Source organism: Enterobacter cloacae complex sp. GF14B, from assembly GCF_004136805.1.
GTDB classification, from domain to species: domain Bacteria; phylum Pseudomonadota; class Gammaproteobacteria; order Enterobacterales; family Enterobacteriaceae; genus Enterobacter; species Enterobacter hormaechei_C.
Window position 1 is genome coordinate 1 of sequence record NZ_QFRV01000044.1, and the last position, 40525, is coordinate 40525.

At 54.4% G+C, this 40525-nt stretch carries 35 protein-coding genes; 14 read left to right on the plus strand and 21 right to left on the minus strand.

Annotated features, from left to right (window positions below):
• Positions 1-596 precede the first annotated feature (596 nt).
• Together acnB and yacL are read left to right on the plus strand one after the other, a co-directional pair.
• Complete coding sequence (acnB, locus tag DD606_RS15105; protein ID WP_129258816.1) at positions 597-3194, plus strand: bifunctional aconitate hydratase 2/2-methylisocitrate dehydratase; 2598 nt, start codon at positions 597-599, stop codon at positions 3192-3194.
• Positions 3195-3383: 189 nt separating this feature from the next.
• Positions 3384-3746 (plus strand): protein YacL, encoded by a 363-nt coding sequence (gene yacL / locus DD606_RS15110; RefSeq protein WP_129258818.1) that lies wholly within the window; start codon positions 3384-3386, stop codon positions 3744-3746.
• 31 nt (positions 3747-3777) lie between these two features.
• Here yacL and speD read toward each other — a convergent pair whose 3' ends face one another.
• The 3 genes from speD to DD606_RS15125 form a co-directional block, all read right to left on the minus strand.
• Positions 3778-4572 carry an adenosylmethionine decarboxylase gene (speD, locus tag DD606_RS15115; RefSeq protein ID WP_003856308.1) on the minus strand — a complete coding sequence of 265 codons (795 nt, stop codon included), beginning with the start codon at positions 4570-4572 and terminating at the stop codon, positions 3778-3780.
• On the minus strand, positions 4573-5442 hold the full coding sequence (gene speE / locus DD606_RS15120) for a polyamine aminopropyltransferase (RefSeq protein ID WP_045330972.1): 870 nt from the start codon (positions 5440-5442) through the stop codon (positions 4573-4575).
• 101 nt (positions 5443-5543) lie between these two features.
• Entirely contained in the window at positions 5544-5891 is a 348-nt protein-coding gene (locus DD606_RS15125) for a YacC family pilotin-like protein (RefSeq protein ID WP_003856306.1), read from the minus strand.
• A 145-nt stretch (positions 5892-6036) separates the two neighbouring features.
• Here DD606_RS15125 and cueO point away from each other — a divergent pair, with 145 nt between their 5' ends.
• Positions 6037-7596 (plus strand): multicopper oxidase CueO, encoded by a 1560-nt coding sequence (gene cueO, locus DD606_RS15130; RefSeq protein ID WP_129258820.1) that lies wholly within the window; start codon positions 6037-6039, stop codon positions 7594-7596.
• An 86-nt stretch (positions 7597-7682) separates the two neighbouring features.
• Here cueO and DD606_RS15135 read toward each other — a convergent pair whose 3' ends face one another.
• Positions 7683-10073: a glucose/quinate/shikimate family membrane-bound PQQ-dependent dehydrogenase gene (locus tag DD606_RS15135; protein WP_129258822.1), complete on the minus strand. Its 2391-nt coding sequence runs from the start codon at positions 10071-10073 to the stop codon at positions 7683-7685.
• 206 nt (positions 10074-10279) lie between these two features.
• Between DD606_RS15135 and hpt the strand changes: the two genes are divergently transcribed.
• Positions 10280-10816: a hypoxanthine phosphoribosyltransferase gene (hpt, locus tag DD606_RS15140; RefSeq protein WP_003856303.1), complete on the plus strand. Its 537-nt coding sequence runs from the start codon at positions 10280-10282 to the stop codon at positions 10814-10816.
• Between the two features lie 64 nt (positions 10817-10880).
• On the opposite strand, the gene can is transcribed toward hpt, so the two are convergent.
• A complete protein-coding gene (gene can / locus DD606_RS15145; protein ID WP_003856301.1) occupies positions 10881-11543 on the minus strand; it encodes a carbonate dehydratase in 663 nt (220 codons plus the stop codon).
• A gap of 107 nt (positions 11544-11650) precedes the next feature.
• On the opposite strand from can, the gene DD606_RS15150 reads away from it, so the two are divergent.
• The 4 genes from DD606_RS15150 to DD606_RS15165 all read left to right on the plus strand — a co-directional run bounded on the left by DD606_RS15150 (position 11651) and on the right by DD606_RS15165 (position 15202).
• Positions 11651-12577, plus strand: a complete 927-nt coding sequence (locus DD606_RS15150; RefSeq protein ID WP_003856300.1) for an ABC transporter ATP-binding protein — start codon at positions 11651-11653, stop codon at positions 12575-12577.
• Positions 12574-13344 (plus strand): ABC transporter permease, encoded by a 771-nt coding sequence (locus tag DD606_RS15155; protein WP_003856297.1) that lies wholly within the window; start codon positions 12574-12576, stop codon positions 13342-13344. The genes DD606_RS15150 and DD606_RS15155 overlap by 4 nt, the downstream gene beginning before the upstream one ends.
• Positions 13345-13450: 106 nt before the next feature.
• Positions 13451-13891 (plus strand): PTS sugar transporter subunit IIA, encoded by a 441-nt coding sequence (locus DD606_RS15160; protein WP_032608521.1) that lies wholly within the window; start codon positions 13451-13453, stop codon positions 13889-13891.
• A gap of 63 nt (positions 13892-13954) precedes the next feature.
• Complete coding sequence (locus tag DD606_RS15165; protein ID WP_032608523.1) at positions 13955-15202, plus strand: polysaccharide deacetylase family protein; 1248 nt, start codon at positions 13955-13957, stop codon at positions 15200-15202.
• A 3-nt stretch (positions 15203-15205) separates the two neighbouring features.
• Here DD606_RS15165 and DD606_RS15170 read toward each other — a convergent pair whose 3' ends face one another.
• From DD606_RS15170 to thpR, 16 genes are all read right to left on the minus strand, one after another.
• Complete coding sequence (locus DD606_RS15170; RefSeq protein WP_049126913.1) at positions 15206-16291, minus strand: fimbrial protein; 1086 nt, start codon at positions 16289-16291, stop codon at positions 15206-15208.
• A gap of 20 nt (positions 16292-16311) precedes the next feature.
• Positions 16312-16914, minus strand: coding sequence for a fimbrial-like protein (locus tag DD606_RS15175; RefSeq protein ID WP_045895257.1), 603 nt, complete (start codon positions 16912-16914; stop codon positions 16312-16314).
• Positions 16915-16928: 14 nt separating this feature from the next.
• A complete protein-coding gene (locus tag DD606_RS15180; RefSeq protein ID WP_023324165.1) occupies positions 16929-17492 on the minus strand; it encodes a hypothetical protein in 564 nt (187 codons plus the stop codon).
• A 26-nt stretch (positions 17493-17518) separates the two neighbouring features.
• Complete coding sequence (locus tag DD606_RS15185; protein ID WP_032610176.1) at positions 17519-18088, minus strand: fimbrial protein; 570 nt, start codon at positions 18086-18088, stop codon at positions 17519-17521.
• A gap of 38 nt (positions 18089-18126) precedes the next feature.
• On the minus strand, positions 18127-20721 hold the full coding sequence (locus DD606_RS15190; RefSeq protein WP_045895259.1) for an outer membrane usher protein: 2595 nt from the start codon (positions 20719-20721) through the stop codon (positions 18127-18129).
• Positions 20722-20802: 81 nt separating this feature from the next.
• Entirely contained in the window at positions 20803-21546 is a 744-nt protein-coding gene (locus tag DD606_RS15195; protein ID WP_023324168.1) for a fimbrial chaperone, read from the minus strand.
• Positions 21547-21631: 85 nt separating this feature from the next.
• Positions 21632-22243, minus strand: coding sequence for a fimbrial protein (locus DD606_RS15200; RefSeq protein ID WP_023324169.1), 612 nt, complete (start codon positions 22241-22243; stop codon positions 21632-21634).
• A 325-nt stretch (positions 22244-22568) separates the two neighbouring features.
• Positions 22569-22949 (minus strand): aspartate 1-decarboxylase, encoded by a 381-nt coding sequence (gene panD / locus DD606_RS15205; RefSeq protein WP_022647084.1) that lies wholly within the window; start codon positions 22947-22949, stop codon positions 22569-22571.
• Between the two features lie 31 nt (positions 22950-22980).
• Complete coding sequence (panC, locus tag DD606_RS15210; protein WP_003856282.1) at positions 22981-23832, minus strand: pantoate--beta-alanine ligase; 852 nt, start codon at positions 23830-23832, stop codon at positions 22981-22983.
• 11 nt (positions 23833-23843) lie between these two features.
• Positions 23844-24635 (minus strand): 3-methyl-2-oxobutanoate hydroxymethyltransferase, encoded by a 792-nt coding sequence (gene panB, locus DD606_RS15215; RefSeq protein ID WP_003856280.1) that lies wholly within the window; start codon positions 24633-24635, stop codon positions 23844-23846.
• Between the two features lie 123 nt (positions 24636-24758).
• Positions 24759-25238 carry a 2-amino-4-hydroxy-6-hydroxymethyldihydropteridine diphosphokinase gene (folK, locus tag DD606_RS15220; protein ID WP_045895263.1) on the minus strand — a complete coding sequence of 160 codons (480 nt, stop codon included), beginning with the start codon at positions 25236-25238 and terminating at the stop codon, positions 24759-24761.
• The gene (pcnB, locus tag DD606_RS15225) at positions 25235-26632 is read right to left on the minus strand and encodes a polynucleotide adenylyltransferase PcnB (protein WP_071785222.1); all 1398 of its coding nucleotides are present in this window, start codon (positions 26630-26632) and stop codon (positions 25235-25237) included. Before pcnB ends, folK begins: the two co-directional genes overlap by 4 nt.
• 42 nt (positions 26633-26674) lie before the next feature.
• Positions 26675-27565 carry a tRNA glutamyl-Q(34) synthetase GluQRS gene (gene gluQRS / locus DD606_RS15230; RefSeq protein WP_048241384.1) on the minus strand — a complete coding sequence of 297 codons (891 nt, stop codon included), beginning with the start codon at positions 27563-27565 and terminating at the stop codon, positions 26675-26677.
• 59 nt (positions 27566-27624) lie between these two features.
• Positions 27625-28080 (minus strand): RNA polymerase-binding protein DksA, encoded by a 456-nt coding sequence (gene dksA, locus DD606_RS15235; protein ID WP_001155232.1) that lies wholly within the window; start codon positions 28078-28080, stop codon positions 27625-27627.
• A gap of 176 nt (positions 28081-28256) precedes the next feature.
• Positions 28257-28961 (minus strand): DNA/RNA nuclease SfsA, encoded by a 705-nt coding sequence (gene sfsA / locus DD606_RS15240; RefSeq protein ID WP_003856251.1) that lies wholly within the window; start codon positions 28959-28961, stop codon positions 28257-28259.
• Positions 28951-29505 (minus strand): RNA 2',3'-cyclic phosphodiesterase, encoded by a 555-nt coding sequence (gene thpR / locus DD606_RS15245; RefSeq protein WP_003856249.1) that lies wholly within the window; start codon positions 29503-29505, stop codon positions 28951-28953. Before thpR ends, sfsA begins: the two co-directional genes overlap by 11 nt.
• Before the next feature lie 73 nt (positions 29506-29578).
• On the opposite strand from thpR, the gene hrpB reads away from it, so the two are divergent.
• From hrpB to fhuB, 6 genes are all read left to right on the plus strand, one after another.
• Positions 29579-32008 carry an ATP-dependent helicase HrpB gene (gene hrpB / locus DD606_RS15250; RefSeq protein ID WP_129258824.1) on the plus strand — a complete coding sequence of 810 codons (2430 nt, stop codon included), beginning with the start codon at positions 29579-29581 and terminating at the stop codon, positions 32006-32008.
• Positions 32009-32152: 144 nt separating this feature from the next.
• Positions 32153-34678, plus strand: a complete 2526-nt coding sequence (gene mrcB, locus DD606_RS15255; RefSeq protein ID WP_003856245.1) for a bifunctional glycosyl transferase/transpeptidase — start codon at positions 32153-32155, stop codon at positions 34676-34678.
• 237 nt (positions 34679-34915) lie between these two features.
• Positions 34916-37126 carry a ferrichrome porin FhuA gene (gene fhuA / locus DD606_RS15260; protein ID WP_129258826.1) on the plus strand — a complete coding sequence of 737 codons (2211 nt, stop codon included), beginning with the start codon at positions 34916-34918 and terminating at the stop codon, positions 37124-37126.
• A 50-nt stretch (positions 37127-37176) separates the two neighbouring features.
• Positions 37177-37974 carry a Fe3+-hydroxamate ABC transporter ATP-binding protein FhuC gene (fhuC, locus tag DD606_RS15265; protein ID WP_003856242.1) on the plus strand — a complete coding sequence of 266 codons (798 nt, stop codon included), beginning with the start codon at positions 37177-37179 and terminating at the stop codon, positions 37972-37974.
• A complete protein-coding gene (gene fhuD, locus DD606_RS15270) occupies positions 37974-38864 on the plus strand; it encodes a Fe(3+)-hydroxamate ABC transporter substrate-binding protein FhuD (RefSeq protein ID WP_129258827.1) in 891 nt (296 codons plus the stop codon). Before fhuC ends, fhuD begins: the two co-directional genes overlap by 1 nt.
• Positions 38861-40525: Fe(3+)-hydroxamate ABC transporter permease FhuB (gene fhuB / locus DD606_RS15275; RefSeq protein WP_129258829.1), on the plus strand; the 1665-nt coding region annotated here is incomplete at its 3' end. The genes fhuD and fhuB, both read left to right, overlap by 4 nt.

The following is a 40525-nucleotide window of genomic DNA, read 5'->3' on the forward strand; positions in this document are numbered from 1 at the left end:
TGCCGGGTCGGGGAGCTGCGGGGCTACCGGCGCAGGTGCGGGAGCGGGTTCCGTTGCGCGGCTTTTAACGAACATGACGCCCGAGGCGGCAAACAGCCCCGCACTGCAAAGCAGAACAAGAAGATGTGGTTTAAAAGGCAACTTCATAGATTGACTCCAACGAGACGAGTGCAGTGCCGTGAGGCGTTGCTGTTGCCGCGAGTATCATTCACCCGTGTTTTACAGTTTTGACTTTTGTTGGGAAAAACTCTGAAGCATCCGGATAAAGAGTGTGAGTATTTATTACACAATTATATCGGATGGCTGAGCAGGCGACGGAAATTCAGAAGGCCGCTCTTGCGAGCGACCAGCAGCGCGTTGCCGGGGGGACGACAGACTTACGGAACTGCTTCCAGGCCCGGTGACGGGGTGCTACATCATGCTTAACGATTCAGCAAATTTTTTAATGTTGCTTTTTTGTAAACAGATTAACACTGTGCAGAAATCCTGCTATGCTGCCCGACGCGGTATCGGGCATTTACCCTACAAACTGCTGTCTCACAGGAGCGTGAAGAGAACGCCCGCCGCATATGACAATGAGAGCGAGGAGAACCGTCGTGCTAGAAGAATACCGTAAGCACGTAGCAGAACGTGCCGCCGAGGGAATTGTACCCAAACCGTTAGATGCAACCCAAATGGCCGCGCTCGTCGAGCTGCTGAAGAACCCGCCTGAGGGCGAAGAAGAATTCCTGTTAGATCTGCTGATCAACCGTGTACCGCCTGGCGTAGATGAAGCTGCCTACGTAAAAGCCGGATTCCTTGCCGCCGTTGCCAAAGGCGAAGCCACCTCCCCACTGGTTACTCCTGAAAAAGCGATTGAACTGCTCGGCACCATGCAGGGTGGCTATAACATTCATCCGCTGATTGACGCGCTGGATAACGACAAGCTGGCACCGATTGCCGCTAAAGCGCTCTCTTCAACGCTGCTGATGTTCGATAACTTCTACGATGTGGAAGAAAAAGCCAAAGCAGGCAACGTCTATGCGAAGCAGGTGATGCAGTCCTGGGCCGATGCCGAATGGTTCCTGAACCGCCCTCAGCTTGCTGAAAAAATTACCGTTACCGTCTTCAAAGTGACCGGTGAAACCAACACCGATGACCTCTCCCCGGCACCGGACGCGTGGTCTCGTCCTGATATCCCTCTGCACGCCCTGGCGATGCTGAAAAACGCCCGTGAAGGCATTGAGCCGGACCAGCCGGGCAGCGTTGGCCCGATCAAACAGATCGAAGCCCTGCAACAAAAAGGTTTCCCGCTGGCTTACGTGGGTGACGTTGTGGGTACCGGCTCTTCCCGTAAGTCCGCCACCAACTCCGTGCTGTGGTTCATGGGCGACGACATTCCGCACGTGCCAAACAAGCGCGGCGGCGGCCTGTGCCTCGGCGGCAAAATTGCGCCAATCTTCTTCAACACCATGGAAGATGCTGGCGCGCTGCCGATCGAAGTGGATGTCTCTAACCTGAACATGGGCGACGTGATTGACGTTTACCCGTATAAAGGCGAAGTGCGTAATCACGAAACTAATGAGCTGCTGGCAAGCTTTGAGCTGAAAACCGACGTGCTGATCGACGAAGTACGTGCTGGTGGCCGCATTCCGCTGATCATCGGCCGTGGCCTGACCACCAAAGCGCGTGAAGCGCTGGGTCTGCCGCACAGCGACGTGTTCCGTCAGGCGAAAGACGTGGCGGAAAGCAACCGTGGCTTCTCGCTGGCACAAAAAATGGTCGGTCGCGCCTGCGGCGTCGCTGGTATCCGTCCTGGCGCGTACTGCGAGCCGAAGATGACCTCCGTCGGCTCTCAGGACACCACCGGTCCAATGACCCGTGATGAGCTGAAAGACCTGGCGTGCCTGGGCTTCTCTTCCGATCTGGTGATGCAGTCCTTCTGCCACACTGCGGCGTATCCGAAGCCGGTTGACGTGACCACGCACCACACGCTGCCAGATTTCATCATGAACCGCGGTGGCGTGTCTCTGCGTCCGGGCGACGGCGTTATCCACTCCTGGCTGAACCGCATGCTGCTGCCGGATACCGTCGGTACCGGCGGTGACTCCCATACCCGTTTCCCAATCGGTATCTCCTTCCCGGCGGGTTCCGGTCTGGTGGCGTTTGCTGCCGCGACCGGCGTGATGCCGCTGGATATGCCGGAATCGGTGCTGGTGCGCTTCAAAGGTAAAATGCAGCCGGGTATTACCCTGCGCGACCTGGTTCACGCGATCCCGCTGTATGCCATCAAACAGGGTCTGCTGACCGTTGAGAAAAAAGGGAAGAAAAACATCTTCTCTGGCCGCATTCTGGAAATTGAAGGTCTGCCGGATCTGAAAGTTGAGCAGGCTTTCGAGCTGACCGATGCCTCCGCTGAGCGTTCGGCTGCGGGCTGTACCATCAAGCTGAACAAAGAGCCGATTATTGAGTATCTGAACTCTAACATCGTGCTGCTGAAGTGGATGATTGCAGAAGGCTACGGCGACCGTCGTACGCTGGAGCGTCGTATCCAGGGCATGGAAAAATGGCTGGCCGATCCGCAGCTGCTGGAAGCCGATGCTGACGCAGAGTACGCGGCGGTGATCGACATCGATCTGGCGGATATCAAAGAGCCAATCCTGTGTGCACCGAACGATCCGGACGACGCGCGTCCGCTGTCCGAAGTTCAGGGCGAGAAGATCGACGAAGTGTTCATCGGTTCGTGCATGACCAACATCGGCCACTTCCGTGCAGCCGGCAAGCTGCTGGATACCCACAAAGGCCAGCTGCCAACCCGTCTGTGGGTGGCGCCGCCAACCCGTATGGACGCGGCTCAACTGACCGAAGAGGGCTACTACAGCGTGTTTGGTAAGATCGGTGCGCGTATCGAAATTCCTGGCTGTTCCCTGTGTATGGGCAACCAGGCGCGCGTAGCCGACGGCGCGACGGTGGTCTCCACCTCGACCCGTAACTTCCCGAACCGTTTAGGTACCGGTGCGAACGTCTTCCTGGCCTCTGCGGAACTGGCGGCGGTTGCGGCGCTGATTGGCAAACTGCCAACGCCGGAAGAGTACCAGACCTTTGTGGCTCAGGTGGATAAGACGGCGGTGGATACCTATCGCTACCTGAACTTCGACCAGCTCTCTCAGTACACCGAGAAGGCAGACGGGGTGATCTTCCAGACGGCGGTATAAACAGCAAAACCGTCTCTACGAGACGGTTTTTAGTGTTTGCACCCTCTCCCGTGGGAGAGGGACGGGGTGAGGGCATCAGGCCGCAGGTCTTGCTCTCACCTTTTTATTTTCATTCCTCCCACCTCCCACGCTTTTTTTCTTCCTCGCTGCTGCGATAATTACCTTAATGGCTTTGCAGAGGAAAACACTATGGATTACGAATTTCTGCGCGACATCACCGGCGTGGTGAAAGTGCGAATGTCGATGGGGCACGAAGCCGTTGGACACTGGTTTAACGAAGAGGTGAAAGAGAACCTCGCGCTGCTGGATGAAGTTGAGCAGGCGGCGGAAACGGTGAAAGGCAGTGAACGCTCCTGGCAACGCGCCGGGCACGAATACACCCTGTGGATGGATGGCGAAGAGGTGATGGTGCGCGCCAACCAGCTTGAGTTCTCGGGTGATGAAATTGAAGAGGGGATGAGCTACTACGACGAAGAGAGCCTGTCGCTGTGCGGCGTGGAAGACTTACTGAGTGTGGTGAATGCCTACCGCGACTTTATGAAACAGAAGTAACTTCCCGAAGCGTCCCTGCTCCGGGTCACGTTTACACGGTCGGAATGTTACGGCCGTAGTAAATTTCGCGCATCTCTTTCCAGAGCAGGTCGGTAATGACCTTTCGCTCTTCCTCACTTAAATCTTCCGGCTTCGTGTGGAACATGTAGTGCTTAAGGTCGAATTCCTTAAGTAACATTTTGGTGTGGAAGATATTCTCCTGATAGACGTTCACATCCATCATGTCGTACAGCGACTTCATGTCCTCGGACATGAAGTTCTGAATGGAGTTGATCTCATGATCAATGAAGTGCTTCATGCCGTTGATATCACGGGTAAAACCGCGTACGCGATAATCAATGGTGACGATGTCCGATTCCAGCTGGTGGATTAAATAATTCAACGCATTCAGCGGTGAAATCACGCCGCAGGTGGACACTTCAATATCCGCGCGGAAGGTACACAGCCCGCCTTCCGGGTGGCTTTCCGGGTAGGTGTGCACGCAGATGTGGCTTTTATCCAGGTGAGCAACCACCACTTCCGGCAGCGGGCCGGGGTGTTCGGTTTTGTCGATAAGCTGTGGGTCAACCGGCTCTTCACTCACCAGAATGGTGACGCTCGCACCCTGAGGCTCATAATCCTGGCGCGCGATATTGAGGATGTTCGCGCCGATAATCGAGCAGGTCTCTGTCAGGATCTCGGTCAGACGGTTGGCGTTGTAGAGTTCATCGATATAGGCGATGTAACCATCGCGCTCTTCTGCTGTTTTGGCGTAGCAGATATCGTAAATACAAAAACTCAGGCTTTTGGTCAGATTGTTAAAGCCATGCAGTTTAAGCTTTTTCAATTAGTTCACCTCCTTTGAGGACAGCGCGTCTTGCAGATATTGAGGCAACGCAAAGGCTGCGGTATGAATAGCCGGATTGTAGTATCGGCACTGTAGACCTGCCTGATGGAAGCGGGCCTGAATAATTTCGGTGGAGAGATGACGTAATACGTCGTTATCCGTCGCCCAGGCAAAGGTCATGATACCGCCGTAGTAAGTGGGGATCGCCGCCTGGTAGAAGCTGACGTCAGCAAAATAGGTGCTCAGCTTACGGTGGCTATCAAGCGCTTCATCCTGTTGCAGGAAGCAAACGCCGTTTTGCGCCACAAAAATTCCGCCAGGCTTCAGGCAGCGCTTGCAGCCTTCGTAAAACGACGAGGTAAACAGCGACGCGCCCGGACCGATAGGGTCGGTACAGTCAGAGATAATGACATCAAACGTTTGCGTGGTCTGGTTAACAAAATTGACACCATCGTCGATAACCAGATTAAACCGCGGATCGTCATAGCTGCCGGCATTATGGTTGGGCAGATACTGGCGGCAGAACGACACGACCCCGGCGTCAATTTCCACCATGGTGATGGTTTCGACATTCTGATGGCGAGAGACTTCACGCAGCATCGCGCCGTCGCCGCCGCCGATAATCAGCACGTCCTTCGCGTGGCCGTGGGCCAGCAGCGGGACGTGGGTCATCATTTCGTGATAGATAAACTCGTCGCGCTCGGTGGTTTGCACCACGCCGTCCAGCGCCATCACGCGGCCAAAAGCGGCGTTTTCGAATATTATCAAATCCTGATGATCGGTTTTCTCATGATAGAGCACGTTATCCACGGCAAAATACTGACCAAAATGGTCGTGCAGCGTTTCTTGCCATACCGTTTTTTCGGTCATGGGGAGCACCTCCTTCGTTAACATCCATTACATCCGGCAGATGGGCGCAACACAACACCACCGTGAGGCGGTTAGCGGGTCAACAAGGGGCGTCGGGAAGGTTACTTCACGTAGGCGAGCAGGCTGAGTGAATCGCGAGCCAGCGCTTTGCATTTTTTAGCAGTGGGAATGCCAATACCGCTTAAATCACGGTAGCTGTCTTCACCGAGCGCCTTCATGTCGAAGCTGTCGTAGTTGCTGAGGTCCCATTGATTCTGCTGGGCAAAAAAGACCAGTGCGCGACGAATTTGCCCATTGGGTAAATTCTGGTAACCACAATCGTTTTTCAGAAAAACAAAAACTGCCGTCAGATCGGCCATATCTTCCGCTTCGTTTTCACTTAGCGCGTAACTGTTCGCACACATCGCCATCAGGCTGGCGAACAAAATTGTTCTGAAAAACGTCTTCATTGCCTTTACCACTGCATCACGGAAAATTAACGTTAGCATACTTGATGCCAGGCCGACGATCTTTATTATTGCCGCCGTGCTTGACCTTCCGGTAAGGGGAGGGTTTATGCTCAAAAGATCGCCTGCTGGAAATAAGGAAATGCACATGCAACGTCGTGATTTTTTAAAATTTTCTGCCGCGCTGGGGGTTGCCAGCGCGATACCTCTCTGGAGCCGCGCCGTTTTTGCCGCCGACAGAACGGCTTTACCCATTCCTGAATTACTCGCCCCAGATGCCCGCAGCCGCATTCAGCTTGTGGTGCAGGCCGGTAAAACCACGTTCGGTCAGCACGCCGCCACGACGTGGGGGTATAACGGCAATCTGCTCGGCCCGGCGTTGCAGTTACGCAAAGGGAAGGCGGTGACGGTAGACATTCATAACACGCTTGCGGAAGAGACCACGCTGCACTGGCACGGGCTGGAAGTCCCGGGCGAAGTGGATGGGGGGCCTCAGGGCGTCATCAGGCCTGGTGGTAAACGCAGCGTAACCTTTACCCCGGAACAACGCGCGGCGACCTGCTGGTTCCACCCGCATCAGCATGGCAAAACGGGCCATCAGGTGGCGATGGGGCTGGCCGGGCTGGTGCTGATTGAAGACGATGAAAGCCGCCTGCTGCGCCTGCCGAAACAGTGGGGTATCGACGATGTCCCGGTGATTGTGCAGGACAAAAAATTCAGCGCTGACGGGCAAATTGACTATCAGCTGGTCGTAATGAGCGCGGCGGTAGGCTGGTTTGGCGATACGCTGCTGACCAACGGCGCGATCTACCCGCAGCATGCCGCGCCAAAAGGCTGGCTGCGCTTACGTCTGCTTAACGGCTGTAACGCCCGCTCCCTGAACTTCGCCACCAGCGATAAACGCCCGCTTTATGTAGTGGCAAGCGACGGCGGCCTGCTGCCGGAGCCGGTGAAGGTGAGCGAGCTGCCGATGCTGATGGGCGAGCGCTTCGAGGTGTTGGTGGATATCAGCGATGGCAAAGCGTTTGACCTGGTGACCCTGCCGGTCAGCCAGATGGGGATGGCCGTCGCGCCGTTTGATAAGCCGCATCCGGTCCTGCGCATTCAGCCGCTACAGATCACCGCCTCCGGTACGCTGCCGGAGACCCTCACCACGCTGCCAGCACTCCCGTCGCTGGACGGGCTTACGCAGCGTAAACTTAAGCTTTCCATGGACCCGATGCTCGACATGATGGGCATGCAGGCGCTGATGAAGAAGTACGGCAATCAGGCCATGGCGGGAATGCATCACGGCCAGATGATGGGCCATATGAATATGGATCATGGCAATATGGGCGGCATGGATCACGGCGGCCATGGTTTCGATTTCCACAATGCCAACCGCATCAACGGCAAAGCGTTCGATATGAATACGCCCATGTTCGCCGCCACGAAAGGGCAGTTTGAACGCTGGGTGATTTCAGGCGAAGGGGACATGATGCTGCACCCGTTCCATATCCACGGCACGCAGTTCCGTATTCTGTCTGAAAATGGTAAAGCGCCGGAGCCGCATCGCGCGGGCTGGAAAGATACGGTGAGGGTGGAAGGCGGCGTCAGCGAGGTGCTGGTGAAGTTCGACCACGAGGCACCGAAAGAGTTTGCCTATATGGCCCACTGTCATCTGCTGGAGCATGAAGATACGGGGATGATGCTCGGTTTTACCGTATAAAAAAAGCCGGGTGGCGGCTTCGCCTTACCCGGCCTACATAGGGCACCCGTAGGCCCGGTAAGCGTTAGCGCCACCGGGCTTTTTCGTTACTTAGCGTCGTCAGGCAGTGCATACGCGACAATATAGTCGCCCATCTTCGTGCCAAACGAACCGTGACCACCCGCGGAGATGACAACATACTGTTTGCCATTCACTTCATAGGTCATCGGCGTTGCCTGTCCACCGGCTGGCAGACGGCCTTGCCACAGTTTTTCACCGTTGGTCATGTTGTACGCGCGCAGGTAGTTATCTGCGGTTGCCGCGATAAACAGCACGTTACCGGCGGTGGAGATTGGGCCACCCAGCATTGGCATACCCATATTGAACGGCACTGGAACAGGCATCGGGAACGGCATGCTGTCCTGTGGCGTACCAATACGTTTTTTCCAGACGATCTTATTGGTCTTCAGATCCAGACCGGAGATATAACCCCAGGCAGGCTGTTTACACGGCAGACCGAACGGAGAAAGGAACGGATTCAGGGTCACACCATAAGGAACGCCATACTGCGGCTGGATACCGGCTTCGGTACCGCTGCCTTTCGCATCTTTCGGCTGCTCCATTGGGTTACCCGGACCGCGTGGGATCAGACGGGAAACGAACGGCAGCGCCATTGGGTTAGCGATGGCGACCTGACGGTTAGGGTCAACGGAGATCCCACCCCACTCGAACATCCCCAGGTTACCCGGGAAGACCAGCGTGCCCTGCTCTGAAGGCGGCGTGAAGATGCCTTCATAGCGCAGTTGATGGAACATCACGCGGCACACCAGCTGGTCAAACATGGTGGCACCCCACATGTCTGCACCGCTGAGATCTTTCTTCGGACGGAAGCTCAGGTCAGAGAACGGCTGCGTTTTGGTGACGTAGTCGCCTTTGGCCGCGCCCTGCGGAACCGGTTTTTCTGGCGCAGGAACAACCAGCTTACCGTTGCTGCGATCCAGCACGAAGATGTTGCCGGTTTTGGCCGGGGCGTAAATCACCGGAACGGTTTTACCGTTAACGGTAATGTCCGCCAGCGTCGGCTGGGACGGCATATCCATATCCCACAGATCGTGGTGAACGGTCTGGTAGCTCCATGCCAGTTTACCGGTCGTTGCGTTCAGCGCCACGATGGAGCTGGCGTAACGTTCCTGCTCCGGCGTGCGGTTACCGCCCCAGATATCCGGCGTGGTCACGCCCATCGGCAGGTAAACCAGGTCCAGCTTCGCGTCATACGCTGCCGGTGCCCAGGAGTTCGGTGAGTTAAAGGTAAAGGTGTGTTCATCGGATGGGATCGCGTTAGGATCTTTCGCGCCCGGGTCGAAGGCCCACAGCAGTTTACCGGTGTTCACGTCGAAACCACGGATAACGCCGGAGGTTTCGCGGGTAGAGAAGTTATCCGTTACCGAACCGGCAATCACGATGGTTTTATCAGTGATGATTGGCGGGGAGGTCGGCTCATACAGACCCGGCGTAGTGTCCGGCATGTTGGTCTGAAGATTCAGAATGCCTTTGTTAGCGAAGGTTTCGCACAGCTTACCGGTCTCAGCGTTGATGGCAAACAGGCGGCCATCGTTCACCGGCAGCATAATGCGGCGAGGACAGTCGGCAATGACTTCCGGGCTGGCATTATCTGCGCGCGCTTCGTTGTAAGAGACGCCGCGGCAGGTGATGTGCTGGAACGACGGGTTGGAGTTCAGCTGTGGATCAAAGTGCCATTTCTCTTTACCGGTGGCCGCGTCGAGCGCGAACAGGCGCTGGTGCGCCGTACACAGGTAGAGCATGTTGCCCACTTTAATCGGGGTCACTTCGTTGGTCAGCTCACCCGGATCGTTTGGCATCTTCAGGTCGCCGGTACGGAATACCCAGGCTTCCTTAAGGTTTTTCACGTTGTCCGCGTTGATCTGCTTCAGCGGGGAGTAGCGTTGACCTTCCTGGTTACGACCATAAGCAGGCCAGTCACCGTCCGCCACCTGCGAAATAGCCGCAGCCGGCGTGAATTCCGCGTTCAGCGTGCCATTGATCTCCTGCGGGTCGTTAAAACCGGCCCAGGTCAGGATGCCGCCACTAATCAGCAGAGCAACGACCAGACCGGCCACGGCGCCACTGGAAGGGACAATCAGACGACGCCAGACAAACGGCAGGATCAGCCAGATACCGAAGAAGACCAGAATGTCGCTGCGCGGCGTCAGCGCCCAGAAGTCGAACCCGACTTCCCAGACGCCCCAGATCATGGTTGCGAGCAGTAACGCTGCGTACAACCACAGAGCAGATTGTTTTCTGCGTAAAAGCAGGACGGTTACGCCAACCATAACCAGACCCGCAATCGGGTAGTACCAGGAGCCGCCAATCGCGACCAGCCATACGCCACCGATTAACAAATACAGCGCGCAGAATGCGGCAAACGCGGCTGTTAATGTCACCAGTAGACGCGGCTGTTTAGTTTTTGTTTCAGCCATAGAAAAGTACTCGTCAGTTTTGTTAATTATTTGCTAGCAATTAATTATAGGTATTAACAACTGTGATCGGAATCACAAATATTGCTTTTTATAACTCATACGCCAGGCTTATCCATTTACTGGTATAATGGCTGACTTGCGTATCGATGCCGGAGCGAGAGTCATCCGCATTGAGAGATTTTCACTAAAATCATTTGGTTAGTAATATGAAACATACTGTTGAAGTGATGATCCCGGAAGCCGAGATCAAAGCGCGTATCGCCGAACTGGGTCGTCAAATCACCGAACATTACAAGGACAGCGGCAGCGAAATGGTGCTGGTCGGTTTGTTGCGTGGCTCTTTCATGTTCATGGCAGACCTGTGCCGTGAAGTGCAGGTGCCGCACGAGGTCGATTTTATGACCGCCTCCAGTTACGGCAGCGGCATGTCCACAACCCGTGATGTGAAAATCCTGAAAGATCTGGATGAAGATATTCGTGGCAAAGATGTGTTGATTGTTGAGGACATCATCGACTCCGGCAACACGCTCTCTAAAGTGCGTGAGATCCTGAGCCTGCGTGAACCAAAATCACTGGCGATTTGTACACTGCTGGATAAGCCTGAGCGCCGTGAAGTGCAGGTGCCGGTGGAGTTCGTTGGTTTCTCCATCCCGGACGAATTCGTGGTGGGTTACGGCATTGATTACGCACAGCGTTATCGCCATCTGCCGTATGTTGGGAAAGTGGTGATTCTGGACGAATAATTGCGGGCTGATGCCCTCACCCCAGCCCTCTCCCACAGGGAGAGGGTGAAAACCCCCGGCTTTGTTATTTATGGTTAACGTGCTTAAGCTTGAGGTTGGCAATTCCCGAGCGGTAACGCTGTTCCAGCGTTTCGCGGTTGGTGGCGGTCACTTCCAGATTGCGCAGTAGGCCGTCGTGAATACCGTACGCCCAGCCGTGGATAGAGACCTTCTGCCCGCGTTTCCAGGCAGACTGCATAATCGTCGAATGGCCCAGGTTATACACCTGCTCCATCACGTTCAGCTCACACAGCGTGTCGAGACGGCGCTCCTGCGGCATTTCGCCCAGTAGTGAGCTATGTTTGAACCAGATATCACGAATGTGCAGCAGCCAGTTATCGATTAACCCCAGCTCTGTATTTTCGACCGCCGCCTGCACGCCGCCGCAGCCGTAGTGGCCGCAGATAATAATGTGCTCGACCTCCAGAACATCAACGGCATACTGAACAACCGAAAGGCAGTTGAGATCGGTATGAATAACCAGGTTAGCCACATTGCGGTGAACAAACAGTTCGCCAGGTTCAAGACCAGTCAGACGTTCGGCGGGGACGCGGCTGTCAGAACATCCAATCCAGAGAAAGCGTGGGTTCTGCGCTTGCGCGAGTTTTCCAAAAAATCCGGGGTCTTCCTCCACCAGCATTTTTGACCATAGTGCATTGTTGCTGATGAGTGTATCTATGTCGTTCATGGAGGTTAGCGACCTGTAACCAAGTGATTGCGTTGCGCTACTATAGGGTAACCCGACTTTTAATGAAACCACACAACGTGTGTCAGAACTTAAGGTAAGTTGAATTCATGGCGATTGCACTGGAGCTTGAACAGCTCAAAAAAACCTACCCGGGGGGCGTCCAGGCGCTGCGCGGGATAGATCTTAAAGTCGAAGCGGGAGATTTCTACGCGCTTCTGGGGCCGAACGGGGCAGGGAAATCCACCACCATCGGGATCATCAGTTCACTGGTCAATAAAACCTCGGGCCGCGTCAGCGTGTTTGGCTACGATCTGCAAAAAGATGTGGTCAACGCCAAGCGCCAGCTGGGGCTGGTGCCGCAGGAGTTCAACTTTAACCCGTTTGAGACGGTACAGCAGATTGTTGTTAACCAGGCGGGTTACTATGGCGTGGAGCGCAAAGAGGCGCTTGAGCGCAGCGAAAAGTACCTGAAACAGCTTGATCTGTGGGAGAAACGTAACGAGCGCGCGCGGATGTTGTCCGGAGGGATGAAGCGCCGCCTGATGATTGCCCGCGCGCTGATGCACGAGCCAAAGCTGCTTATCCTTGATGAGCCGACCGCTGGTGTGGATATTGAACTGCGTCGCTCCATGTGGGGTTTCCTGAAAGATCTGAACGACAAAGGCACCACCATCATTCTGACCACGCACTACCTGGAAGAGGCGGAAATGCTGTGTCGCAATATCGGCATCATTCAGCACGGTGAGCTGGTGGAAAACACCTCGATGAAGAATCTGCTCTCCAAGCTCAAATCAGAGACCTTTATCCTCGATCTGGCGGCGAAAAGCGCGCTGCCGAAACTGGAGGGCTACAACTATCGCCTGGTCGATACCTCGACGCTGGAGGTAGAAGTGCTGCGCGAGCAGGGTATTAACAGCGTGTTCTCACAGTTGAGTGCGCAGGGCATTCAGGTATTAAGCATGCGTAACAAAGCAAACCGACTGGAAGAGCTGTTTGTCTCTCTGGTGCACGACAAACAAGGAGACAAGGCATGACGCATCTTTACTGGGTCGCGCTGAAAAGCATCTGGGCGAAAGAGATTAACCGCTTTATGCGTATCTGGGTGCAAACCCTGGTGCCGCCGGTGATCACCATGACGCTCTACTTCATCATTTTCGGCAACCTTATTGGCTCCCGCATTGGTGAGATGCACGGCTTCACCTATATGCAGTTTATCGTGCCGGGCCTGATCATGATGGCGGTGATCACCAACGCCTACGCGAACGTGGCGTCCTCATTCTTCAGCGCCAAGTTCCAGCGCAACATTGAAGAGCTGCTGGTGGCGCCGGTGCCAACGCACGTCATCATCGCCGGTTACGTGGGCGGCGGCGTGGCGCGCGGGCTGTGCGTGGGTATCCTGGTAACGGCCATTTCGCTGTTCTTCGTGCCGTTTCAGGTTCACTCCTGGCTTTTCGTGGCGCTGACGCTGCTGCTCACCGCGATTCTGTTCTCGCTGGCCGGCTTGCTGAATGCCGTGTTCGCCAAAACGTTCGATGACATCAGCCTGATCCCGACCTTCGTACTGACGCCGCTGACCTATCTGGGCGGGGTGTTTTACTCCCTGACGCTGCTGCCGCCGTTCTGGCAGGCACTCTCGCACCTGAACCCGATTGTCTACATGATCAGCGGTTTCCGCTTCGGTTTCCTCGGCATCACCGACGTGCCGCTGTTCACCACCGTCGTCGTGCTGGTGGTGTTTATCGTGGCGTTCTACCTGCTGTGTTGGTATTTGATCCAGCGTGGACGTGGGCTGCGTAGCTAACCTTCTGCCCGGCAGACGTTCTGTTTGCCGGGCACTTTCTTTGACAGTTATCACCGTAAACTAACCTTCACCTGGATAAACTACTCGCCTGCTAAGGAGAGACGTTATGCTGGGATGGGTTATCACCTGCCACGATGAAGAGGCACAGGAAATGCTCCTGAAGCTGGAGGCCCGATTTGGCCCTCTGGCGCAATGTCGTGCGGTAAATTACTGGCGAGGGCTGAGCACCAACATGCTCAGCCGGATGATGTGCGACGCGCTGCATGAAACCGACACCGGTGATGGCGTGATTTTTCTCACCGACAAATCGGGCGCGGCGCCTTACCGTTCAGCAGCGTTAATGAGCCATAAGCATGATAATTGTGAAGTGATCTCCGGTATCAGCCTGCCTTTACTCGAAGCGATGTATCCGCTGCGCGCAACGTTGAGCAGCGCTGAGTTTCGCCACGCCATTGTGGCGCAGGGCTCCCCGGGCGTGAGCAGCCTGTGGCACCAGCAGCAGAAGAACCCGCCTTTCGTTCTGCTTCACGATCTGTATAAGCATTAAACATTGGTATTGATGTCGCTTTTGCTACAATGGCGACTGATTTTCCGTATCGATTTATATCCCATGCTCATGCGCGTTATCTTTATCCTTCTGGTGCTGGTTTCCGGTGGTGCGTCTGCCAGCCTGACCAGTCAGCAAGGCCTTCCTGCCCAATATATGCAAACCACCGAAGATGCGGCCATCTGGGCGCAGGTGGGAAATGCCGTCGTGAATGTAGGGAATGTTCGCGCCGGGCAGATCCTCGCTGTCTTTCCGGCCGCGGCGGATTACTATGAATTTCGTTTCGGATTCGGCACGGGGTTTATTGATAAAGACCACCTTGAAAAAGTGCAGGGCAAACAACGTGTTGAGGATAGCCTGGGTGACTTGAACAAGCCGCTCAGTAATCAAAACCTCATCACCTGGAAAGACACGCCGGTGTATAACGCCCCCAGCAGCGGAAGCGCGCCTTTTGGCACCTTAAGCGCCAATCTTCGCTATCCGATTCTGAATAAGCTGAAAGACCGCCTGAACCAGACATGGTTTCAGATCCGTATCGGTAATCGTCTGGCGTGGATCAGCAGCCTCGATGCACAGGAAGATAACGGGCTACCGGTTCTGACTTACCATCATATTTTGCGTGATGAAGAGAACACCCGTTTTCGACATACCTCCACGACGACCAGCGTACGTGCGTTTAATAATCAGATGGCCTGGTTACGCGATCAAGGCTATACCACGCTGACGATGTACCAGCTTGAAGGGTACGTGCGTAACAAGATGAACCTACCCGCGAAAGCAGTGGTGATCACCTTTGATGATGGTCTCAAATCGGTGAGCCGCTACGCGTACCCTGTTCTGAAAGAATATGGCTTCAACGCGACGGCGTTTATAATTTCATCACGTATCAAAGGCCATCCGCAGAAGTGGGATCCAAAATCGCTACAGTTTATGAGCGTTCAGGAAATCAAGGGCATCCAGGATGTGTTCGACATTCAGTCTCACACCCATTTCCTGCATCGCGTGGATGGCTATAAACACCCCATCCTGTTGAGCCGTAGCTATCACGTGATCCTGTTTGATTTTGAACGATCACGTCGTGCACTGGCGCAGTTCAACCCGCGCGTGTTGTATGTGTCGTATCCGTTTGGCGGCTATGACAATAAAGCGATTAAAGCGGCGAACGATGCGGGGTTTCATCTGGCGGTGACCACGGTGAAAGGGAAGGTGAAGCCGGGGGATAATCCGTTCCTGTTGAAGCGTTTGTATATATTAAGAACGGACTCACTGGAGACGATGTCGCGGCTGATCAGTAATCAGCCGCAGGGATAGCGGTTAGTCGTATGAAAGGGTGAATACGCCGGTGGCTTTAAACGACCCCGGTTTCACTGTGCTTCCGTTTGCTACCAGTTGAGCAACATAATTAATTTGCTTGGATTCCGGGGTTTGGTAATCCGTTATGACATAGGATGAGTCAGGATTATTCGGCAGGAGTTGAGAGGTTCCGTTATACATAATTTTCACGCCTGCGCCCTCAGCTCCGGACGAAAGCGTATTTCCAAGAAGATCATTATTTTTTCCGGTTAGCTTTGAGGTGGTGAGTTTGGTTGTGATATTTGCCACACTGGTACAATTGCTTAAGCTAATTGAAAAAGGGATATCCTTAACCCGATTGTTTTTAATGTCTGAAACATAATATTCTCCCAGGTTAACATCATTAGTGCCATCTGAAAGCATGGCCATGTCGCAGGTTGGAAGAACGATCGGGATCTGGAATGAGTCTTCGTTGACCACAAATGTCCATGGTTGGTTGTTAGAATCATTTGGATTACCAATAGCCATTTTACCCAGAGTGCCGGGTTTGGGTCTGATTGAGGTTTCTTTGTTCGGGTTGCCTCTGTAACCTGCATCAATATAAATTTGAACTGAGGTGTTTATCCATTTTTCATCCCAGGGATCAGAATTTCCGGAGGATGCAACGGTAGTCCAGTCAGTAGTATTCATAGCGAAATAGCCACCCATGCCTCCGTCACTTTCTGCGGTGTGGACCCTTACGGAATAATAAATCCCCGGAATATTTGTTTCAAACATAGCCCTGCCATAACTGCTCCCCTTTAGCAAGGTCGGGTTTGTTTGTGACACGAGGTTAAAACCATCGTCCCCCATACCACATTCGGCCTGAATGCCCGGTGTCAGGTTAACGTTAAAAAGAGTACTGGCATAATTACCCGGAGGGGGAAGACGTACGGTGCCACCTGAGTATTCGGAATTGATCAGCGTGGTTGTGCCGCCTTTTCCATTATTCATGCGACACTCAGCTGCCCAGCAGGAGTGGCTGAGGGTTAATAACACGCTCGCCATGGCAAACGCCATTGTGCCTTTCACGGTGAAACCCTGTCTTATAAAGTTGAACATTCTCATCCTTTTTCCTGTTCTGATTATTATTCGTAAGTGACGTCAACTAATACTTTACTGGTAACGACACCACCAGCCACTACGCCAATATTTTGATATCGGGCATAGAACTGATAATCCGTTAAAAATGCAGTATCCTGACCGCTTACGTCATAAGTGATTTTTGACGTGCCGTCGTTGTTTAAAACATTCTTTTTATATCTTTCAGAGAAAACGACGACGCCGACATTTTTTGCCGCGCCTGCGGCGGTATCATCACTTTTGAAAACCTGATTTTGTCCTGGCCAGAAACCCGACTGCGGCGAAAAGCTAAAACTCAGCTTTTTAGCCGTACTGCTGTCTCCATAGCAATCATCTACATGGATCTTAAAAGGCGTACCGCCTGCATCATCGGTTGCAGTAAAACGATCGCTACCATCCGGGTTATAAAACCAGCTGCGCATTACATTGGGGAGATAAATTTCGCCGTCATTTTCCACGGTCATCTTACAAGTGCTATTAACAATGTTAGCGGTAATATTTACGTCTAATCCTGAGCTTGCCTGGCCTACGCCAGGCAAGATGCCACCAGCCAAGCCCATAAGCAACACAAGACCGGGCTGGTATAAAGTAAACGGTGATTGTTGCATGCTGGTTCCTGGTATTATGGATAAGTGATAGTAAACGTGACTGGCGCATTAACCGCCCCCGCGCCTACTTCAGCAATGGTTTGGCCTTGTCCGATAACGATACGGGAATTCATCGGGAATTCACCGGTACCATCAGTAATGGTGACATCCTTAGCAGCCGGAGGCGTGTTGCAGCTCATAAGCTCGCCAGTATCGACAACACCCGACCAGATCTCAAAGCCCGTTGCTAAGCCGCCGGAGTAAGAATCACCCGTCTTGTTGACGCCACTGCATTCACCACCAGCGCCTTTCGCAGCGGACACCGTTGCCTTGGTTACTCCAGAACAGTTGGTGAAACTAATCTTGAGCGGCTCGACACGGGTTTTGTTCACCAGATCGGATTTGTATACGTCGCCGAACGCAATTTCAGTGGAAGCTGTGCCTGCATCGTTAAGTACTTTTGCGGTACATGTGCCTGATACAATTTTTGATTTAATCGTTAATTCGACACTAGGGGTGCCTGTAATAGCTGCGCTTGCCATTCCCGAGAACAGAAGGGCAGAAACGGACAGGGCGATAAAAGTAAAATTGAATTTCATAATGTTGCTCCGTTTTCCTGCACTAATCACTCGTAGATAAATTCAAAGGTCGCCACGGCCTGAAAATCACCTATGGTCATCCTGTTTTCCTGTGTTTCACGTAAGGTGGCCACCAGAGCAACTTCCTTATTCTGGATTTCTGTCGGACTCCAGACCAGGCGCTCGTTATCGTCCTCAGAGTTAATGATAAACGGGGCATCCGGTGCGCTGGCTCTGGCAATCTCAACAGCAGAGTAGTCTGCACCTCCGTCGATTTTTTGTATTTGGTTAATAAGGCCTGAGTACAAATATCCAGATCTTGTTCCCGATACTTTGGTTTTCAATGAGGTCAGTGATGCCGGGCATTCAACGAGCACAATTTTGAAATTGGCATTTGCCGTTCCGGCTTTGACATCATCTAAACGTACCTGTCCGTTATTACCGATAGTCAGCGTTTGCTGCGTATCTGAACCCGTATCGCCGACCAGTTTCATATCGCAGGTGGTTTCGCGGATATTGGCAGTAAAGTTAACATTGAGATCGGCTGCCGCAGCAGAACCTGACATCGCTAACATTGCTAATGCGATTAATGAATAACCGCAATGATTTTTCTTCATATTATTTCCCATGGGTGTGATTCCCTGTTTTAACATCATTACATTTGGCACTGTTGATTACTCAGAATCGTGGTTAAGCCTGCTTTCTTCGCATTTTCAGGAATCTGATAATGCACCGTGCAGGAGCTGGAACCATCGCTTCCCCATACCACCCGGAGAGCGCCTTTGTTTTCCACACCGCGTACATAAGCTTGTCCTGCCTGGCCTACCGTTCCGATAGATTCGTTTTTCTCATTCAGAACGTCAGCACCTAGCGGAATAAAGCCGTTATCAGAACGTTGTAATTCCAGAACAAGCGAACGGCCTTCATCCGTTTCAAAATTCACAAATACAACGGAGCCATTGCGAGGTACGGCAACTGCGCTTGTATTTTTGATTTCAACGTCTGCTTCGAGAGTGCTGATATCGAGCGATACTCGGTTTTCTCTGTAGGCTGACATATACGGCATAATCCCGTACCCGGAACTGTTAATGCGGCTTTGGCCGTAACCCAGCCGAGCACCCGTTGCGCCACTTGCTTTTACCAGCGCAAGTGAATCCGTTTCGCCGATACTGCCTGATGTAAATACAACGCCACCCGAGTGAACAACCATTCCGCCGTTATAACTCGCGGAATACTGTTTACTATTGTCATCGCCAAAGGACGCCGAGACACCGAGCGGCCCGTAAGGACTGTTCCATGAGCTATAGCCACTGACCTGGTTCAGGTTGCCGTAGTTGCCCCCGCTTGATGAGGCGCTAACGGAATAGCTCACTTCACTGTTTTTGGAGTTGCCGCTTGCCGTAGAGTTAAAACTGGTACCGCCTTTTAAATCAGTGCGCAGGCTCATGTTGACGTTATTAAATCCGCCTGACTGCGCGTTATCCTTATTGAATATGCTGAATGGAATACTGACGTTTAAATAAACGCTGTCATCCTTTTCCCCTGTTTCGTTGTACGTGCGTTGCACAGAAACGCTATAGCTACCGTAAGCAAAACTATTGTTGTAACCCACGCTGTAGTCGGAAGTGGAGCTGGAATCATTCCAGTAATCCTGCCAGGTACCGCTAATATAGAGTGAGCCGTATTCATCACCGTTAACATTCAATGGCTGGTTCAGGCTGACCTGTATCTGGTTTTTGGTACGCTGATAATCAGCATAAAGCTCGGCATTGCTGTCATAAGATCGATTGCCATATTCCTCGTGGTGAATACTGTCCTGCAATGAGGCGGCATCGTTAAGGCTGAGATAATCTTCTGTTGAGAAGCGATAAGCTGCCACGTTAAGAGATGTGTTAGTGGCTTCAAGCATTTTGCTGTAGGTCAGCCGATAACTCTGCCCTTTAAGCGTGTCCAGCCCGTCGATATCGGCATAGGACCCGGTAACATCTAAAGCGAATGCACCAATACGGGTATTCATAGCCAGACCAAGCAGGCCGGCGTAGAAATCCATATCCGTATATTGCGCACCCACGTAACCGGTAAAGGTATTATTCAGACCATACGCGTAAGTTGCGTAGCCAACGTTTGGCTTATCATGCAATGAATCATCATTCAGCTCACCTATACCCACATCCCAGCGGCTGGAGCCAGGGCGGAGCATTTGTGTAACTGAGGAGAACGGAACGGTAAACGTCCGTTTACTTCCATCGGCTTCCTCTACAGTGACAATCAAATCATTACCATAGCCTGTTGTACTGAGGTCATTGATCTCGAAAGCACCGGGTGGAACGGTGGTTTCATAGATTTTATTGCCGCTTTGCATAACGCTAACTTTGGCATTACTGTTTGCCACACCACGAATTACTGGCGCGTAGCCAGAGGTGCCTTGCGGGAGCATGCGGTCATCGTTATACATACGCGCACCACGCAGGCTCACCGAGTCAAAGACATCACCGCGTGTGTAGGAATCACCCATTACCATCTGTGCGTTAAGTGGTGTGATGTCTCGCTGGAGGTATATATCCTGGCTGGAATAATGTGTGCCATTATCACTGTCCCAGTTCAGACTGCCGCGAGAACGTAAACGCCACGGCCCCACGTTCAGGCCATAATGCAAGCCCGCATAAGCGGTATCTGAATTGGTGCCGTTTGACTCGCTGTGCCAGGTATTAAGATCGTATGAAAGTAATCCGGCCGGAACACCATTATCCCATAATGAAGGATCGACATACCCTGCTGGAAGCTTAAGCACGTAGATTTGCGGGAAATTAAGATCCATTTCCTGCTTGCTACTATCAAAATTTTCAGAAGCACCGGGATAATATTTTTTGATATCTACGCAAGACGTTTCGTCGTCTTTGACATCATCGCCTAATATGCTGGTATCAACGCCTGCCTGTGTCAGCGTGAGTTTAGTCAGACATGCTGAGGCACGTGGCGTTTTGTTATCAATGAACGCCATCTCGACCGTGGATTTTGAATTGCCATTCAAATTCACTTTTACACGGTAAGTACCTGGCAGAACTGGGTTGCCATAAGCATAACGATCGACATTGATACCTCCACCATTATCGATAAGGAACTGGTCATTAAATTCAATGGCCGATTCTGTTTCGGATGAGGTGTCTACAGCTTTTTTTTCAGTCTCGCTGGCATGCAGAGGAAATGCTGCACAGATTGCGAGACATAAAATTGATCGTTGAAATAGCATGCTTCATCCAGACAAGTCGTCGTATGAATGCTATGAATCATTCATACGTATTATATTTATAATGTGGCAGTGATGCGGTTATTAGTTTACTTTGCTTTCAAAAGTATCAGAGCCGCCATTGTCATTAATGGTTTCGTAAGCAACAGTGCCGGTGGCAGTACTACCTAAACCTTTTACCTGCATTATTTGAGTACTAAACGGTAAAATAGATTTATGCTCAACCTGGTACTCTTTATTTGCTGATTTCAGCTTTACATTTGAAATAGAAACGTTGTAAGGGGAATCATTGTGTGCAATCAGGTTTAGCGTATTACCTTGTTTTTGTTGCGACCACGTTACCCTGGCTGCTGCATTTCCTGGCGTACCTTTCAGGCCGTCAGGTCGGAAAAAGAGTTTAATACGTGTGCGGAATGCCAGCTGGAGCTGGTTAGGATTTTCACCGTCTTTCACTTTTGACTTCGGTGGAATCTCGAGCACATTGAACCAGAATAGGGATTCGCGATCTTGCGGCAATGAACCACCCAGGTACGAGATCCGAACGGATTGACCTTTTTGGGGATCAATTCGGGATACTGGTGGAGTAATTATAAACGGTAGTTTTAATTCCTGTGGATTGGTGTCATCGCGACCGTCATCGAGCCATGATTGAACTAATAGTGGCTTTTTGCCACGGTTGTCTAAAGAAACAATGACATCTTTTTGCGACTGCTGATAAACAATACGTGTTCCCGAAATAACGATATCTGCGCTTGCCTGGAATGACGCGACAGCAGCAACTGTAAAGCAGGCAGCTTTAAATCCTTTATAAAATGATGTGCTTAACATTTTTCCACTTCCTGTTGGAATGATATCAATAGTCCCCTGACGTACGTCAGGGGATAATATGAGCATTTTATCTATGCTTTTAAAATTACTCGTAGATCATGGTGAATGCAGCTTGTGCCTGAACCACACCAGCTGACACTGGGTTGTTGGCCGCATCCCAGTTCTGACCTTGGGTATACGCTACACGGTAGTAAAGTGCGCCTGCGCCTGTGGTATCAATCGTTGCTTTCTGGGTATTGTTGGTCTGATCCAGTTTGATCTGATCGGTAGCGGAGTTGCCATCGTTTGACAGTACCAGATTGACGTTTTTAGCGGCGCCTTGAGTGTTTGATGGTGGAACCAGCAGACCGCCGGAAGTTGAAGAAGAACCCGCCCAGGAATCAAACTGAGCGGATGCCTGTTTGACGGTAGCAGAATCACAACCTGTCAGGGTGAGGGAGAATTTCTTTTCTCCCAGGGTGCTGGTGGTACCCAGCGCATTAGCGAAGTCTTTTACAAACACGGTATCCAGGTTAACGTCAAAATCATTACCATCCTGGTCAATCTTCTGATCCAGGGATACTTTACAGGTGTTATTAGAAACCATACCGTGGAAAGTAATAGTGCCTGTATCTGAAGGAATATCAGCTGCCATTGCAGAACCCGCACTCAGAACCATTGCTACTACAGTTGCCAGACCTAATTTATTAAAAGACATTTTTTATATCCATATTTAAATGCTAGAAAAGTGCACATAAGCAAGGCTTATGTTCGTTCCGAACAGATGCTTCGGGAAAAGGATTCTAAGTGATGAGTAATGGTTGTGAGAAGCCGTTAGATGTTAGAAATACTTAAACGATCTTTAAGCCAATGTGATTATTTAATAGTGAGTGATAATAATTGTTCATCATTTTGATGATCAGGTGTTCGGCAGGGTGACTTTAATATATTAATAAAAATATATAAAAAGAACGCTATTCATTTTAATTATGTATAAATTACCCAACCTATTTTGCCGGGTAATTTATAACAGTACTATTGGCTTAGGCAACCTGAACAGGAATTGCCTTCGCAATGCGTTTCATTTCATTATCGCCTTCAAAGTAGGCCACTTTAGGCTGCCAGCGACGTGCTTCTTCGTCAGACATCATCACAAAGCTGGCAATAATGACGATATCGCCTACGTCCGCGCAGTGCGCTGCTGCCCCATTAACGGAGATGATTTTAGATCCGCGTTCAGCGGCAATCGCGTACGTTGAAAAGCGTTTGCCGTTATTAACGTTCCAGATATCAATAGCTTCGTTTTCGAGAATACCCGCCGCGTCGAGAAAATCCTGGTCGATCGCGCAGGAGCCTTCATAGTGCAGGTCGGCCTGGGTGACTTTCACACGGTGAAGCTTACCTTGTAGCATTTTGCGAATCATTACGTTTACCTTTCACTTCCGGGTAGTAAAACTACGCCAGTTCAACCACTTTGTTATCGATAAGGCGGGCCTGACCGAGCCATGCCGCCACCAGAATTACCGCACGCTTGCTGGTCTCTGTAAGCGCCAGAAGCGTATCGGCATCCCGAATTTGAACGTCGTCAGCACGAAGACCTTTCTCGTTCAGCGCCTGTTCAGCCAGAGCGATAATTTCTTCTGCGGTTAACTCTTTTGCCAGCAGTTGCTCTGCCATGGTATTCATGACTTTGCTTAAACCCGGCGCAATTTTACGCTGTTCGGCGGTCAGATAGCCGTTACGGGAGCTGAGCGCCAGGCCATCTTTCGCACGCACAATCGGTACGCCGACTATCTCAATGTCGTAGCCCATATCGGCAACCATTTTGCGGATCAGCGCCAGCTGCTGGAAATCTTTCTCGCCAAAACAGGCGATGTCCGGCTGCACCAGGTTAAACAGCTTGCTGACGATGGTAGAAACGCCACGGAAATGGCCCGGGCGGCTGGCGCCCTCCAGCATGGTCGAAATACCCGGCACATCGACGTAGGTCGATTCAGTGGTGCCCTGGGGATATACATCTGCGGGGGCCGGAGCGAAGACGATATCCGCATGACGTTTTTTGAGCTTCTCGCAATCTTCCTGCAAGGTACGTGGGTAGCGCGCCAGATCGTCTTCGCGATCGAACTGCATCGGGTTAACGAAGATACTGACTACCACAATATCTGCACGGGCTCTCGCTTCATCGACCAGCTTCATATGGCCGTCGTGCAGGTTGCCCATGGTTGGAACAAGGGCGATACGTTTACCTTCCTGACGTGCACGGCGGATATGCTGGCGCAGCAGCGGCAGAGTTTCTATGATTAGCACACCTGGACTCCTTAATGGAAACTGTGTTCTTCGCCCGGATAAACGCCGGACTCAACCTCGGCAATATACTGCCGCACAGCAGCACGCATGTCGCCTGCTTCTGTCAGGAAATTTTTAGCAAATTTTGGAATGTGGCCGCCGGTGATCCCGAAGGCGTCGTGCATGACCAGAATCTGGCCATCGGTGACGTTGCCCGCGCCGATGCCGATCACCGGAATCGACAGCGCCTCAGTGATACGCTTAGCCAGCTCAACCGGTACACACTCCAGCACCAGCAGCTGTGCGCCCGCGGCTTCCAGCGCCACGGCATCATCAAACAGCGTCTGCGCCGCATCGCCTCGGCCCTGCACCTTATATCCGCCAAAGATGTTGACAGACTGCGGCGTCAGCCCCAAATGACCACAAACCGGCACGGCGCGTTCGGTAAGCATTTTTACTGTATCGACCAGCCAGGCGCCGCCTTCGATTTTGACCATATTGGCGCCAGCACGCATCACTGTCGCCGCATTTTCAAAGGCCTGTTCCGGGGTGGCATACGCCATAAACGGCAGATCGGAAAGCAGCAGGCAGGCGGGCGCACCCCGGCGCACGGCGCGGGTATGGTAAGCAATATCCTCGACCGTGACCGGCAGAGTGGAATCATGTCCTTGTACCGTCATCCCTAACGAGTCCCCGACCAGCATGACGTTGATCCCTTCTTCGGCAAACAGTTTTGCGAAGCTGTAATCATACGCGGTGATAGTGGCGAAGCGTTTTTTTTCCTGTTTGCATTTCTGCAATAAGGAGATGGTGGTTGGTTTCATACTGTTTCCTGATGGCCCAATAGCGAATCTTTGCGCATTCTAACAGTAACATTCGAGGGAACAATGATTTTAGGCAATCGATTAACCGCAAATAAGGAATGGTTAATCGATGCAGAGGCGGGATTACCAGCGGGCCGGTTTATCCGCGTTGAGATTTTGCAGAACGGCTTGCAGCGAGGTGCCGTCAGGGAAGGTGAGATCGGGCGCGACTTCAAACAGCGGCCAGAGCATAAACCCGCGGTTTTTCATGTCGTAATGCGGAACGGTGAGGCGTTCGGTGTTAATCACCTCGTGGCCGAAAAGCATAATATCGAGATCGAGGGTGCGCGGTCCCCAGCGTTCGGCTTTGCGGACGCGACCCTGCTGTAGCTCAATACGCTGGGTATTATCCAGCAGCGTTTCTGCGTCAAGGGTCGTTTCCAGCACCACGGCGGCGTTCAGATAATCAGGCTGATCCTGCGGGCCGAGCGGCGGCGTACGGTAAAATGAGGACAGCGCGACGATGCGGCTTTGTGGGATCTTCCCCAGCGCCTGCACGGCAGCGTTAACCTGCTCCAGCGGAGAGGCCAGATTGCTGCCGATGGCGATATACGCAAGGGTCATGCCGTGCCTTCACGACGCGGTGCGCGTTTGCGCGGGCGACGGTGACGACGGCGCGGTGCCGGCTCGTCATCCAGATCCGTAAGCATATCTTTCTGCTCTGGTGGTGCAGAGACCTGAAATTCTCCCCACCACTGCGCCAGACGCTGTAGCTCCTGGTTTCTTTCGACTTCAGCACGCAGAGAGAGCAAATCGAACGCGGCGCGGAACTTAGGATGCTCCATCAGCTTCCAGGCGCGTTTACCCTGACGGCGGGACATACGCAGCTGAAGCTGCCAGATATCACGCACCAGCGTGGTAATACGTTTCGGGATCGCCAGCGTGCGACAGCCTTCGTCCAGCACGTCGTTTGCCGCCAGCGCGAACGCATCATAATAGGCGAGACCACTCTCCTGAGTGATGCGCTGCGCCGTTTCCAGCAGCGGATACCAGAACATGGCCGCGAACAGGAACGCCGGATTCACGCGCATATCGTTATGAATACGGGTATCCGTGTTCTTCAGCACCTGTGCAATCATCCGCTCCATTGCGCTGTCACCGTTTTCGGTGAAGTAGCGGGTAATGGTCGGGAACAGCGGCTGGAACAGGTTGTATTCACGCAGCAAATTGTAGGTTTCAAACCCGTAGCCTGCCTGGAGCAGCTTTAACGACTCCTCAAACAGACGGGCAGGGGGGACGTCGTTAATCAGCGTCGCCAGGCGCGGGATCGGCTCTGCGGTTTCCGGACTGATACGCATGTTCAGCTTGGCGGCGAAACGCACGGCGCGCAGCATTCGGACCGGATCTTCGCGATAGCGCGTTTCCGGCGTGCCGATCAGGCGAATCAGGCCGTCTTTCAGATCCTGCATACCGCCGACGTAATCGCGAACGGTAAAATCCGCCACGCTGTAGTAAAGGCTGTTGATGGTGAAATCGCGACGCTGAGCATCTTCTTCAATAGAGCCGAAGATGTTGTCGCGCAGCAGCATGCCATTTTGGCCGCGCTGGGAAGTCGTGCGATCGTTGACGCCCGCTTCGTGGTGACCGCGGAAGGTCGCCACTTCAATGATTTCTGGTCCAAACATCACGTGCGCCAGACGGAAACGGCGGCCAACCAGACGGCAGTTGCGGAATAATTTACGCACCTGCTCAGGTGTGGCGCTGGTCGTCACGTCGAAATCTTTTGGTTTTTTGCCCAGCAGTAAATCGCGCACCCCGCCGCCGACGAGATAGGCCTCGTAGCCTGCTTTATTCAGACGATAGAGCACCTTGAGGGCATTTTCACTGATATCTTTGCGGGAAATATTGTGCTGCTCACGCGGAATGACCGACATGTGTGGCTGTGCAATAGCGTCGTTCGCCATGCTCTCTTCGCGGCTCAGCACTTTACGGCAAAAATTAGCGACTCGGGTAAAAATAGTACACCTCGTAGTGTGTTTTGTTATCAAAAAAGCGGCTAATCATAGCTCAGCGCAACGCATTTGAGAATGCTGGATTTTTGGCACGGCCATAAGCGCCCAGTCAGCAATGGCCGTTTTCAGCAATTCATCCAGACTCAGATCCTGCCATTCCTGCGTTACATTCTGGTTGAGAAATCGCAGCGCGTCGATCAAAACCGGGCGCGGATCGCCGTCAGGCAGCGCCGGGGCATGATTCTGTTTCGACAGCTTATTTCCCTGTTCATTGACCGCCAGCGGCAGATGGATGTAATCCGGCACCGTCCAGCCAAACTGCTGGTAAAGCGATATTTGCCGCACGGTAGGCTCAACCAGATCCGCCCCGCGCACGATTTCCGTGACGCCCTGGAAATGGTCATCGACAACCACCGCCAGGTTATAGGCAAACAAACCATCACGACGGTGAATAATAAAATCTTCACGCGCCAGGCGTTCATCCGCCTGAATGGTTCCTGAGAGAACGTCGGTAAACTGCGTCACCGGAGAACGCTGTATCAGCCGTACGGCAGCATTCTCAGGACCGTTGTGCCGCGTACGACAGTGGCCGTCGTAAACGCCACCCACGCTTTGAATTCGCGCCCGCGTGCAGGTGCAGTTATAGGAAAGGCCCTGTTCAGCAAGCCACGCCAGACGTTCACGGTAGGCATCATGGCGTTGAGACTGCCAGAGTACGTCGCCGTCCCAGTGAAGACCGTAATGTTCCAGCTGACGCAGAATAGTTTCTGCTGCACCGGGAACTTCACGCGGAGGATCGATATCTTCAATGCGGACCAGCCATTGACCCTGACGGGCGCGAGCCTGTAGGTAGCTGCCAAGCGCGGCAATTAATGAGCCGAAGTGTAATTCACCGGAGGGAGATGGCGCAAAGCGCCCGATATAGTGAGATTCAGACATATCTACGGTAACAAGGCGGGAGAGACTCCCGCCTTAGCAGAGTAGTGAGAGGGCAGGCGTTAGCCAGCCATCTGTTTTTCGCGGATTTCTGCCAGCGTTTTACAGTCGATGCACAGATCGGCTGTTGGACGCGCTTCCAGGCGACGAATACCGATTTCAACACCGCAGGATTCGCAGTAGCCAAAATCTTCGTCCTCGACCTTCTTCAGCGTTTTTTCGATCTTTTTGATCAGTTTGCGCTCGCGGTCACGGTTACGCAGTTCGAGGCTGAACTCTTCTTCCTGAGCGGCACGGTCGACCGGGTCCGGGAAGTTAGCAGCTTCGTCCTGCATATGTGTAACGGTGCGATCGACTTCATCCCTGAGTTGATTACGCCATGCTTCAAGAATACGCTTGAAGTGCGACAGCTGGGCTTCGTTCATATACTCTTCGCCCGGCTTCTCTTGATACGGCTCCACCCCAGCGATGGCGAGAATACTCAGGGACGATGTTTTACGGTTTTGCCCTTCTTGCATGTTGCTTCTCCTTAACACGCACTATCGATCCCCGTGTTGGGGGAAAAATCAGGTCGCTATAAATAGCAGATGCTTTTCCGTATGGCAATTATCTAAACGTAACACTTGACAACCCTGTGAGGAAAAGCGTATTTGCGCACGCGGCCAGAACACTTATTAGTCAATCGTCTAATCCCTTATAAGACAATGGGAAGAGAGGATCTCAGAGTCATATTATCGGCAGAAAGTTCCGCTTTATAAGCGAAAATCTCTACCCCCTGCTTTTGTGCCTCATTCAACAATTGCGCGTATTTAGGATCAATATGACGGGCCGGGGAAAACCGTTCAATGGCTGAATGCAGAACCGCAAACAGCAACACGGCGCGCTTGCCCGCCGCCGCTACACTCATTAGCTCTCGCAGATGCTTCTGGCCACGTAGCGTTACCGCATCCGGAAAGAAGCCGTTTTCCTGTTCCGCTAACGTCACTGATTTCACTTCAATATAGCACTCAGGGCGGTCTTCCGCCTGTAACATAAAATCAATTCTGCTGCCTTCATCGCCATATTTCACTTCGCTTTTTTGCGTGCCGTAACCCACCAGTTCAGGAAGCATTCCATTTGTCAGAGCTTCCTTAACCAGCTGATTTGCGCGCAGGGTATTAACGCAAATAAATGCCCCGCTTTGCGTCTCGGTCATTTCCCAGGTATGGGGATATTTGCGTTTAGTATTTTCTGATGTGGAATACCAGACCGTGTCACCCGGCGTGGCGCAACCGGTCATGGCGCCGGTGTTAGGGCAGTGCAGCGTGAGCGTTTCGCCCGCAGGGGTGATCACATCAGCGAGAAAGCGTTTGTAACGCTGGATCAGCGTGGCGGGCTGGAGTGCAGGACTAAACTTCATCAGGATTCCTTAACGTGTCGCCCAGCGTCCAGCGCTGGAGCGGAGTATAGCGGGTGCGTCCTTGTACAAAGGCAGATTCGTACAGCGCAAATTCATTCACCTGAAAGGACCAGTGAAAGCCCGGTGGCGGGATGGCAACGGCCTGACCCGCATCGCGCAGCAGGGTAATGTGGGGATGAAACGGCTGCGGGCTCTGATAACAGCCGCTGCGCGCGGCCTGCGCCCGCAGCATGTTGGCGAGCTGTAGCAGTCCGCGAGGGGGCTGCCGCGTCCCCAGCCAGACCACCCGAGAGCGCAGCCATTGCCCGGCATCGTCAAGATGCAGCGTAAACCCCGGCTGCGAAATGCGTCCGGCCATTGCGCTTAACGCGCGCTGCTTTTCAGCGCTTACTTCACCAAGAAAGGCTAACGTCAGGTGCATATTGGCGGCGACGACGGGGCGGCCCGCTTCCGCGGGGAAGTGGCTGGCGCGCCAGCGAACAATCTGCCGTTGAAGCGTGGTGGGTAATTCAATGGCGAAGAATAGCCGTTTAGACTCAGACATGCGCAAGACTCGGTAATGATATGCGCCGATGCTACAATGTACGCCGATTAATGTTAACCCTCTGGAGCCGTAAGTGTCCTCTTTGCCCGTCGCCGTCGTCCTTCCTGAGCTACTCGCAGCCTTAGAACATGCGCCACAGGTTTTGCTCAGCGCGCCCACCGGAGCGGGTAAATCCACCTGGCTGCCCCTGCAAATTCTGCGCGATGGGAACATCAGCGGGAAAATTATCCTGCTGGAGCCGCGTAGGCTGGCGGCGCGCAATGTGGCGCAGCGCCTGGCGGAACTGCTGAATGAAAAACCGGGTGAGACGGTAGGGTACCGGATGCGCGCCGAAACCTGCGTTGGACCATCCACGCGGCTGGAAGTGGTCACCGAAGGTATTCTTACCCGTATGTTGCAAAACGATCCGGAGCTGACCGGCGTCGGGCTGGTGATCCTTGATGAATTTCACGAGCGCAGCCTCCAGGCCGATCTGGCCCTTGCGCTGCTGCTCGACGTTCAGCAGGGGCTGCGCGACGACCTTCGGCTGCTGATTATGTCGGCGACGCTGGATAACGAGCGGCTCCGGCAGACGCTCCCTGACGCGCCGATGATCTCCTCTGAAGGGCGTGCGTTCCCGGTCGAGCGCCGCTATCAGCCGCTGCCTGCCCATCAGCGTTTTGACGAAGCGGTTGCCATCGCCACCGCCGAATTGCTCCGCCAGGAGCCCGGCTCGCTGCTGCTGTTTTTACCCGGCGTAGGCGAAATCCAGCGCGTACAGGAGCAGCTGGCATCCCGGGTGAACAGTGACGTTATGCTGTGCCCGCTCTACGGCGCGCTGCCGTTGGCTGACCAGCGCAAGGCGATCCTTCCCGCACCGGCGGGGCAGCGCAAAGTGGTGCTGGCAACCAATATCGCAGAAACCAGTTTGACCATCGAAGGCATTCGCCTGGTGGTGGACAGTACGCTGGAGAGGGTGGCCAGTTTTGATCCGCGTACCGGGCTGACCAGGCTGCTGACGCAGCGCATCAGCCAGGCCTCAATGGTGCAGCGCGCAGGGCGAGCAGGGCGTCTTGAGCCGGGTATTTGCCTGCATTTAACCAGCGCCGAGCAGGCGGAGCGTGCGGCATTCCAGAGCACGCCTGAGATTTTACAAAGCGATCTCTCCGGACTGGTGATGGATCTGATGCAGTGGGGTTGCCCGGACCCTGACCAGCTCACCTGGCTTAATCCTCCGCCTGTCGTCAACCTTTCCGCCGCGCGCAGTCTGCTGACCCAGCTTGGCGCGCTGGAAGGCGAGCGACTGACGGCGCGCGGCCAGAAAATGGCGGCGCTGGGCAACGATCCACGTCTGGCGGCAATGCTGGTAGCAGCACAGGGCGACGATGAAATTGCCACGGCGGCAAAACTGGCGGCTATTCTTGAGGAGCCGCCGCGCGGTGGCGGCAGCGATCTGGGACAGGCCTTTTCACGCCATCAGGGAAACTGGCAACAGCGGGCGCAGCAGCTGTGTAAACGCCTGAATTGCCGGGGCGGTTCGCCTGACAGCGATAAAGTTATCCCTCTGCTGGCCCAGGCCTTCCCGGACAGAATCGCGCGCCGTCGCGGGCTGGATGGTCGCTATCAGCTGGCAAATGGGATGGGCGCGATGCTGGACAGCGATGACGCCCAGACGCGTCATGAATGGCTGATCGCGCCGCTCTTACTCCAGGGCAGCCACTCCCCGGACGCGCGTATTTTACAGGCGGTTGCCGTGGATATTGACCTCCTGACGCGTGCCTGCCCGCAGCTGCTTCAGCAATCTGACATCGTGGAATGGGATGATACCCAGGGCACGCTGAAGGCGTTCCGTCGTAGCCAGATTGGCAAACTGACGCTCGGGACGAAACCGCTGGCGAAGCCGTCGGAGGAAGAGTTACACCAGGCGATGCTGAATGGCATTCGGGAAAAAGGGCTGAGCGTACTGAACTGGACGCCGGAGGCTGAACAATATCGTATACGTCTGCACTGCGCCGCGAAGTGGCTGCCGGAACAGGGGTGGCCAGCGGTGGATGATGAGACGCTGCTCGCGACGCTTGAACAGTGGCTGTTGCCGCAGATGAGCGGCGTACACTCCCTGCGCGCCCTGAAGGCGCTTGATGTTAAGGCAGCGTTACAGAATTTACTGGACTGGTCGTTACGTCAACGTCTGGATAGTGAACTGCCTGGGCATTACACTGTGCCAACCGGGAGCCGGATTGCCATTCGTTATCATGAGGATAATCCGCCGGCGCTGGCGGTTCGGATGCAGGAGATGTTTGGTGAGGCCACCACGCCGTCCATTGCTGAAGGCCGTGTGCCGTTAGTGCTTGAGCTGCTTTCGCCTGCGCATCGTCCCTTGCAGATCACCCGCGACTTGGGGGCGTTTTGGGCGGGGAGCTATCGTGAAGTGCAGAAAGAGATGAAAGGGCGATATCCCAAACACGTCTGGCCGGACGATCCGGCGAATACCGCGCCGACACGGCGCACGAAAAAATATTCGTAATGGGGAAAGTGCGGGCTGATGCCCTCACCCCGGCCCTCTCCCACAGGGAGAGGGAGAAACAAACTTTGAGAGATTTCTTCTTTCACTGACCTGTGCAAGATAAGAAAATCTGGCCTTTGCGCCTGAATGTTGCGGAGAAAAAGCATGGCGGGGAATGACCGCGAGCCAATAGGACGTAAGGGAAAGCCGACGCGTCCGGCGAAAGAAAAGGTAAGCCGTCGTCGCCTCAGAGATGAGGAGTATGACGATGACTATGAAGACGATTATGAGGATGAAGAACCGATGCCGCGTAAAGGGAAAGGCAAAGGGCGTAAGCCTCGTGGTAAGCGCGGCTGGTTCTGGCTGCTGCTGAAGCTGTTCATTGTTTTTGTTGTCCTGATCGCGATTTACGGCGTTTATCTGGATCAGAAGATCCGCAGCCGTATTGACGGGAAAGTCTGGCAATTGCCTGCGGCAGTGTACGGCCGCATGGTGAACCTTGAGCCGGACATGTCCATCAGCAAGAACGAGATGGTGAAGCTGCTGCAAGCCACGCAGTATCGTCAGGTCACGAAAATGACCCGTCCAGGCGAATTTACCGTCCAGGCGAAAAGTATTGAGATGATCCGCCGTCCGTTCGACTTCCCGGACAGTAAAGAAGGGCAGGTTCGCGCGCGTCTGACCTTTGACGGCGATCGTCTTGAAACCATTGAGAACATGGATAACGATCGCCAGTTCGGTTTCTTCCGTCTCGATCCGCGTCTCATCACCATGCTGTCGTCCGCAAACGGCGAACAGCGGCTGTTCGTGGCGCGTAACGGCTTCCCGGATTTGCTGGTGGATACCCTGCTGGCAACCGAAGATCGCCACTTCTACGAGCACGACGGTATCAGCCTTTACTCCATTGGTCGTGCGGTACTGGCGAACCTGACCGCCGGGCGTACGGTGCAGGGGGCGAGTACCCTGACCCAGCAGCTGGTGAAAAACCTGTTCCTCTCCAGCGAGCGCTCTTACTGGCGTAAAGCCAACGAAGCGTACATGGCCGTGCTGATGGATGCGCGCTACAGCAAGGATCGTATTCTTGAGCTGTACATGAACGAGGTGTACCTCGGTCAGAGCGGCGATAACGAGATCCGCGGCTTCCCGCTGGCGAGCCTGTACTACTTTGGCCGTCCGGTAGAAGAGCTGAGCCTTGACCAGCAGGCGCTGCTGGTGGGCATGGTGAAAGGCGCGTCGATCTACAACCCGTGGCGTAACCCGAAACTGGCGCTGGAGCGTCGTAACCTGGTGCTGCGTCTGCTGCAACAACAGCAGGTGATTGACCAGGAGCTGTACGACATGCTGAGCGCACGTCCGCTGGGCGTTCAGCCGCGCGGTGGGGTGATCTCTCCGCAGCCTGCCTTTATGCAGATGGTGCGTCAGGAGTTGCAGTCGAAGCTCGGAGATAAAGTGAAAGATCTCTCAGGCGTGAAGATCTTTACCACCTTTGATTCCGTGGCGCAGGATGCGGCAGAAAAAGCGGCGGTAGAAGGTATTCCGGCGCTGAAAAAGCAGCGTAAGCTGAGCGATCTGGAAACCGCGATGGTAGTGGTTGACCGTAACACCGGCGAAGTTCGTGCCATGGTGGGCGGTGCTGAGCCACAGTATGCGGGCTATAACCGCGCAATGCAGGCGCGTCGTTCGATTGGTTCACTGGCAAAACCGGCGACTTATCTGACCGCGCTGAGCCAGCCGAACCTCTATCGACTGAACACCTGGATTGCCGATGCGCCAATCTCCCTGCGCCAGCCTAACGGCCAGGTATGGTCACCGCAGAACGATGACAGACAGTTCAGCGGTCAGGTGATGCTGGTGGATGCGTTAACCCGCTCGATGAACGTGCCAACGGTTAACCTCGGGATGGCGCTGGGCCTGCCAGCCATCACCGACACCTGGCAGAAGCTGGGCGTACCGAAAGATCAGCTGCACCCTGTGCCAGCGATGATCCTGGGGGCGCTTAACCTGACGCCAATCGAAGTGGCGCAGGCGTTCCAGACCATCGCCAGCGGCGGTAACCGAGCGCCGCTCTCCGCTCTGCGTTCGGTGATTGCCGAAGATGGCTCCGTGCTGTATCAGAGCTTCCCGCAGGCGGAGCGCGCTGTTCCGGCACAGGCGGCCTATATGACGCTGTGGACCATGCAGCAGGTGGTTCAGCGCGGTACCGGTCGTCAGCTGGGGGCGAAGTATCCTGGTCTGCATCTGGCGGGTAAAACCGGGACCACCAACAACAATGTCGATACCTGGTTCGCCGGTATTGATGGTCGTGAAGTGGTCATCACCTGGGTGGGGCGCGATAACAACCAGCCGACCAAACTGTATGGCGCGAGCGGTGCGATGTCGATTTACCAGCGCTACCTCGCGAATCAGTCTCCGGTGCCGCTGAACCTCGTTGCTCCGGAAGATATCGTCGATATGGGCGTGGACAGCTCGGGTAACTTCATTTGCGGCGGTGGCGTGCGTACGCTGCCGGTCTGGACGACCAACCCGGATGCGCTGTGCCAGCAAAGCCAGCCAGAAGAACCGACAGGTAACCCGTTCGATCAGTCTTCTCAACCTCAGCAGCCGCAGCAGCAACAGCCGCAGCAGCAGGAAGAGAAGAAAGACAGCGACGGCGTCGCCGGCTGGATCAAGGATATGTTCGGCGGGAACTAACCCTACTGATACCCCCTTCTCAGGAAGGGGGTATTTTTTCACCTCAGTAACTCATTTCCTTAACCCTGTTTACAATCCTTATTAACGACCCATTTTCCGTTGATTATTTCTTAAACCCTCAATTCTTGTAGGGCCGCATATCGCTTGCTATGCCGTCAGCGTTTCGCATATTATTCTGCGGTCATAATAATAATTCTCGTTTACGTTATCATTCACCTTTTCCATCAGAGATCCATCATGGCGCTTTCCAATACTGCTCAGCCAATTAACACGTCGCTGCGTAAACTCGCAGTCGTCGTAGCCACAGCGGTTGCCGGCATGCCTGCTTACGCACAGGCCGCTGAAACCCCCAAGAAAGAAGAAACCATCACCGTGACTGCCGCACCGGCTGCACAGGAAAGTGCCTGGGGTCCTGCACCGACGATTGCAGCAAAGCGCACTGCAACGGCGACGAAAACCGATACACCGATCGAGAAAACCCCGCAGTCTATTTCCGTGGTTACACGTGAAGAGATGGACATGAAACAGCCGGGAACGGTTAAACAGGCGCTGGCCTATACCCCAAGCGTTTTCGCAACGCGCGGCGCATCAACAACTTACGATGTGGTTTCGATTCGTGGTTTTACGACCTCCAGCACCGTGAATACCAACCAGTATCTGGATGGTATGAAGTTGCAGGGAGACAACTACTCTGAAGCGTCCATGGACCCGTACTTCCTTGAGCGCGTAGAGCTGCTGCGTGGCCCGACGTCTGTACTGTATGGCAAAAGCCATCCGGGCGGCGTAGTGAGTATGGTCAGCAAGCGTCCAACCACGGAACCGTTGAAAGAAATTCAGTTCAAAATGGGGACGGATAACCTCTGGCAGACCGGGTTTGATTTCAGCGACGCGATTGACGATGACGGCGTGTGGTCCTACCGTCTGACCGGTCTGGGGCGCAGTGAAAATGCGCAGCAGGAAATGGTGAAGTCTACTCGTTACGCGATTGCGCCGTCTTTCAGCTGGCGTCCTGATGATAAAACCGATTTCACTTTCCTGAGCAACTTCCAGAGCGATCCGGATGCGGGTTACTACGGCTGGCTGCCGCGTGAAGGTACCGTTGTGCCTTACTATGATGCTAACGGAAAAGCGCACAAACTGCCGACCGACTTCAACGAAGGCGATGAAGACAATAAGATCTCCCGTCGTCAGAAAATGGTGGGTTACAGCTTCGAGCATGAATTCAACGACACCTTCACCGTGCGTCAGAACCTGCGTTATACCAAAATCAACACGCTTTACCGTTCAGTTTACGGTAACGGCTATATCGCCCCGGCCCAGATCAGCCGCGCGTACGTGCGCTCAGATGAAGACCTCAACTCGTTCACGGTTGATACACAGCTCCAGTCGAAATTCGCGACCGGCGCCGTTGACCATACCCTGCTGACGGGTGTGGATTACCTTCGTATGCGCAATGACATTGATGCTGACTACGGTACCGCCGATCCGATCAGCATGAACAATCCGCAGCACGGCAATGCGAACGTTAATGTGAACTTCCCGTATGCCATGCTCAATCGCCAGGAGCAGACCGGGCTCTATGCGCAGGATCAGGCGGAATGGGATAAGTGGGTACTCACCCTGGGTGGCCGCTATGACTTTGCGAAAACGTCTGCCTTTAACCGTAATAACGGAACCACCGCGGAAATTAACGATCAGGCATTTACCTGGCGCGGGGGGATTAACTACCTGTTCGACAACGGGATTACACCATACTTCAGCTACAGTGAATCTTTCGAACCGCTCTCTGGCACTACTCAGGGTGGTAAACCGTTCGATCCGGCACGCGGCAAGCAATATGAAGCGGGCGTGAAGTATGTTCCAAAAGATCTGCCTGTTGTGGTGACGGCAGCGGTATACCAGCTGACCAAGAACAATAACCTGACCGCCGATCCGGCGAACCCGACCAGCGGCTTTAGCGTGCAGGGCGGTGAAATTCGCTCCCGTGGCTTTGAGCTGGAAGCGAAAGCGGCGGTGTCGGCTAACGTGAACGTGACGGCGGCCTACAGCTACACCGATGCGGAATACACCCACGATACCTGGTATGAAGGTCGTCGTCCGGCAGAAGTACCGCGCAACATGGCATCCCTCTGGGCGGATTACACCTTCCACGAGACGGCGCTGAGTGGCCTGACCGTCGGTGCAGGCGCGCGTTACATCGGTAACACGGTGACGTACTACTCCTCAGCGTCGCCTAAAGCCTATGAGTCCTTTAACGTCGCGGGTTATGCCCTGGCGGATGCGACCGTGAAATACGATCTGGCGCGCTTCGGTCTGCCGGGCTCTTCCGTCGGCGTCAACGTGAACAACATCTTTGACCGTGAATACGTCTCCAGCTGCTACAGCGAGTATGCATGCTACTGGGGAGCAGGACGCCAGGTTGTTGCCACGGCGACCTTCCGCTTCTAACCTCTTTATGGGCACGGTTCGCCGTGCCCTTTTTATTTAAGTTGGCTGACATGCAGGATAACAAAACGCAATCCGACTCCACCTTCACGCTCAATAATCTCTCCTTTCGCGTACCCGGGCGCACCTTGCTGCATCCGCTCTCTTTGACGTTTCCCGCAGGTAAAGTGACCGGTTTAATCGGGCACAATGGTTCCGGTAAATCGACGCTGCTGAAGATGCTGGGCCGTCATCAGCCACCGTCCGAGGGCGACATTTTGCTGGATGACCAGCCGCTGGCGAGCTGGAGCAGTAAGGCCTTTGCCCGCAAGGTGGCCTATCTGCCGCAGCAGTTGCCGCAGGCGGAGGGGATGACGGTGCGCGAACTGGTGGCGATTGGACGTTATCCGTGGCACGGTGCGCTCGGGCGTTTTGGCGTTGCTGACAGAGAGAAAGTGGAAGAGGCGATCGCGCTGGTCGGGTTAAAACCGCTGGCGCACCGTCTGGTGGATAGCCTGTCCGGTGGCGAACGTCAGCGCGCGTGGATCGCGATGCTGGTGGCCCAGGACAGCCGCTGCCTGCTGCTCGACGAACCTACCTCCGCGCTGGATATTGCCCACCAGGTGGACGTGCTGGCGCTGGTGCACCGTTTAAGCCAGCAGCGCGGCCTGACGGTGATTGCCGTTCTGCATGATATCAACATGGCGGCACGCTATTGCGACTATCTGGTAGCGCTGCGCGGCGGTGAAATGATCGCTCAGGGTACGCCTGCCGAACTGATGCGTAGCGAAACGCTGGAACATATCTACGGTATTCCTATGGGCATCCTGCCTCACCCGGCCGGGGCTGCACCCGTGAGCTTTGTCTACTGATGCTGGATTCAACATTCATTAGCCGCCGTCGCCTGCTGACGGCCATGGCGCTCTCACCGCTGCTGTTAAAGATGGGCCCGGCCCGCGCTGCCACTATCGATCCGCACCGCATCGTGGCGCTGGAGTGGTTGCCCGTTGAACTGATGATGGCGCTGGGCGTGACGCCTTACGGTGTGGCCGATATTCCCAACTACACCCTGTGGGTGAATGAGCCAAAACTGCCGGACTCCGTCATCGACATCGGTCTGCGTACGGAGCCGAACCTTGAGCTTCTCACCCAGATGAAACCGTCTTATTTATTCTGGTCTGCGGGGTATGGTCCGTCGGAAGAGACCATGGCGAAGATTGCGCCCGGACGGGGCTTTTCCTTTAGCGACGGTAAAAAGCCGCTGACCATGGCAAAAAATTCCATCCACGAGATGGCGCAGTTCCTCAACCGTGAGGCTCAGGCGAAAAAACACCTCGATGAATTTGATGCGCTGATTGATTCCTTTAAGCCGCGCTTTGCCCGCCGTTGCGATCGGCCTTTGCTGATGGTGACCCTGCTGGATGCCCGCCATATGCTGGTCTTTGGAAATAACTGTCTGTTCCAGGAAGTGCTCGACAGCTTTGGCATTCGCAATGCCTGGGAAGGCGAGATGACGTTCTGGGGCAGTACCGCCGTGGGGATTGACCGTCTGGCGGCGTTTCGTGATGTGGACGTGCTGTGCTTCGATCACGGGAACGAGCGCGAAATGCAAACCCTGATGGCGACCCCGCTCTGGCAGGCAATGCCGTTCGTCCGCGAGCAGCGCTTCCTGCGCGCGCCAGCGGTATGGTTCTACGGCGCGACGCTGTCGGCAATGCATTTTGCCCGCGTGCTGGACAATGCACTGGGAGGCAAGGCATGAGCACGCGTATGGCCCGTTTCCCGATGTTACTGTTAGCAATCATTTTTCTGGCTGCCCTGGCGTTAACCGGCTTTAACCTGACAACGGCGTTGCCGCGCGATCAGTGGGCAGCCGCGTTTGCCGCACCGGATATCGATAATATTCAGCAAATGCTGTTCCACTACAGCCTGCTGCCGCGTCTGGCTATCTCCCTGCTGGTCGGGGCGGGACTGGGACTGGTGGGCGTACTGTTTCAGCAGGTGCTACGTAACCCGCTGGCGGAGCCCACCACGCTGGGCGTGGCGACGGGGGCTCAGTTGGGGATCACCATCACCACTCTCTGGACCCTGCCGGGAGCGTTAACCTCGCAGTTTGCCGCGCTGGCAGGCGCATGCGTGGTCGGTGCGCTGGTCTTTGGCGTGGCCTGGGGAAAACGTCTCTCGCCGGTCACGCTGATCCTCGCGGGGCTGGTCGTCAGCCTCTACTGTGGGGCGATCAACCAGCTGCTGGTGCTGTTTCACCACGACCAGTTGCAAAGCATGTTTATGTGGAGTACCGGCACGCTCACCCAGACCGACTGGAGTATCGTTCAGCGCCTGTGGCCGCAGCTGTTTGGCGGCGTGGTGCTGACACTGCTGCTGCTGCGTCCGCTCACGCTGATGGGCCTGGACGACGGCGTGGCGCGCAATCTCGGGCTGGCGCTGTCGCTGGCGCGTCTGGCGGCCCTGACCCTGGCGATTGTGCTCAGCGCGTTACTGGTTAACGCCGTCGGCATCATCGGCTTTATCGGCCTGTTTGCGCCGCTGCTGGCAAAAATGCTCGGCGCACGCCGTCTGCTGGCGCGCCTGATGCTGGCGCCGCTGATTGGTGCGCTGATCCTCTGGCTTTCCGATCAGCTCATTCTCTGGCTGGCGCGCGTCTGGATGGAAGTTTCCACGGGCTCGGTGACGGCCCTGATCGGCGCGCCGCTGCTGCTGTGGCTCTTGCCGCGCCTGCGCAGCATTAGCGCCCCGGCAATGGATGCCGGCGATAAAGTACATGCTGAGCGTCAGTCGGTGGTGTGGTTCAGCCTTGCCGGACTGGCAGTGCTGGTTATCGCCTCGTTTGCCGCACTCTCGCTGGGACGCGACGCCACGGGCTGGCACTGGGCGACGGGGGATTTGCTGCATGAACTCATGCAGTGGCGCTGGCCGCGGATCTTCTCCGCGCTGATTGCGGGCGTCATGCTGGCGGTGGCGGGCTGTATTATCCAGCGTCTGACCGGTAACCCGATGGCAAGCCCGGAAGTCCTGGGCATCAGTTCCGGCGCCGCGTTTGGCGTGGTGTTGATGCTGTTTCTCGTGCCGGGGAATGCCTTCGGCTGGCTGATGCCTGCCGGGAGTATCGGTGCGGCGGCGACGCTGATGATTATCCTGATCGCCTCCGGGCGCGGCGGTTTCTCGCCTCACCGCATGCTGCTGGCCGGGATGGCGCTCAGCACCGCATTTACTATGCTGCTGATGATGTTGCAGGCGAGCGGCGATCCGCGCATGGCGCAGATCCTGACCTGGATTTCCGGCTCGACGTACAACGCCACCGGCAGCCAGGTGGTACATACCGGGATCGTGATGATCGTACTGCTGGCGATAGTGCCGCTGTGCCGCCGCTGGATGACCATTCTGCCGCTGGGCGGGGACACCGCG

Excerpts from the sequence above, each read along its gene's own strand:
- hpt (WP_003856303.1), top strand. The coding sequence starts at position 10,280 with ATGAAACATACTGTTGAAGTGATGATCCCGGAAGCCGAGATCAAAGCG.
- panB (WP_003856280.1), bottom strand. The coding sequence starts at position 24,635 with ATGAAACCAACCACCATCTCCTTATTGCAGAAATGCAAACAGGAAAAA.
- DD606_RS15180 (WP_023324165.1), bottom strand. The coding sequence starts at position 17,492 with ATGAAATTCAATTTTACTTTTATCGCCCTGTCCGTTTCTGCCCTTCTG.
- cueO (WP_129258820.1), top strand. The coding sequence starts at position 6,037 with ATGCAACGTCGTGATTTTTTAAAATTTTCTGCCGCGCTGGGGGTTGCC.
- DD606_RS15170 (WP_049126913.1), bottom strand. The coding sequence starts at position 16,291 with ATGAGAATGTTCAACTTTATAAGACAGGGTTTCACCGTGAAAGGCACA.
- folK (WP_045895263.1), bottom strand. The coding sequence starts at position 25,238 with ATGACCCTTGCGTATATCGCCATCGGCAGCAATCTGGCCTCTCCGCTG.
- DD606_RS15135 (WP_129258822.1), bottom strand. The coding sequence starts at position 10,073 with ATGGCTGAAACAAAAACTAAACAGCCGCGTCTACTGGTGACATTAACA.
- DD606_RS15165 (WP_032608523.1), top strand. The coding sequence starts at position 13,955 with ATGCTCATGCGCGTTATCTTTATCCTTCTGGTGCTGGTTTCCGGTGGT.
- can (WP_003856301.1), bottom strand. The coding sequence starts at position 11,543 with ATGAACGACATAGATACACTCATCAGCAACAATGCACTATGGTCAAAA.
- fhuA (WP_129258826.1), top strand. The coding sequence starts at position 34,916 with ATGGCGCTTTCCAATACTGCTCAGCCAATTAACACGTCGCTGCGTAAA.
- yacL (WP_129258818.1), top strand. The coding sequence starts at position 3,384 with ATGGATTACGAATTTCTGCGCGACATCACCGGCGTGGTGAAAGTGCGA.
- gluQRS (WP_048241384.1), bottom strand. The coding sequence starts at position 27,565 with ATGTCTGAATCTCACTATATCGGGCGCTTTGCGCCATCTCCCTCCGGT.
- dksA (WP_001155232.1), bottom strand. The coding sequence starts at position 28,080 with ATGCAAGAAGGGCAAAACCGTAAAACATCGTCCCTGAGTATTCTCGCC.
- fhuC (WP_003856242.1), top strand. The coding sequence starts at position 37,177 with ATGCAGGATAACAAAACGCAATCCGACTCCACCTTCACGCTCAATAAT.
- sfsA (WP_003856251.1), bottom strand. The coding sequence starts at position 28,961 with ATGAAGTTTAGTCCTGCACTCCAGCCCGCCACGCTGATCCAGCGTTAC.
- DD606_RS15160 (WP_032608521.1), top strand. The coding sequence starts at position 13,451 with ATGCTGGGATGGGTTATCACCTGCCACGATGAAGAGGCACAGGAAATG.
- DD606_RS15155 (WP_003856297.1), top strand. The coding sequence starts at position 12,574 with ATGACGCATCTTTACTGGGTCGCGCTGAAAAGCATCTGGGCGAAAGAG.
- panD (WP_022647084.1), bottom strand. The coding sequence starts at position 22,949 with ATGATTCGCAAAATGCTACAAGGTAAGCTTCACCGTGTGAAAGTCACC.
- thpR (WP_003856249.1), bottom strand. The coding sequence starts at position 29,505 with ATGTCTGAGTCTAAACGGCTATTCTTCGCCATTGAATTACCCACCACG.
- DD606_RS15125 (WP_003856306.1), bottom strand. The coding sequence starts at position 5,891 with ATGAAGACGTTTTTCAGAACAATTTTGTTCGCCAGCCTGATGGCGATG.
- fhuD (WP_129258827.1), top strand. The coding sequence starts at position 37,974 with ATGCTGGATTCAACATTCATTAGCCGCCGTCGCCTGCTGACGGCCATG.
- mrcB (WP_003856245.1), top strand. The coding sequence starts at position 32,153 with ATGGCGGGGAATGACCGCGAGCCAATAGGACGTAAGGGAAAGCCGACG.
- speE (WP_045330972.1), bottom strand. The coding sequence starts at position 5,442 with ATGACCGAAAAAACGGTATGGCAAGAAACGCTGCACGACCATTTTGGT.
- DD606_RS15150 (WP_003856300.1), top strand. The coding sequence starts at position 11,651 with ATGGCGATTGCACTGGAGCTTGAACAGCTCAAAAAAACCTACCCGGGG.
- DD606_RS15185 (WP_032610176.1), bottom strand. The coding sequence starts at position 18,088 with ATGAAGAAAAATCATTGCGGTTATTCATTAATCGCATTAGCAATGTTA.
- DD606_RS15190 (WP_045895259.1), bottom strand. The coding sequence starts at position 20,721 with ATGCTATTTCAACGATCAATTTTATGTCTCGCAATCTGTGCAGCATTT.
- DD606_RS15195 (WP_023324168.1), bottom strand. The coding sequence starts at position 21,546 with ATGTTAAGCACATCATTTTATAAAGGATTTAAAGCTGCCTGCTTTACA.
- DD606_RS15200 (WP_023324169.1), bottom strand. The coding sequence starts at position 22,243 with ATGTCTTTTAATAAATTAGGTCTGGCAACTGTAGTAGCAATGGTTCTG.
- DD606_RS15175 (WP_045895257.1), bottom strand. The coding sequence starts at position 16,914 with ATGCAACAATCACCGTTTACTTTATACCAGCCCGGTCTTGTGTTGCTT.